General features: G+C 36.4%; 40 protein-coding genes and 1 tRNA gene (1 of these 41 running past the window's edge). 18 read left to right on the top strand and 23 right to left on the bottom strand.

What is annotated here, in order from left to right:
* Positions 1-848 carry the start of a TAT-variant-translocated molybdopterin oxidoreductase gene (locus tag ACTB0X_RS02215; RefSeq protein WP_463023347.1) on the bottom strand. Its footprint begins 2251 nt before the window's first position, so the window shows 848 of its 3099 coding nt (coding positions 1-848); the start codon lies at positions 846-848; its stop codon lies off the left edge, out of view.
* A 39-nt stretch (positions 849-887) separates the two neighbouring features.
* Positions 888-2150 (bottom strand): c-type cytochrome, encoded by a 1263-nt coding sequence (locus ACTB0X_RS02210; protein WP_463023346.1) that lies wholly within the window; start codon positions 2148-2150, stop codon positions 888-890.
* Positions 2151-2414: 264 nt separating this feature from the next.
* Here ACTB0X_RS02210 and ACTB0X_RS02205 point away from each other — a divergent pair, with 264 nt between their 5' ends.
* Positions 2415-2879 carry a hypothetical protein gene (locus ACTB0X_RS02205; protein ID WP_463023345.1) on the top strand — a complete coding sequence of 155 codons (465 nt, stop codon included), beginning with the start codon at positions 2415-2417 and terminating at the stop codon, positions 2877-2879.
* On the opposite strand, the gene ACTB0X_RS02200 is transcribed toward ACTB0X_RS02205, so the two are convergent.
* The 8 genes from ACTB0X_RS02200 to ACTB0X_RS02165 all read right to left on the bottom strand — a co-directional run bounded on the left by ACTB0X_RS02200 (position 2876) and on the right by ACTB0X_RS02165 (position 14120).
* The gene (locus ACTB0X_RS02200) at positions 2876-4840 is read right to left on the bottom strand and encodes an OmpA family protein (RefSeq protein WP_463023344.1); all 1965 of its coding nucleotides are present in this window, start codon (positions 4838-4840) and stop codon (positions 2876-2878) included. The genes ACTB0X_RS02205 and ACTB0X_RS02200 overlap by 4 nt on opposite strands.
* Positions 4841-4851: 11 nt before the next feature.
* Positions 4852-5487, bottom strand: a complete 636-nt coding sequence (locus tag ACTB0X_RS02195) for a 7-carboxy-7-deazaguanine synthase QueE (RefSeq protein WP_463023343.1) — start codon at positions 5485-5487, stop codon at positions 4852-4854.
* A 243-nt stretch (positions 5488-5730) separates the two neighbouring features.
* A complete protein-coding gene (locus ACTB0X_RS02190) occupies positions 5731-6570 on the bottom strand; it encodes a hypothetical protein (protein ID WP_463023342.1) in 840 nt (279 codons plus the stop codon).
* A complete protein-coding gene (locus ACTB0X_RS02185; RefSeq protein ID WP_463023341.1) occupies positions 6570-7748 on the bottom strand; it encodes a hypothetical protein in 1179 nt (392 codons plus the stop codon). The genes ACTB0X_RS02190 and ACTB0X_RS02185 overlap by 1 nt, the downstream gene beginning before the upstream one ends.
* Positions 7745-9664, bottom strand: a complete 1920-nt coding sequence (locus ACTB0X_RS02180) for a hypothetical protein (protein WP_463023340.1) — start codon at positions 9662-9664, stop codon at positions 7745-7747. The genes ACTB0X_RS02185 and ACTB0X_RS02180 overlap by 4 nt, the downstream gene beginning before the upstream one ends.
* A gap of 28 nt (positions 9665-9692) precedes the next feature.
* Positions 9693-10664, bottom strand: a complete 972-nt coding sequence (locus ACTB0X_RS02175; RefSeq protein ID WP_463023339.1) for an RES family NAD+ phosphorylase — start codon at positions 10662-10664, stop codon at positions 9693-9695.
* 77 nt (positions 10665-10741) lie between these two features.
* A complete protein-coding gene (locus ACTB0X_RS02170) occupies positions 10742-13561 on the bottom strand; it encodes a tetratricopeptide repeat protein (RefSeq protein ID WP_463023338.1) in 2820 nt (939 codons plus the stop codon).
* A gap of 484 nt (positions 13562-14045) precedes the next feature.
* A tRNA-Pro gene (locus ACTB0X_RS02165) sits at positions 14046-14120 on the bottom strand.
* 111 nt (positions 14121-14231) lie between these two features.
* On the opposite strand from ACTB0X_RS02165, the gene trxB reads away from it, so the two are divergent.
* Together trxB and ACTB0X_RS02155 are read left to right on the top strand one after the other, a co-directional pair.
* Positions 14232-15191, top strand: a complete 960-nt coding sequence (trxB, locus tag ACTB0X_RS02160) for a thioredoxin-disulfide reductase (RefSeq protein WP_463023337.1) — start codon at positions 14232-14234, stop codon at positions 15189-15191.
* 112 nt (positions 15192-15303) lie between these two features.
* Complete coding sequence (locus tag ACTB0X_RS02155) at positions 15304-18534, top strand: T9SS type A sorting domain-containing protein (RefSeq protein ID WP_463023336.1); 3231 nt, start codon at positions 15304-15306, stop codon at positions 18532-18534.
* A gap of 74 nt (positions 18535-18608) precedes the next feature.
* Here ACTB0X_RS02155 and recJ read toward each other — a convergent pair whose 3' ends face one another.
* Positions 18609-20321 (bottom strand): single-stranded-DNA-specific exonuclease RecJ, encoded by a 1713-nt coding sequence (gene recJ / locus ACTB0X_RS02150; protein ID WP_463023335.1) that lies wholly within the window; start codon positions 20319-20321, stop codon positions 18609-18611.
* A gap of 37 nt (positions 20322-20358) precedes the next feature.
* Positions 20359-20751: a septal ring lytic transglycosylase RlpA family protein gene (locus ACTB0X_RS02145; protein ID WP_463023334.1), complete on the bottom strand. Its 393-nt coding sequence runs from the start codon at positions 20749-20751 to the stop codon at positions 20359-20361.
* A gap of 66 nt (positions 20752-20817) precedes the next feature.
* On the opposite strand from ACTB0X_RS02145, the gene ACTB0X_RS02140 reads away from it, so the two are divergent.
* Both ACTB0X_RS02140 and ACTB0X_RS02135 read left to right on the top strand, forming a co-directional pair.
* Complete coding sequence (locus ACTB0X_RS02140; protein WP_463023333.1) at positions 20818-21480, top strand: phosphoadenylyl-sulfate reductase; 663 nt, start codon at positions 20818-20820, stop codon at positions 21478-21480.
* Positions 21477-22388, top strand: coding sequence for an NAD-dependent epimerase/dehydratase family protein (locus tag ACTB0X_RS02135; RefSeq protein WP_463023332.1), 912 nt, complete (start codon positions 21477-21479; stop codon positions 22386-22388). Before ACTB0X_RS02140 ends, ACTB0X_RS02135 begins: the two co-directional genes overlap by 4 nt.
* Here ACTB0X_RS02135 and hemE read toward each other — a convergent pair.
* From hemE to hemC, 5 genes are read right to left on the bottom strand one after another with little or no spacing between them, the layout of a single operon-like run.
* Positions 22378-23415: a uroporphyrinogen decarboxylase gene (gene hemE, locus ACTB0X_RS02130; protein WP_463023331.1), complete on the bottom strand. Its 1038-nt coding sequence runs from the start codon at positions 23413-23415 to the stop codon at positions 22378-22380. The genes ACTB0X_RS02135 and hemE overlap by 11 nt on opposite strands.
* 7 nt (positions 23416-23422) lie before the next feature.
* Complete coding sequence (gene hemL, locus ACTB0X_RS02125) at positions 23423-24706, bottom strand: glutamate-1-semialdehyde 2,1-aminomutase (protein ID WP_463023330.1); 1284 nt, start codon at positions 24704-24706, stop codon at positions 23423-23425.
* A 46-nt stretch (positions 24707-24752) separates the two neighbouring features.
* Positions 24753-25718: a porphobilinogen synthase gene (gene hemB / locus ACTB0X_RS02120; protein WP_463023329.1), complete on the bottom strand. Its 966-nt coding sequence runs from the start codon at positions 25716-25718 to the stop codon at positions 24753-24755.
* A gap of 3 nt (positions 25719-25721) precedes the next feature.
* Positions 25722-26474, bottom strand: a complete 753-nt coding sequence (locus tag ACTB0X_RS02115; RefSeq protein ID WP_463023328.1) for a uroporphyrinogen-III synthase — start codon at positions 26472-26474, stop codon at positions 25722-25724.
* The gene (gene hemC, locus ACTB0X_RS02110) at positions 26455-28644 is read right to left on the bottom strand and encodes a hydroxymethylbilane synthase (RefSeq protein WP_463023327.1); all 2190 of its coding nucleotides are present in this window, start codon (positions 28642-28644) and stop codon (positions 26455-26457) included. Before hemC ends, ACTB0X_RS02115 begins: the two co-directional genes overlap by 20 nt.
* Before the next feature lie 388 nt (positions 28645-29032).
* On the opposite strand from hemC, the gene ACTB0X_RS02105 reads away from it, so the two are divergent.
* Positions 29033-31594 carry an adenosylcobalamin-dependent ribonucleoside-diphosphate reductase gene (locus ACTB0X_RS02105; RefSeq protein ID WP_463023437.1) on the top strand — a complete coding sequence of 854 codons (2562 nt, stop codon included), beginning with the start codon at positions 29033-29035 and terminating at the stop codon, positions 31592-31594.
* 191 nt (positions 31595-31785) lie between these two features.
* Here the strand turns inward: ACTB0X_RS02105 and ACTB0X_RS02100 are convergent, their stop codons facing one another.
* From ACTB0X_RS02100 to dinB, 3 genes are all read right to left on the bottom strand, one after another.
* Entirely contained in the window at positions 31786-32541 is a 756-nt protein-coding gene (locus tag ACTB0X_RS02100; RefSeq protein ID WP_463023326.1) for a toxin-antitoxin system YwqK family antitoxin, read from the bottom strand.
* A 586-nt stretch (positions 32542-33127) separates the two neighbouring features.
* Entirely contained in the window at positions 33128-36091 is a 2964-nt protein-coding gene (locus ACTB0X_RS02095) for a DNA polymerase III subunit alpha (RefSeq protein WP_463023325.1), read from the bottom strand.
* 3 nt (positions 36092-36094) lie between these two features.
* A complete protein-coding gene (dinB, locus tag ACTB0X_RS02090; protein ID WP_463023324.1) occupies positions 36095-37285 on the bottom strand; it encodes a DNA polymerase IV in 1191 nt (396 codons plus the stop codon).
* 105 nt (positions 37286-37390) lie between these two features.
* Between dinB and ACTB0X_RS02085 the strand changes: the two genes are divergently transcribed.
* Together ACTB0X_RS02085 and ACTB0X_RS02080 are read left to right on the top strand one after the other, a co-directional pair.
* The gene (locus ACTB0X_RS02085; protein ID WP_463023323.1) at positions 37391-38197 is read left to right on the top strand and encodes an XRE family transcriptional regulator; all 807 of its coding nucleotides are present in this window, start codon (positions 37391-37393) and stop codon (positions 38195-38197) included.
* A 97-nt stretch (positions 38198-38294) separates the two neighbouring features.
* Entirely contained in the window at positions 38295-44618 is a 6324-nt protein-coding gene (locus ACTB0X_RS02080; protein WP_463023322.1) for a CUB domain-containing protein, read from the top strand.
* A 134-nt stretch (positions 44619-44752) separates the two neighbouring features.
* Here the strand turns inward: ACTB0X_RS02080 and ACTB0X_RS02075 are convergent, their stop codons facing one another.
* On the bottom strand, positions 44753-45943 hold the full coding sequence (locus tag ACTB0X_RS02075) for an acyl-CoA dehydrogenase family protein (protein WP_463023321.1): 1191 nt from the start codon (positions 45941-45943) through the stop codon (positions 44753-44755).
* 132 nt (positions 45944-46075) lie between these two features.
* Between ACTB0X_RS02075 and ACTB0X_RS02070 the strand changes: the two genes are divergently transcribed.
* From ACTB0X_RS02070 to ACTB0X_RS02045, 6 genes are all read left to right on the top strand, one after another.
* Positions 46076-47065 carry a DUF4271 domain-containing protein gene (locus ACTB0X_RS02070; RefSeq protein ID WP_463023320.1) on the top strand — a complete coding sequence of 330 codons (990 nt, stop codon included), beginning with the start codon at positions 46076-46078 and terminating at the stop codon, positions 47063-47065.
* A 48-nt stretch (positions 47066-47113) separates the two neighbouring features.
* The gene (locus ACTB0X_RS02065; RefSeq protein WP_463023319.1) at positions 47114-47860 is read left to right on the top strand and encodes a uroporphyrinogen-III synthase; all 747 of its coding nucleotides are present in this window, start codon (positions 47114-47116) and stop codon (positions 47858-47860) included.
* A 69-nt stretch (positions 47861-47929) separates the two neighbouring features.
* Positions 47930-48319, top strand: a complete 390-nt coding sequence (gene rnpA / locus ACTB0X_RS02060) for a ribonuclease P protein component (protein ID WP_463023318.1) — start codon at positions 47930-47932, stop codon at positions 48317-48319.
* The gene (yidD, locus tag ACTB0X_RS02055) at positions 48312-48548 is read left to right on the top strand and encodes a membrane protein insertion efficiency factor YidD (RefSeq protein WP_463023317.1); all 237 of its coding nucleotides are present in this window, start codon (positions 48312-48314) and stop codon (positions 48546-48548) included. Before rnpA ends, yidD begins: the two co-directional genes overlap by 8 nt.
* A gap of 3 nt (positions 48549-48551) precedes the next feature.
* Positions 48552-50216, top strand: a complete 1665-nt coding sequence (locus ACTB0X_RS02050) for a S41 family peptidase (protein ID WP_463023316.1) — start codon at positions 48552-48554, stop codon at positions 50214-50216.
* 12 nt (positions 50217-50228) lie between these two features.
* Positions 50229-51818, top strand: coding sequence for an O-antigen ligase family protein (locus ACTB0X_RS02045; protein ID WP_463023315.1), 1590 nt, complete (start codon positions 50229-50231; stop codon positions 51816-51818).
* Here the strand turns inward: ACTB0X_RS02045 and ACTB0X_RS02040 are convergent.
* Together ACTB0X_RS02040 and ACTB0X_RS02035 are read right to left on the bottom strand one after the other, a co-directional pair.
* Positions 51794-52915, bottom strand: coding sequence for a glycosyltransferase family 4 protein (locus ACTB0X_RS02040; RefSeq protein WP_463023314.1), 1122 nt, complete (start codon positions 52913-52915; stop codon positions 51794-51796). The genes ACTB0X_RS02045 and ACTB0X_RS02040 overlap by 25 nt on opposite strands.
* Positions 52899-53663, bottom strand: coding sequence for a glycosyltransferase family 2 protein (locus ACTB0X_RS02035; RefSeq protein ID WP_463023313.1), 765 nt, complete (start codon positions 53661-53663; stop codon positions 52899-52901). Before ACTB0X_RS02035 ends, ACTB0X_RS02040 begins: the two co-directional genes overlap by 17 nt.
* Before the next feature lie 538 nt (positions 53664-54201).
* Here ACTB0X_RS02035 and rsmI point away from each other — a divergent pair.
* The 4 genes from rsmI to ACTB0X_RS02015 all read left to right on the top strand — a co-directional run.
* A complete protein-coding gene (gene rsmI, locus ACTB0X_RS02030; protein WP_160631075.1) occupies positions 54202-54873 on the top strand; it encodes a 16S rRNA (cytidine(1402)-2'-O)-methyltransferase in 672 nt (223 codons plus the stop codon).
* A gap of 264 nt (positions 54874-55137) precedes the next feature.
* Positions 55138-55662, top strand: coding sequence for a hypothetical protein (locus ACTB0X_RS02025; RefSeq protein ID WP_463023312.1), 525 nt, complete (start codon positions 55138-55140; stop codon positions 55660-55662).
* A gap of 568 nt (positions 55663-56230) precedes the next feature.
* Positions 56231-56800, top strand: a complete 570-nt coding sequence (locus ACTB0X_RS02020; protein WP_463023311.1) for a Crp/Fnr family transcriptional regulator — start codon at positions 56231-56233, stop codon at positions 56798-56800.
* A gap of 91 nt (positions 56801-56891) precedes the next feature.
* Positions 56892-57671 (top strand): NAD-dependent epimerase/dehydratase family protein (locus ACTB0X_RS02015; protein ID WP_463023310.1); only part of this gene is annotated, 780 nt, incomplete at its 3' end.

The following is a 57671-nucleotide window of genomic DNA, read 5'->3' as shown; positions in this document are numbered from 1 at the left end:
TGCTTAGACATCCAAGCATTCTCTGGCTTTCTATTTATTGCATATTCTTTTGCAATTTGTATTGGAGAGATCCAGTTTCCTAAGAAATCAGCTCCAACTGAAACGATCACTTTTGCTTTATCAAAATGATACGTAGGAATTACATTCTTACCGAAAGCTAAACCATTCGCTTCCGTCATTCCACTTAATGAAACTGCATCATAAGTAATGTGCTCAATAGTGGTAGCAGGAAACTTAGCTTTAAATTCTTCAATCAAATATTTAGTAGAAGGACTTAAAAGAGTGTTAGTCAAAATTCTGACTTGACCAGCTTTTCCTTCAATGCCCTTCAATGAATTCTTCAACGTACTATCAAAAGAACTCCAAGAAATTTTCTCCCCGTCAATCATTGGGTTCTTAATTCTTGTACTATCATACAATGAAAGCACAGATGAATTAACACGTGCGTTAACTCCTCCTTTAGTTACTTCTGAAAGCTTATTCCCTTCGATTTTAATAGGACGCCCCTCTCTTGTTTTAACCAAGATACTCGCGTAATCATTCCCATCTGAGAAAGTAGAAGCATACCAGTTTGCAATACCTGGAGTTATACTATCCGGCTTCACTACATATGGCAATGCGTAGTTTACTGGAGTTTCACAAGCTGCTAAAGATGCAGCTGTAACACCAAATCCTAAATATTTCAAGAAATCTCTTCTAGATGTAGAAGAGTTTTCTAAAGTTTCTTTATCACCTAAAAACTCCTCAGTCGGCAAATACTCTTGAAACTCGTTGTTTTTAGCTGTTGAAAAATCTGCAGAGTTGTTCAACTCTTCAGTTCCTTTCCAATATTTTTTAGTCTTATCCATAGATATCAATTGAAACTTTGTGGAATCGTTAATCTTATTTTAGTAGTGACACTTGGCACATTCAATACCGCCAAGCTCATCCACATTTATAACACCGTTCTCTAAATATTTTGCTTTTAAATCCTCAGGCAAACGCTTATGAATTTCATCATAATACCCATTACCTTCAGTCTGTACTTTCGTCTCTTTGTGGCAAGTAATACACCACCCCATTGTTAATGGAGCAAACTGCTTAGCCACAGTATACTCTTCAGCAACAGGCCCATGACATTTTTGACATGCGATTTGACCTACAGTTACGTGTTGTGAGTGATTGAAATAAACGTGATCAGGTAAATTGTGAACCTTTATCCATTTGATAGGAGAGGTATTTTCACCGTATGTTTTAGTTACTGGATCAAAATCCAATGCTTTGTAAATTTTTGCAATTTCTTCTGTTCCGTATTGCGCCCCTTTATTAATATAGGTATGGCAATTCATACATAAATTTGCAGAAGGTATCCCTGCAGACTTACTATTTCTAGCCCCACTATGACAATAGTTACAATCAATCTTATTCTGACCTGCGTGAACCATGTGAGAGAACTTAATTGGCTGCTCTGGCTGATAATTGGTGTAAACTCCAACATTTAATGCAGCATCCCATCCGGCCTTAGCTACCAACACAATAAGACCTAATACCAACAATACAACAAACTTTCTATTCTTAGCACCCCAGTCTAACAAGGCAGACCACATATCTTTTTCATCACCTGCTGTATCCTTATCAACGACGGTTGCTAAAGAATAATTTACTTTTCTTAAGATTCCAATAACTATTAGAAGCACAACAATAGCACCGATAAAAATCAAATACGGGCTTGTTGTCTCAGCCGGCGCAGCAGCTACTCCATCTGCAGAAACACCTGCAACACCAGCCGCTGGTGCAGCAGCGGCCGCAGCAGCACTTTCATTCACGTATGTAAATATTGCTTGAATTTCATCGTCTGTAACAGGCTGATTTGGCATTATAACCTTATTGAATTTCTCATAAACAGCGATGGCTTGCGCATCACCTGATTTGATTAATTCTTGAGAATTCTTAACCCATTTAAGTATCCAAGACATCTCATATTTCTCAGTAACCCCCTTCAATCCAGGACCAACCAGCTGTTCGCCGCTAGCGTAGTGACAAGAAGCACAATAAGATTTGAAAAGTTTTTCACCATCTTGAGCCTTAGAAATAGTTGCAGAAAGGGTCAACACTGCAAATAACAAACCGTACAACGTGTTTTTGATAGACCTTTGTGGAAATGCGTTCATATTTAAAGTATTACGTTTGTGTCGCAGAAATAAATGAATATTATATGCTGTTACGTGGCGCAAATTTATAAGAAACATCGCTTTTACCTTACTATTTGTGGTGAAATTACCAGATGGAGTCTTAATTTATAATGATTCTAAATAACTGTTAATTCTTGCAAAATTTACAATATTTTAGTTACTACAAGTATAGAATCAACATAGAATTTCAAGTAAAATCTATTTCTTTGGCATGAATTTTATAGGTTTGCACAAAATTTAGATATGAAAAAGATAGGTCTCTTATTAAGTACGGTTTTTACTGTAATGAGTTTAAATGCTCAAATCAACACTAATCAAGCTCCGTCGCAACTGAAGTTAGAATCTTCCACTGCTGTCAACCTATCAAAAAAACCTAGTCCTATTGCAGTTGATTCTGGAAAAATTGAAATTCACGAAGATGTTAACATTGGGGTATTGGTTCAAAAATACAACAACACCAAAAAGGATATCGGTTACAGAGTACAAATACATTCAGGATTAGCGCGCATTGAAGCCATTAATGCACAAAGTAATTTTCTAAAGATATACCCTGACGTTCCAACCTATCTAATCTATCAACAGCCTAACTTCAAAATTAGAGTTGGTGATTTTGAAAACAGGATTGAGGTAATAAGATTTCATGACGAAATGATGGACGCTTTTCCAGGTTCTTTTGTCATCAAGGATGATATTATTGCAAACTTTTAATTGATTGCAATCACCTTAAATTCAGTTCTTCTGTTTTGCGATCGGCCTTCTTCTGTGTCGTTTGAAGCAACTGGCTCGTTGGCACCAAACCCTTTATAACTCAATCTTGCTGCCGCAATTCCATTGTCTATCAAATACTGATAAACTTCTTTCGCTCGATTATTAGACAATTCTTGATTCAACGCAACAGAGCCAACATTATCTGTATGTCCACCAATCTCGATTTTTATAGCGCTGTTTTTTTCCAAAAACTCAACTAGTTTCTTCAATTCAGATTTGGACTCTCCCAAAAGGTTAAACTTACCAGTAGCATAGAAGATGTTCTTCAAAACAACTTTTTCGCCAACTTTGATTCGCTTCAATTCAATATTCTTAGTGTATGGCTTGTCATCTTTATTCTCCTTTAAAGTGAAATTTTCAGAGTGAAATAAATAGCCAGGCTTTGAAACATTCAATGCATAATTCCTAGATAAAGGCAAGGCAACTAAAAACTTACCATTCTCTGCATCTGAAAGTGAAGAAACTACCAATGCCTCATTTTCTAGGTTATATAACTCAAATTTACTTCCTAATGGCTGTCTAGTTTCTGCATCAATTACTTTTCCAGCTAAGTAGGAAACCGCTTGCGGCTGAATATTTTTAGGCAATTCAAATTCATACAAATCCAACCCTCCAAAACCACCTTCTCGATCTGAAGCAAAATAAGCCTTCTTTCCATCAGGAGAAATAAGAATCGAATTTTCATTTTTAAACGTATTTATCGGATAGCCAATATTAACAGGTAATCCCCACTCTCCATTTTCAGTTCTACGAGTAATGTAGATATCCAATCCACCCATACCTGGATGGCCATTTGAAGCAAAATATAGTGTTTGTCCATCAGGATGAATAAAAACTGATTCTTCGTTCTTCTGCGTATTGATATAATCAGGAAGTCGCGTTGGCTTTTTCCAGTACCCTTCATCATCCAATTCAGATAAAAATATATCACTGTGCGTATTGCCGTTCTTTTCCTTTACTCGTCTGATATAATACAGCGTTTTGCCATCTGCACTAAACGATGGTTGTGTTTCCCAAGTTTTAGAATTGATGTCGGTTCCTAAATTCATTGGCTTGTTCCAACTGTTCCCCACACGTTGACTAAAAAATAAATCACAACTGCCCAATCCTTTTCGGCCACCACCATATTCGCCATACAACTCACAAGCAGTAAAAATTAGCAATTGCCCATCAGCAGATAATGAAGGAGCACCCTCATTATTTTCGGTATTAATTGGACTTCCAAGCGTTTTTGCTGTCATCCATTTCCCATTAACCGACTCACTGATGTAAAAATCTTCATTGTACTTTACAGGTGAACTAGGAGCTGGCAACTGCCTTGTAAATAACATTGTAGCACCATCGACAGTTAAGCTTGGAAAATATTCTGGATACTTGGAATTCACTCCTTCACCCAAATTAATTGGATTAAAAGGGACTGGATTCTTTATGGCTTCCATGGCGAAATTTAATCCGTCAATTTTAGCAAATGCATCATTTCGCATTTTTGGATCGGCAACCGGCGCTTTCAGAAACTGCTGAAAATATTTTTCTGCTTCTACATATTCCCCATTTTCTAATTCTAATTGCCCCACAAAGTATAGCGTGCTTGCAGCAAAACTTGGATTAATTCGAACTGCGTTCTTGAAACTTTTTAAAGCCTCCTCATTGTTTTTACTATCAATAAAAACATACCCTTTTAAAGTATAGGCTTCTACAAAATTTGGTTCTCTTTCAATGGCCTCATTCAACTTTTCTATGGCCTCTGGCAACTGATAATTTTGATAAAATGCTTTCGCCTCCTCAAAAAGCTTAATGGCTTTCTTATCTGTATTGGAGTATGCTGAACTTTGAGCGTTAATTACTTGGCAAGAAACCATAATTAGACACACAAATAGAAAACTAATTTTTTGAAGCTTCATATATATTTTATTTAAGGAACGTCAATGTATTTATGGGATTGCACTGAAATAGCCCACTCTGGATTATTCTTAACATACTCTACAATTAAGGGCATCATACTATCGGATTTACTCCATTCCACTTGCAAGTACAATTTACAATCCGAATTCACTTTAGCTCGATGTTGCTCTGCCCATTTGAAATCATCTTTATTAAAAATGATTACTTTCAATTCGTGTGCCAATTGGTAAAACTCCTCTTGTGGTGGCTTATTTTTCTTTGGGGAAAGACAAATCCAGTCCCATTGGCCAGTCAATGGAAAAGCCCCAGAAGTCTCCATAGCCAAATACTTGTTCAAGGATTTGAGCTGTTTTGTTAATGGATTTAAATTGTAAGTTACCGGCTCTCCACCAGTAATCACCACTAAATCAGACTTTCCTTCTAAAGTAAGATTGCCGATTTCCGCAACATCCATCAGCGGATGATCTGTAGCTTCCCAGCTATCTTTTACATCACACCAATGGCATCCAACGGTACATCCACCCAAACGGACAAAATAAGCCGCTTTACCAGATTGGTAACCTTCACCTTGAATGGTATAGAAATACTCCATTACTGGCAGTTTCTCTCCTTTCTCTACTAAGTCTTTTTGTTGTAGTCGATTCATAAATTAAAATGAGACATCAAAGAAACAAAAAAAAGGTAGCCCTAGCTATCTTTTCTTTTTAATGTTATGCGGGGTGGGAGAGAAAGATTTGAACGGTTTTTAAAAAAGGCTTGGTGTCGAATAAATACTTTAATGAGTAACTTAATTCACAACAAAATAACTTAAAAAATAAGAGAGACTTGTTATAGGAAACTTTTGAGTTGCACTTTTATATTGTAATAGCAGATGTGGTTTCGTATTATACTAATCCAATCTTGTAACCTTATAATACATTTTCTTTTCTCGAACTTGAATAAATCCTTCACTCTTGAGTTGGCCTAACAAAAGCTCCAATTTATTGCCAATCAAACAATGATACTTTCCTTTTCTAAACTCAGTCATTATTCCTATCAGTCGAAAATCTGCGATATACTTACCATCGATTTCGTCCAAAATAACTAACCATAACCCACAACCACTAATTCCATGCACATCAGTGTTTATTTTATGAGCATAACCTGTTCTAATGTCGGTTCCTTTCCCCATAAAGTCGAAAATGTAACAAGAGTCCTTATTGAATCCATAATACTCGTAAACCTTCTCTTTACTTGGTCGGACAAAGTAAGATGATGTTCCCGTTTTAAGTTTATCTTCTTCTAATTTTTTATTTTTTTCAGGAAAACCGATTACACAATATTGACTTGCATCTAAAAGTTTATTGTGAACTCTAAGCTTCGAAAGAGGTATGAATTTATACCCTTGCTTAAGTTCCTTTACAATTCTTTCATCCAATAATACATAAGCTAAATCTATTGTACTATCAACAGTAAGGTCTGTTTCTTGTACTTCTCCAACAATAGAAACAAATCCCGAGCGAATACGAAAATAAAGCTGATTCGTATCTAACATCCCTTCTATAACATGAGATGCCGTAAACAGAAAAAACCGACAACTTATTTGAACAAAAACTCCTGATCCATAAGGGAGCATCTTTCCCTTGTCAGAATGCTTAAAAATTTGACAAGTACAAGGGTTGAATTCCTCCTCAATTAATTTGGCAAAAACCTGATCTATTTCAGATGATATTGATTTTTTCTTATTCATTAATTAAAAGACTTATAGATCTTATCAATTGTGCCCTGTGCAAGGACAGTTTTGCAATCATTATTATAAATAAACAGTAATTCTCTCGATAGTCTTTCATTCATCATTTTATTACTATAAAAGTTGCCCTCTTCCTTTGCGAAAATATCTTTTACCTTATTTCCAAGAGAGGTGTACAGTGTAATTCCTAATAGGTTTTTCAAACCTTTCATCCTTTGTTGAAACGATTCAATTATTTCTATTGGATTAGAGGTCATGAGGTAAAGTGGTTCAACATGAATATAAAGCATACCATTCTTATCAGATGGAATCTGATCTGCTTTTCTTTTAATTTTATTATTTGCTATTCTATGAGTATCGATATATTGAAATGACAAACCTGTTATCTCTAATTTGTTGTCATTATTATCTTTAGCCCATAATTCTAATTCTTTTATATTAGACTGATTCGTCATAGCAATCTGAATATTCCCATCTGAGAACTTTACTAAACTCTCCTTTTCAATAGCTTCCCTTTTCAAGTCGATAATAACCCCTTGCAACTCTAATAAATCATTATCACTTATATCCTTTATAACTTTACAGGAATAAGGAATTCTAGGAGGCACATCAAAACAGTTACGCCAAAGGAAATTTTGAATCATGCGTTTATTTAATCTCTTCATATCCTCATTCATTGTTGTGACCTCAACATAAAATGAATCATCATTTATTGGGTTTATAATTTCTAAATCAGGCATTCTAAAAGGAGGTCTCTCTTCCAAGAAGTTTACATTGAAACCTGCTTCAATGAAATAACTTGATATATCAAAAAAATGTCTCCCTTCTCTCCAACAAGCCTTATTGGGAATTAATTTTTCCTTGATTAGGTATGATAAATTGCTGCCACTATCTTTAATCCTTTTTAGCTTATTTGCGAATTCAATTATTTCTTCTTTGAAGCCTGTAATTCTTTGCTCAATAGGATTCGAACCTCTTGTGTTTTTGAAAAAAGAAGCACCTAGTTCTTTTTCTAAAAATTGTAAGCTTTCAATTAAGCTAACTCTTTCCTCCTCAGAAATATCGATTCTTCGTTGAGCATACTCTAAATGTTTTGACCAAAGTTTTCTGTCTGCTGCTGTTTTAAAAACATCAAAGCGAATGGTGGCTAAATCATCTTCCAATTTTCTATCTCTCATTCTATCAACCCATCAATTTCAAAACTTTCCCAATTGAAATGCTCCTTTTCTGTGTACTTCATCGCATCTTTTATTTGCCTCAGACTCACGCCATGTAATAAGGGAGAAGAATTAGTGTCGCTAACAATTACATAACTCAATTCCGTGTTTTCTTTTACAGCTGCATCCAAAAACTGTTGGCTCTTTTTAGAAATTTTATTCCAACCCCACAACTGAATAGATTTCTTTCCTTGTGTGTAAGTCTTCAATTTACTTTTCAAGTCAGTTATCAATTGAGAAAGATCACTGTTATCAAGCGTTACTTTGCATTCAATCAGTATTACTTCATCTGCATTCTCTAAAACAATATCTTTTTCCCCTTTACCATTTCTACTGTCCGCATTTAAATTGATGTTAAACCCTTTATAATCGGTTGATTTAGTAAAAACGTAATAGGCAAACAACTCTAAGAGGTAAGCCCTAGCATCAGGCAAAACAACATTAATTAGATCATCTTCTTTCTTGCGATCATAATCCTTTCTTACCAAAACATAATCCTCTGTATATTTTTTAAATTCTTCCAAAGGAATGACTAACTCTCTAACATCTAACCTATCTGCTTTTTCATATTTAGAAATCTGCTTTTCAATGTAAACGTATTCGTTGGCTTTGTAATCTGAACAAGCATTTTGAAAAAGATTCCATTCACTGTGATAGTGAAGAGTTACAGACTTTGTATCTTCAACAACTCCATAACTAAAATCATGTTGACCTTCTTTATTTTTTAATGGATGAATGAATCGAACGACAATAACTTTTGCAAATTCACTTTTGTCGGGGTCGTGCAACGCCACTGTACCTGATAGAGCAATAAGAAAAGAAGTAGACGGTTCATATCTTGAACCTTCTCCTCTGTTATCAACTCTTAAATTAAACCAATAAAGTGTCTCGCTAATTTTCTCATTCCAACTCAGTTTTTTTACTATCTGACCTTTTGTCATTGGCTTCAATAAGCTTGAAAAAACCTTCCCTTTGTTATATTTTTCTTTGTTAAAGAAAATATAATCTTCTGTTCTATAAGGAAGAATCCCATACTCCTCGCCTAAAGGATCTGTAATTTCATCTTTTATCCAATAGAAATAACTTTCCAAACTGCTTTGTTCCGTTAGTTCAAATTTATTATTACTAAATATGTCGCTGAGTGTTTTTCGCTCTTTTTTGTATTTATAGTCCGCCCAAGAATCGACTAAATGGATACTCTTTAATGCTGTCTTATTTACTTTTTCTTGACCAATAGTTTGAGTCCATAAAAATTGAATAGTAAAAGCATAACCTTCTAAGAACGTCAGATATTGCTTACGTCTAACCACTTTCGTTGTTATGCAGTTGGTAGAATTGGCATAAGGACCAATACCTCCAAACTGATTTAAAAAAGTATGGAGGTAGTCAATTTGGAGGAATTGCAATGCCTTTTCTTTACTATGTTTCCATTGCTCTGTGGTGAAAAGATGTTCATTAAATAGTGAAAAGAACGGTTCAGAAACTTGTTCCTCAAAAGCTAATAATTTTCGTTCCAAGGCGTCAAAAGTTTCAGCTTTAAAGATTGCCTTTACCAAGGGCTTTATGCTCTTTAAAACCCTTAGTTTTTCACAATCTTCATACTTACCATCACTCTTTCCAATAATGTCTATCGGTATATTATGAGCTGTAGAACAATCGAATAGAAAATCACTTTCTAGGTTGAAATCAGTATCAGTTTCAATTTCATCAATTATATTATTAATACAACTGTATATTACAAACCAATAGCCTTTATATAGCTCGCTAGCATCTTTGTTAGGGTGGCTTTCTTTAAGCCATTGGTGGAATTGCCCTGTTTTCCTTAATAATTTAAGGATGTTAAAAGCAGAATACATTTGACGAATTGAAAAAGACATATTATAAATGTTTGAAATTATTGAACCTCTATATATCCAAGAGGTCTCTTCTTAATTCCTCCTCCTCATTCTTGTTGAGAAAAATCTCAACTCTTGGTTTTCCCAAAGCTTCTATTTTTATTGCCTCAGGATAGAAAAGAACTAGATCAAAATTGAAATAATCTTTGGTTGAATTGTATTTTATTCCTTTATAACCATGATATTTTGCACAGTCCATTATATACCTTGTCAGATAATAATCGGGTCTCCAATACTCATTGTTTCGATCTGATCTACCTATTGTGTCATGTACTTTTAATGATAAAAGTAGAGCAGATGTTGAAGGGGTTAAATAACTCCAATCAAAAGAGAGGTCAAGTATATCTTCTATTTTTTCTGAGATATTAAATTGTTGATACCATACAAGTACAGGTTTTTCATCAGAAACAACTTCTCGTATTGCAGTTTCTTTGTCATTAGCTAAATATAAATGACTTTGACCTGCATGATTAAATCGACCTTCTTGCGATTTCCCAATTGGTGGATTATACATTTTTGGACTTAGTAACACTTCAGAATTTTCAACTTTCCTAGCCCTAAAGAAATTACCATCAATTGTAATGGTTGGCAGTTTCTTGTCATTGATTTCTCGTTTAATTCTCTTACCAAATTTATCTGTGTAAGCTAACAAAGGATAAGACTCTAGCAACTCTTCAAACTTTTTAACATCACTACCGTATAAAGCAGTCACTTTATCCATATGAGAATCAACTTCTTTGTCAAATTTGGTTTTAACTCCTACATCTACACCAAATTCAAAATCTGAAAATCCACAATATGGACACCATAAATGCTCTATGACGTTATCCCAGTATTTTTCAGGCACTTCTACTTCATAAAGTAAATCTTCTAATTCTCTTCTCTCTCCATGAATCCAAACCACTTCCCCTTCATCATAAGGTTGGCAATAAAGACAATTCTCAATGAGAGATTGAACTTTCCTTCTATAACTTTCTTCCATTTTGTTAAGTTCGGGTGCTGAAAATTGATCCATGTAATATTTTGTGCTAGTAATTATTTCAAAGGTTAACTCTAACCTTATTTGTTTTGCTCGTATTTCTTCATATAGTAAAATACTATCTCTTCCAACATTAGCTTCGTTTTATCTGAATTAGAGGAAGATTTTGAACGATAATTTTTTAAAACTTTTTTTATGTTAGCATTTTTTATTTTATAGCCTTTCAATTTTAATAAGACACGAGCCATATCATTAAAATATATATCCAACGATAAATCATTTCTATTATTCTTTGGAATACTCAAGTGAGAAATAATTGCTAGATCGCAATTGTTAGATGCTTCAAGGTATTTCTTTATTCCACTTGTATACCAAAATTTACGATGATAGAAGGTAGCTACAAATTGTGTGTCATTAATAGAATTGGAAACTATGTAGTCTTCTGTTTCTTCTATAACTTTCTTTGCAGCTGAAAAGTCTTTACTTACCAGATAAGTTTGACTTAGATTATTAAGTGAATTAACTGCTAATCGTTTAGGGTCATCTTTTAATCTCTTTAAAACAGGAATGGCTTTATTAAAAAACTTAACCGCATTATGTATGTCATCATTCTTAGCGAAAGATAAGCCTAGGTTATTATGCATAATAGCTAAGTTTCCATCATTTTGAGCTAAATATTTTTCTGCTCTTTCGACTAAAGACAACCATTTAGTATGTAACTCTTTAGGCTCTTTTAACCAATTGTATGAATTAATTAGAGCCAATTCTAACAGCAAAAGAGGTTGGTAGATGCTATACCTATCTTTTTCTTTAACAGAGTTTAAAATGGACTCTGCATATTTTAAATACCTAAAAGATTTTTCAGGTTCAACCAATGCATTTTCATCAATACGACGCAATAACCAATTTATATGGAACATATTTCCTATAAATGGGCTTATGTGCTCTTTTTCATTATAAATAATAATTTCTTGAACGAGCTTGTGCAGTTTAATTTTTCTTCCATCTCTTTCAATCCAACCTTTACTATGCAGTGAGTTAGTCCAATTAGTGTAGGTTTTTAAATTTTCTTCATAATACACCATGCCTCCAATCATAGCAAGATCATCAATATCAACAAATTCCGACGGAAGCAATGCTAAAAATGAAAGATATAGCCGTTCATTTACCTCTAACCCATTTAGATTAAATTTATCTTTCAGATAGGATAATAAAGTAATTGGTGCACTTTCTTCTAAAATGTCTAACTCAATTTCTAAGTTAGCATCATCGAGTTCTTGATTTAACAATGATTTGAGAAGAGATTCAAGTGTAACATCGTAGCTATTTTCGATCGTTTTCGCACAAAGTTTTATTACAAGTGGATTGTAATTAACAAATTGCAAGAATTTTTCTAACTGTTCTTTTTTGCTATCTTCACTACAATTATCATTGAAAATTTTCTTAGCGATATTGTTGTCGATTTGAGGTAGCTTGTAGTTGTTCAGTCCTGATATTATTTGTCTTGTAGAAATTAAAATTTTCCAATTTCTTAATGAAACTACTTTCTGAAGTGTTCGTTTTTCTTTTTCATAATTATCAATAACTATTAAGTTTTTACCTTGTAGCTTACAGAGTTCATTTAGCACCCTATCTATTGTTATTGGAGCATCTAATTTGATTTTTAAGTTTTCTAGTAAAAGCTTGTTGAGCAATATAGAATCATCCAAGTTAAATGATGCATCTATCCAAATCAAGTGGTCAAAATCATCGTAATACTTGTTAATATAACTTTGTATTAAAAATGTTTTACCAAAGCCACCTACTCCGTTAATTGAAACGTGGTTCTTTTTTGCCAACTTTTCTTGTAAAACTTCTATCATTTCAGAAAGTCCATGACCAAAATCAGCTGTCATACTTGGAATTAGTGTTAATTCTTTTGGAGGATTAAACGCACTACTAATCTTATGTTCGACATTCTGAACCCTATTTTCTAATCCAAACTGATTTTCTTCTATTAAGTCCAACCTCCCCTCAATTTCATCAAACTTTATATTGAAGATATTTATCAACCTATTATCAATTTGAGAATTGAGCCTTTCTTCTGTTTCATTTAAGATTTCATTAATCTTTTCATTTTTCAAAACACGTTTTTCTTTCAATGGTAATTGAGAGCAGCGAAACACCTCACTTAATAAAACACTCTTGATTAGATATGGAGGTTTTGAACCAAATTTACTGTTTAATAATAGATTGTCGATATCTTCAGTAACCTTATCAACTGCAGCTGTGGGATCAAGGTCTAGAAACTCCCATTTTATTGATCTTACAAAATCATTAATTTTTGAACTATCAATTTCTCCTTTAACTAAATCAGCTGTTTCCTTAATTTCTTTCCTTTCTTCTTCAGTAATACTATTATGGCTAAGTCTTTTATTCTTTTTAGACTTAACTATTTCAATTAATGTTTTTTGAATTGATTGTTTTACCTTATTAAATAACTCAACTTCGTTTAAGTCAGGATTCGCTATCCAAGCTTTTAACAGCTTCTCATTTTGGGCTAAAGATGTATTAGTAGTAAAAAAGAAACTCGGAAGGTTTCTAACACTATTTTCCAAGTAAAGCATATAAAAATGAAACAGAGATTTTTTGACCTCAGGTGAGGTCAACCTAAAGTTTTTAGAATAGCATTTAACTTGTGTAAAGATTAATTCGCTTCCAACTTCTTTTATGTCATCATCTACCTCACAATAGGTTGCAGTAACCTTTCCATCTACAAAGTTTGCAATCCATTTTTTTAAAGTCAGTAAGTATTGGTAATAAAACCCTCTATTAACAGCTTCTGCATCTGTATTAGATTTAAACAATTCTATGTTTACCTTTCTATTCAAGTCTTTATAATAATTATATTTGAGGTGCATTCGACACTCTTTTCAACTTCTCTAACTCTCCAATAGAAAGATTAGATAACAGAACTGTCGCCATTTCAACTCCTTCACTTATGATTCAAAGATAAAGTCTGTAATTAGTATTACAAACATTTAACTCGAATTAATTCAATTTGATTCGGATAACTTATTTACAATGGACATTCCATTTATCAAACGGTAGTTTTTGAGCACAATCGAGTCTAAAAAAGAGTTTAAATCTGAATTCTAACATGAATGTTTTATTCCCTATTTTGGAGAAGATCGAATAAAATAACACCTATCAGCCAAACTTGAAAAAAGTAGCCTATTTTTTTAGGAAAAAGAAAAGGTACAATTGAGCATCCATTAACCCTAAAACTTAGAAAAGCTCCGTTCCAGTATCATGACGAAAAAAAGACTCGATCAAATAGATTGTTTTTGAACTATACAATTATAAAAAAAAGGAAACCATTAATTAAAGGTTTCCTTTTTTAAGTCGGGACGAGTGGATTCGAACCACCGCTCTCGCGCCCCCCAGACGCGCACTTTAACCGGACTAAGCTACGTCCCGAGAAGCGGACAAATTTAAATAGCATAAATGTAAAATTCTAACAAATTCGATATTATTTAAATTGATAAATTTGGACTCTTTTAAATTTCAAATTATACAATAGCAATAGAAATGTCAGATACAAATTCAAATAACGGAACAGAGCACGTAACATGTTTAATAATAGGTTCAGGACCTGCGGGATATACAGCAGCTATATATGCAGCTCGTGCAGATATGAAACCAGTGATGTATCAAGGGTTACAACCAGGAGGTCAATTAACAATTACAACAGAAGTTGAGAATTTTCCAGGATATCCTGATGGTGCAAACGGTCCAGAGATGATGATCGATTTCGAAAAGCAAGCAAAAAGATTCGGTACAGACGTTCGATTTGGTATGGCAACTGAAGTTGATTTTACTGGCCCAATTCACAAAGTTACTATTGATGGTAACAAAACAATCACTGCAGATTCTGTTATTATATCAACAGGAGCTTCTGCAAAATGGTTAGGTTTAGAATCAGAGCAGCGTTTAAATGGCTTTGGTGTTAGCGCTTGTGCTGTTTGTGATGGATTCTTCTACAAAGGTCAAGAAGTGGCCATAGTTGGTGGTGGAGATACTGCTGCAGAAGAAGCTTCCTACTTAGCGAAACTTTGTTCAAAGGTTACTATGTTGGTAAGAAAAGATGAGTTAAAAGCCTCGAAAGCAATGCAACATCGGGTTTTAAACACCCCAAACATTGAAGTATTATTCAACCATGAAACCAAAGAAATATTGGGTGACAATGGAGTTGACGGTGTAAGAGTTTATGACAATATAAAAGGAGAAGAAAAGACTATTCCAGTTACAGGTTTCTTTGTGGCCATCGGTCATAAACCAAACACAGATATTTTCAAAGGTTGGTTAGATATGGACAATGTGGGTTACCTAAAAGTAACACCTGGTACTTCTAAAACCAATATTGAAGGAGTTTTTGCTTCAGGTGATGCGGCGGACAAAATTTACAGACAAGCAGTAACAGCAGCAGGAACAGGCTGTATGGCTGCACTTGATGCAGAAAGATATTTAGCTGAAAAAGGAATTCATTAAATCCATACAACCATTTTGATATTAAAAACGTCTAAAGTGAGGAATCGTAGTTATGATTCCTTATTTTTTTAATATTTTTATGGCCTTAAGAAATCACATATCTAGATTTACTATGAAAAAATTACTATCTATTATTGCTTTAGTATTCGGAATTTCAACTGTTTCGACTGCACAAGTTCCAGACTTAACCGTTTCTGAACTTATTTCTCCTTCAGATGGTTGCGCTCTATTAATTAATGAGCAAGTTACAATCAAGGTTCGAAATGTTGGTGCAGCAAATGTTACTGGAAACATTACTTTTGGATACTCAGTAGATGGGGGAACTCCTGTTACTGAATTTATCCCTGGGGCAAGTATATTAGCAGGAGCCTCACTAAATTATACCTTTACTGCTACAGTTGATTTATCTACTGTTAAAAGTTATACGTTTAAGCTATGGGCTAAAGTTGCTGGAGATGTTGCTGTAAATAATGATACTCTTAAAAATCAAACCGTAACAAATCTTGTTTTACCTTTTCCATATCTACAAGATTTTAGCTCTAGTGCGGTGAACCAAAACACAAATGCGGGTCCTGGGTTTTCGATTACTCCAAATGGAAACAACATATACAGCTGGTATTTTAAGTCTAACTCTTTTTCAACTACATCAGGTCCAAGTGCAGACCATTCGCCAACAACAGACAATAAATTTCTTCAAATAAATGGCCCTCAGGGCAATGTAAACAATTTTGCAGATTATGAAACTCCATGTGTTAACTTATTAAGTAACCAAACTCCTGTACTAAGCTTTTGGTATCACATGTATGGCTCACATATGGGTAAACTTTATATCTACGCAAAGAGTACTCAATTTCCTAATTATGTCCTGATTGACTCTATTATTGGTCAACAACAAACCGGAAGAACCCAGCCTTGGAGAAGAAAAGTAATTGGTTTAACACAATTTGCTGGCCAATATGCAAATATCAGATTCAGAGCATTCAAGACTTCTGCAGGAGCTAATGACAATATGGCCATTGATGATTTTGAGATATTAGACGCATTTCCAGGCCAAGGAGCATTAACAAAAATCGTATCTCCAACACCTGGAAATTGCAACTATACTAGCTGTGATCAAGTACGATTTAGTTTTAAGAATGTAGGTAAAGATACCCTTTACTCAGTGGTGGCAGAATACAAAGTAGATGCTAACCCAGCTGTTCAACAAACATTCCCTTTAACACTAGCTCCTTTTAAGTCAACTATTCTAACATTCTCTCAGTGTGCTGACCTATCAACTACTGGAGTATATTCAATCAATGGTAAGGTGATTTTATCTACCGACATTGATACAACTGATAATATCTCAAATCTTTCAATAAATCACCTTGTTCCAATCACCATTCCTTATGTAGAAACATTTGAGACTTTTAATGCTGGGAACAACTCTTCAGGAAATCATATTAAAGGTTGGAAAGCATCTACAGGAAATAATTCATTTAGCTGGACAATAAAAAATGGAACATCGGGTACAGGTGCTGCTACAGGAGCGACAGGTCCAAGATTTGATCATACTTTAGGAAATAATTCTGGTAAATATTTTCATACTGATGGAAGCAAAGGTTTTCAGGGTGAAGAAGCCATATTAGAGTCTACTTGTATTGATTTTACAAATATAGTAGCACCAAGACTTAAGTACTGGTACCACCGATTTGGATTTGATATGGGAGATTTATTCATTTATGCATCTACAGATGGTCCTTGGGAAGCAGTAGATAGTATTAAAGGAGAGACTCAGTCAAGTATCAATGATGTTTGGAAAGTTAGAACAGTTAATCTTGACATACTAAAAGGGAAGCAGGCTCGAATTCGATTTGTTGGTAGGAAAGGTGCCGGATTTGCTACTAATATGGCGATTGATGATTTATTCCTTTATGACCTAACAGATATTGATGTAGGCCCAATTAGAATGTCTAAGCCTGACACCAATAGATATACTTGCTACAACAACGACCAACCCATTGAAGTAACCATTCAGAATTATGGATCACAACCATTGGATTTTACGATAGATTCATTAGAGTTAAAAGTTTTCGTTACAAAAAATGGTACGCCATGGGATACTGCTAAATATGTTTTAAAAACAAACACCTTTAATGCAGGTGGAACACCATTATTAACTGATAATAGCTCCACTATCTCATTTACTGGATTTAAAATGGCTGAAATTGGAGCTGATTATGGTTTTGTGGTTGTAACTGATATGTTATCCAATAGAGATACTGTGCCAGGCACAGATACTTTAAGACCATCAAATATAATTACTCGAAGAAAAGCAGGAGTAGCGTTCGCAAGTTCATTAACGATTTGTCAAGGAACTGGAGTCGCATTGTCTGACACTTCTTTCTTTGGTGCAATTAAATGGCAAAGATTGAATGGTTCAACTTGGAGCAACGAGTTTGGTTTATCCAGTTCAACGCCTGTTCATGTCGTTTTTCCAAATCAGCCAGTCAATCAATATCGTGCGAAAATCTGTGATTCTACCTATTCAAATGTATTAACTGTAAATGTGACACAGGTTCCTTTGCCAACTGCTAACAATGATACGCTATGTGGCCCTGGTAGTGTCCAACTAACGGCATCTGCACCTGCAGGAGTCACACGAGTATTCTGGTATAACGACCCAACTACAACAGGTGTATTGACTTTTGGAAATAGCTATACACGTTCACTAACAAAAACTGACACGTTCTACATCGCATCTCAGAAAGACAGTTGTTTCTCAGCGCGTGTCCCAATTATTGGTGTAATTGCGGCGTTCCCTGAGCCAGGATATGAAAGATTAGATACTGTTATTTGTTCTGATACCACCTACTATATAAACGGTGGAGCAAATGTCGGCCTGAATGCCACTTACAAATGGTCAAGTAATGATCCAAATGCTGATGGAAAAGTGATTCAAACGGTGGGAGTAGATCCTAAAAAATTGGCTTTATATACCAAGTACTTCTATACTGTTGAATTGAATTCAACAGCAAATTGTAAAACAGTTGCAGATACAGTGTGGGTGACTATTACTGACTCCTGCAAAGTGGGATTAAAAGAGAATAGCAGTATCGGTAGCTTATCGGTATTCCCGAATCCTACAAATGGAAATATTACACTGCAAATAGAAACTGACCAAGCAAATCAAGCGAGTTTACAAATTATCTCTATGAGAGGTGAATTGATATTCGAAGAGCCTTCATTTAATACATTGGGCTACAACAAATCGTTTGACTTGAGTGGATATGCTAAAGGAATTTATTACATGAAAGTGATTTCAGACAAAGGAAGTATTGTGAAGAAGGTCGTCCTTCAATAACAATAGAACAAAAAAAGAAAAGGTCCAATTCGAAACTTCGAATTGGACCTTTTCTTTTTAATATACTTTCCTCGTTACTTATTTACCTTTATATCTTTCAAAATTAACTGTAGGCTCTTCTTGCCTCTCCATTCATTTTCATCGATCACATAAGTGACACTAAAAGTATTTTCCAAAATTGATTCTGCAAAATGAGCCATTTTGAATCCAATAGCATCAATTTTAGTAGTTCCACCTTTTGTTCTCAATGTTAATTTCAAATGATTCTCTCCCACCACTCGATATGGCGCTGCCAATTCTATATTATCCGATTGAAATACAGGACGCATATTCATTGGTCCAAATGGAGCAAACTGTTTTAATATACTATAGAACTTATCGTCTATCTGATCTAGATCCAAGCTTGCATCAATATCAATTACAGGAGTTAATTGATCTTCTGTAATGGTTGAGCTTACATACTTTTCGAAGGCATTTATAAAGTCGTCTAACTTGTTCAACTTCATAGTTAATCCTGCCGCATACATATGCCCACCAAATTGCTCCAGATGTTCACTACATGCATCAATGGCATTATACACATCAAAACCCACCACTGAACGAGCTGACCCCGTAGCCTTCCCATTTGACTCAGTCAAAACAATCGTTGGTTTATAATATGATTCAATTACTCTTGAGGCCACAATGCCTATTACTCCTTTGTGCCAACTCGGATTGAATAAAACAGTGCTCTTTCTTTTAAGCATTTCAGGGTCTGAACTAATGTATTCTAGTGCTTCCTCTGTAATCCCTTTATCCAATTCTTTTCGCTCTGTATTGTTATTATTAATTCCTGTACAACATTGTTCGGCTTCTTCTTCTGAAGTAGTAATTAATAATTCCACTGCTCTTAATCCAGATTCAATTCTTCCTGCAGCATTAATTCTTGGAGCAATTGTAAAAACGACATCAGTTATGGTCAATTCATTCTTTCGCAATTGTGCAGATTTGATCATGGCGGAAATACCGGGACGAGGATGAGCATTGATCCATTTCAATCCATAGTAGGCCAAAATTCGATTCTCTCCTGTCATGTGAACAATATCAGCAGCAATACTCACTGCTAACAAATCCAATAACGGATGCAATTCCTTGAAATCGATTCCACGATTAATGGCAAATGCTTGCATCAATTTAAAACCTACTCCACACCCGCTTAACTCTTTATACGGATACTTACAATCTACCCGTTTTGGATCTAAAACTGCTATAGCTTTTGGAAGATTATCTCCAGGCCGGTGATGATCACAGATAATAAAATCCACTCCTTTCTTTGTAGCATAATCTACTTTATCGATTGCCTTTATTCCACAATCCAATGCGATTATTAATGAAAAGTCATTGTCTGAAGCGTAATCTATTCCTTGAAAAGAGACCCCATACCCTTCTTTATAACGATCAGGGATGTAATAGGAAATATTCGAATAGTATTTCGATAAGAAAGAGTAAACCAAGGAAACTGCTGTAGTTCCATCTACATCGTAATCGCCATAAACCAATATATTCTGCTCTTTTAAAATGGCCGATTCAATTCGTTCAACAGCCTTATCCATGTCCTTCATTAAAAAAGGGTCATGAATATCGTCTAAAGATGGTCTGAAAAAATGTTTGGCCGCATCAAAAGAATCTACTCCTCTCTGTATTAAAACTTCAGTCAGTGTTTTATCTAAATTATTCAGTTGATGGCTCAGAGCATTTACCTGCTCCTTATCAACTGCTTCATGTAAGTTCCATCTCATCTCATTCATACCTCAAAAATAAGGAACTATAAAGAATATCTATCGACTATTCAGCAATCGAATCTGGTAAGATTTCTAGTTCAGATTCATTTGGTGGAGTAAAAATACATTCGATCAAAACATTCCCTATGCCTTGACGAACGATATCAATCTCCTTCGCAGCTGCTTTAGACAAGTCAATCATTCTGTGTTTCGAATAAGGTCCTCGGTCGTTAATTCGCACGATAACTGATTTATAATTGGATAAATTAGTCACTTTAACCAATGTTCCAAATTCAAAGGAACGATGGGCAGCTGTGAGCAACTCATTACTAAAAACTTCACCATTAGCAGTCTTCTTCCCTTCAAAACTTTTGGCATAAAACGAAGCCTTTCCTTTCGCTGAACACGCATCATTTGAAACTTGAGCAAATCCAGTTCTGAAAACTAAAAAAATCATAAATACTAATAAAATCCTATTCACCATCATAATCAAAGGAATCGTTATGTCTAATTTAGCACCATTATGAAGTTAGACATAACTGCAATTAAAAACAAGGTGTCCTTATATATGGAAGATGGTAAGAAAATGTTTTTGACGTCTTCTTTCCAAACACACAGTATTCCATTATTGCATATCATTAGCCAGATTGATAATAGTATCCCCATTTATTATTTAAATACGGGGTTTCTATTTCCTGAAACAATCTCATTCAAAGATGAATTGCAAGAATTATTAGATATGCCAATGATTGGATTGGTTTCTGGAGTTACAAAAATCAATCAGATGGATTCCGAAGGAAAATTGCTTTATTCTTCTGATCCAGATTATTGTTGTTTTTTAAATAAAACTAAACCCATGGAGCCTATTTTAGCAAGTCATGACATTTGGATCAATGGAATACGAGCCGATCAAAGTGCTGTTCGGAAAAACATGAAAGAAGAGCAACCTTCTAAATTTGGCTGCACACGATATCATCCCATGTTGAATTGGAGTGCCAAAATGATTCATACGTATCGCAAAGAATACAACCTCCCTGCTCATCCACTTGAAAAAGATGGTTATTTAAGTATTGGATGTGCCCCTTGCACCAGAAAATATATAGATGCAGCCAACGAAAGAAATGGTCGTTGGTATGGACTCAATAAAACAGAATGTGGATTACACACTGATTTAGCAACAAAATGAGAGCATTAATTACAGGAGGAGCAGGATATATTGGAACAGAGCTGACATATGCTCTGAATCAGAACCCATCAGTGACAGAGATTGTAATATATGACAATCTATCACGACCGAATCGAAATCTATTTATTGGATTTCAACCACTTTCAGGAAAAGTAAAATTTATCCATGGAGATTTATTGGATTCAAGAAGGCTCAAAAAAGCATTGATAGATATTGATATCGTTTTTCATTTAGCTGCAAAAGTAAGCACTCCTTTCTCCGACCAACGTTCGCATGAATTTGAACAAGTAAATAATTGGGGAACAGCTGAATTGGTTTATGCCTTAGAAGAAAGCTCAGTTAAGAAACTGATTTACTTGAGCAGTGTTTCCGTCTATGGATCTTCGGAAGAAATGGTCACTAATGATACCGCCCCTAATCCACAGACATTTTATGGCATCACTAAGCTAAGAGGAGAAGCGCATGTCAAACGATTGTCAAATATAATAGAAACTAAAATTTTGAGATGTGGCAATGTTTATGGCTATAGCAAAAGCATGCGTTTTGATGCGGTAATCAATAAGTTTATGTTTGATGCCAACTTTAGTACAAAAATCTCTATTCATGGTGATGGAATGCAATACCGTTCATTCATTCACATCGATAAGGTCATTGAAGTTTTGTCTAGCTTAATTCAAAAATCTAGCATACAAGGAAATAACAACCTAACCGAACACAATTTAAGTGTCGTAGAAATCGTAGATGTATTAAAAGAACTCTACCCTGAACTAGAGATGGTATTTGTAAATCAACATTTAAAATTAAAAGAAATAAGGGTAACCCCTGATGAACAAATCAATCAGCTGATTACCCTTAATAAATCATTTAAAGAAGAATTGATCGACTTCAGATCTTGCTTTACTTTTTAGAGGTATAGGCTCTAACAAAATCCGCCAATTGTCTTACATTTTCTTCTGGTGTTCCAGGCAAAATACCATGACCCAAGTTAAAAATATGACCATTTCTTCCGCTAATGCTATCCAATATTGCTTTTGTTCTTTGCTCAATCAATGACCATTCGCCAAACAAAAGTGTAGGATCAAGATTTCCTTGTACTGCAACACTGTGGTCTAAATCTGCCCAAGCAGCATTGATGTCCGTTTTCCAATCAATGCCAATCACATCTGGACCAGTTTTTCTGAAATCTTGCAATAAATGAGACGTATTGGTTCCAAATAAAATTAATGGAACATTGGTTTTAGATTTTAACGTCTGCATCATTTTTTCCATGTGTGGAAATACAAACTCCCTGTAATCCTGAACAGATAAAATCCCTACCCAACTGTCAAAAATTTGCAAAGCCGCAGCACCACTTTCTTGTTGATACAATAGATAATCTGTCATTGCAACAGTTAATTTATCCATTAATAAATGCCACGTAGCTGTTTGGTTATACATGAAAGCTTTCAACTTTGCATAACTTTTAGAAGGACCACCTTCAATCATGTAACTAGCCAATGTAAATGGTGCACCTACAAATCCCAAACATGGAATATTTAATCCCTTCTTCAAAATACCCAACGCATCACCAGTATACTTCAAATCAGTACCTGGATCAATCGTTTTTAATCGTTCTACATCTGCTTTAGAAGCAATCGGATTGTGGATAATAGGACCTACACCAGGTTTATATTCGAAACTAATTCCCATTGGCTCCAAAGGAATCATAATATCAGAGAAGACAATTGCTGCATCCAATGCGAACTGGTTCACAGGAGAGAAAGTCACTTCTGCACAAACCTCAGGAATTTTACAGATGTCTATTATGCTGTATTTCTTTTTTATCTCGCGGTATTCTGCTTGATATCTTCCCGCTTGACGCATAAACCAAACCGGAGTATGACTTACTTCTTCTTTCCTACAAGCTCTTAAAAATGTATCGTTAAATGTTGTCATTTATGTTTTATATTGATTGAATAGAGATTCTAAGTGCCTCCTTAATTTTTCTTAAATCTTCCTCGCTTAATGTGCCCGGTAAAAACCAAGCCTCAAACTGTGATGGTGGAATATACATTCCATTCTCTGCCATTGCCCAAAAGAATTTAGCAAACTTTTTAGTGTCTGAAGTCTGAGCGGTCTTAAAATCAATCACTTTTTCTTTGGTAAAAAAGGGATTAATCATCGCACCAAATCGGTTGACTTGAACGTCTACTCCAAATTCTTTTCCTGCATCTAAAATACATTCCTCTATTTCTGCAGCTTCTTTCTCGAATTTCTCATAAGGATTTAACTTCTTCAATTCTTTTAAAGTTGCAATTCCGCATGCCATAGCTATTGGACTTCCAGACAATGTTCCCGCTTGATAAACTGGCCCCAATGGCGCCACCATGTTCATAATTTCGTTTCTTGCTCCGTATGCTCCTACTGGCATACCACCACCAATTACTTTACCCAAGCAAGTAATGTCGGCAACAATATTAAAGTGGTCTTGTGCTCCACCAAATTTCTTTCTAAATCCAGTCATTACCTCATCAATGACCAATAGAATCCCATTCGCTTTAGTCAACTCACGTAATTCTGTCATGAATTTCTGTTCAGGTACAATTACTCCCATATTTCCAGCCACTGGCTCAATAAATATAGCGGCAATCTCATTCGGAAACTGATGAATCAATTGCTTCACGCTATCGATATCGTTATACAAAGCGACTAACGTATCCTTCACTGCAGCTTCAGGCACACCTTGACTTCCAGGCAATCCCAATGTCACTAAACCAGAACCTGCTGCTACCAACAATGAATCTGAATGACCATGATAGCATCCGGCAAACTTTACAATCTTATTTCTACCTGTAAATGCTCGTGCTAATCTGATCGCACTAAAAACAGCTTCTGTTCCTGAATTTACAAACCGAACTTTATCTATTGATGGAAAAATTTCGGCCACCATTTCAGACAATATAATTTCATCTTCAGTGGTTGCACCAAAGGTAAACCCTCTGTCTACTGCAGCTTTCACTGCATTTTTTACTTCAACATTCCCATGACCTAAAATCATTGGTCCATAAGAACCTACTAAATCTATGTATTCGTTTCCGTCTACATCATAGATCTTGGTCCCTTTTGCATTTTTTATAAATAATGGATTCCCTCCAACTGAGTTAAATGCTCTTACTGGGCTATTTACTGCTCCAACTAAATGCTTTTGTCCTCTTTCGAAAAGTTGTTTGGATTTATCTAATTGCATAATTCTATTTCTTTAAAGGTGGCAAATTTATTCAATTCACCACGAATTAACCTCTATTTAATACTCTTGCTGCCTCCTTTGCATGATAAGTAATGATGATATCAGCTCCTGCTCGTTTTATCGAGATCAACTTTTCCATCATTACACGCTCTTCATCAATCCAGCCATTTTTGCCGGCTGCTTTCACCATGGCGTATTCTCCACTTACATTATAAGCAGCGATAGGCACATCAAAATTATTCTTCAAATCCCTGATGATATCCAAATAAGATAAAGCTGGTTTCACCATTATAATGTCCGCACCTTCTTCAATGTCAATTGCCGCTTCTCGTATTGCTTCACTTCTATTTGCAGGATCCATCTGATACGTTCTTCTATCGCCAAATGATGGTGCAGAATCAGCTGCATCTCTGAACGGACCATAAAAAGCAGATGCATACTTTACGGAATATCCCATGATAGGGATTTGTGTGTAGCCATTTTCATCCAATTCTTTTCTCAATGAAGCCACAGTTCCATCCATCATTCCTGATGGCGCCACCATATCCACTCCTGCTTTGGCATGCGCAATTACTTGCTTGTTCAAATTCAATAATGTTGGATCATTGTCTACATCATTGTTATGAATAATTCCACAATGGCCATGATCCGTATATTCACAAAAACATATGTCTGAAATTACATACAGTTGCGGATAGTTCTTTTTTATGAATCGAATAGCTTGAGGAATGATGCCATTTTCATTCATGGCTTCAGAACCTATTTCATCTTTCTCCAATGGAATGGCAAACAAAACAACCGATTGAATTCCTAATTCTACTACCTCGTCTAACTCTTCTGAAATTCGATCTAGTGAGTATCGATAAATACCAGGCATCGACTTGATTTCATTCTTAAGTCCAGGCTTTTCCTCAATAAATAAAGGATAGATAAAATCGTTTACTGAAAGTGTCGTTTCTCTAACTAGATTCCTAATCGCAGGATTATTGCGCAATCTTCTTGTTCTAAACATAACTTATATCTTTTTTAATGCTGCTATTAGTCCATCCTCAGTATAAGGATTTGCCATAATTGTCGCACTAGTTTTATATTTCTCCAAAACTTCATTGGTCGATGGTCCAATGACAGCCAATTTTTCATCACCCAATTCAAGCTCATATCGCTCTAAATGTTCATAGAAATTGGTTACGGCCGATCCACTAAAAAAAGTAATCCAATCTAATCGTTCTTTCAATACGGTTTCAATTTCTCCTTTTGAATAAATTGGAGAATAATTCTCGTAAATCGGTAAAGTAATCACTTCTTGACACTGATCTTTAAGCAATTCCACATACTCATTATTGGCTTTTGAAGACTGAGGAATTAAAATTCGCTCGTCACCAAAAGTGGGCAACTGCTTGGCTAGCATCTTCGCAGTGTATTCTATCGGAACAAAATTACTTCTATATCCAATTTTTTCTAGGGCGGCTTTAGTGGTTTCTCCCACTGTTGCGATTCTTAAATCAGTTAGAAAGTGAACTTTGATGTTGTATTTTTCAATGGCTTCAAAAAAATAATTGACCGTATTCACACTTGTGAAAACAATCCAATTGATATTTTCTAACTCCTTTAGTTGTTGTTCTATTCTACTTTGATCTTCGATTGCACGAATGGCAATCATAGGTAACAATATACTCTCAGCACCTAAAGATTCGATTTGCTTACAAAAGGACTTGGTCTGATGGCTTGCTCTAGTTACGAGTATTTTATTATTTTGAAGATGACTCATTGATTGCCACTTTAGTTTTCTCTTCCAGTTCAGCTTTCAATCGAACTGCTAAGTCACGAGCAATCTGGATGTAATTGGCTGCAGCGCCTTTTTCTTCCCCTAAAACAACAAGGCTACCGTCATCTGTTGCAAACATTCCTTCAATGGAAATTTCATCTCCATTTACTTGGGCATAAGCAGCGATAGGATAATTACATCCACCACCCAATGCAATTAAAAACTCACGTTCAGCAAATGTGGCCATTTGAGTCGGTGCATGATTAAACTTCTTAATCAAATCCATAACGAAACCACTTTCGTCACGTACTTCAATAGCCAAAGCTCCTTGAGCCACTGCTGGCAATACGTCTGCTGCACTAAATATATCATCTGCTTTATCAATCATTCCCAAACGATTGATTCCGGCGTAAGCTAAAATAATGGCGTCATAATCACCCTCCATCATTTTTTTAATCCTTGTATCTAAGTTTCCTTGAATAAATTTAGTCTCAATATCCGGACGCAATTTCTTCAATTGAATTTGTCTTCTTAAACTTCCAGTTCCAATGATTGCTCCTTCTTTTAGATCTTCGAACTTTTCTCCATTCTTGGAAATAAGGATGTCTCGAACATCTGCTCGATCTGAAATCGCAGCTAATTTAAGTCCACTTACATGTTCTATCGGTAAATCTTTGAAGCTATGAACTGCCACATCTACTGTTCCGGCCACCAAAGCCCGTTGTATAGCAGTGGTAAAAGCACCCATTACTTCTATATCTCCATCATCACCATTGGTTCGTATCACTTTAGTAACGAACTCATAGTCTGGCTGAAATTTCTTTAACTGCTCAATTACTTGATGCGTTTGAGTCAATGCCAATTTACTACCTCTAGTACCAACGATTACTCGTCTTTTAGGAACAGTCAATTCTACATCCTCTAATCCAAAAACTCGTTTTACAGTATTTATTGGATTATCCAATTCGTGCATATTGTGAGACAACTCATGAATCACTTCCATTGGCTTTTTAGAGATTTTACGCACCATACGGTGAGAAAACTTCTCCAATATCTCTATTTGAGCAGGAGTTAAATCACCCATCTTAGGCAACAACCAGCTCAACTCTTCTTCTTTTACTTCCTGTAATTGATGCCAATAAGCTTCCAAAACAGGCGATGCCTTTCTATTGTAGTACCAGCTGGTAAATTTCTGAACTTCTTCTTCTACAATCTCTGTTGCTTTTGGAATCTCATCATGACGCTTCAATAAACTTTCGAAGGTCATTTTCTTAATATCATCCAAATCGTATAAGGTAACTCCATCAATCGCTTTTAAGCCAGAATTAAAGTTACGTGGCAATCCAAAATCGATCAATAATTTAGGCTCACTAGCTTTAAATGCAAATTGAGATCGGGTACACTTACTATCTGTTAGCGCTGCCTCGCTCAGCAAATTCACTTCGCCTTGGGTTCCACCAATGATAATATCAACCTGACCAACATATCGGTGCAAATATTTGATATCAATAGCTTCACCATTCCATTCTTTAGCCATTTCAGTTGCTCGCTCAAGGTTGTGGCTCGCAATAAATAGCTTCTTTATTTTCGTACGATCCAAAATAGTCGCCACTAAATTGGCCATATTCCCAGTTCCTACTACTAATAGAGAACTGTCTTCTAACTTATATCCGTGGTGCTCTATCAATTCAAAACCTACAGTGGCTAATGAAGCTGAATGACGACCTATATTTGTTTCTAAACGTGTTCTTTTCCCGGTGTGCACTGCATGACGAATCATCTCGTCCAACATTGGACCGATGGTTTTCATCTTTCGTGCTAATGCTAAAGCCGATCTAATTTGACCAACAATTTGATGTTCTCCGATTGCTTGAGACTCTAATCCTGCAGCAGTAGAAAATAAATTTTTAATGGCTATTTCGGTATCTGGCAATACAGATAGGTATTGAGAAAAGTTTCCGAATCGCTTCAAGTAATTTTCTAATCCATAATAATTATCTCCGAAAGCGTACAAGGAAAGGCGGTTGCAGGTAGCGATGATGAATACTTCAGAATAAATTTGTCGTAAATCTTCCAGCACTTGCATGATTTGTTCATCATTCAATGCCATTTGCTCCCTAACTTCAATAGGTGCAAATCGGTGACTTAACTCTACTCCGACAATTTTATCCATCTGCAATTAACCTCTAAAATAGTGGGTGCAAATTTAGCCATAAGTTAACAGATATAAAAAGGAATAGTAAAAATAGAATGAATCTAAATTTTGAAAACTTTTTCCCCAGTTTCAGGTTTAATTTTTCAGTATCAAAAGCATTGGATTTTTTACTAATTGTTGATAAAAAAAGAGGTCAAATTGCTGAACATTTAGAACCGCAAGAGTCCAATATAAAAAGTCGAATGTTAATAAAAGAAAACCGACTTGCAACTTTTGAGCGATATGACTTACTAAATTGCAATAGAAAATTTTGTAACCCGCCAGAAGTTACTCAAACATAAATAACTCATTCAATATGAAAGAAATTGCCAAAAAAGAAGCAGTAGGCTTCGACTCTACAACAGCCATGAACAACCCAGAAAACAATACTAAAATGCAGACCTATTCTTATGAAGAAGCGGTAGCCGGAGCCATCGAATATTTCAAGAATGATGAGCTAGCAGCAAATGTTTGGGTGAATAAATATGCATTGAAAGATTCAGCTGGAAATATCTATGAATCTTCTCCAGATCATATGCACCGAAGACTAGCAAGTGAGATTGCTCGAGTGGAGTCAAAATATAGCAATTCTTATACTTTTGATGATATCTATGCTGTATTAAAAGACTTTAAATACATCGTACCACAAGGTGGCCCAATGACTGGAATTGGAAACAATCACCAAATTGCATCATTATCGAACTGTTTTGTTATTGGCAACAAAGGAGTAGCAGATTCTTATGGTGGAGTAATGAAAATTGATGAGGAACAAGTACAATTAATGAAACGTCGTGGTGGTGTGGGTCACGATCTTTCTCACATCCGTCCTAAAGGAAGTCCTGTTATGAACAGCGCACTAACTTCTACTGGGATTGTTCCTTTTATGGAACGTTATTCTAATTCTACTAGAGAAGTTGCTCAAGATGGCAGAAGAGGTGCGTTGATGCTTTCAGTTTCTGTGAAACACCCAGATGCAGAAGGTTTTATTGATGCAAAAATGGATGGAACTAAAGTAACTGGAGCGAATGTTTCAGTGAAAATTGATGATGAATTCATGAAAGCCGTTAAAGGCAATACTTCATACGAACAACAATATCCTATTGACTCAAAAAACCCAGTATTTAAAAAAGATACTGATGCTAAAAAATTATGGGATAAAATCATTCACAACGCATGGAAATCTGCTGAGCCAGGTATTTTATTCTGGGATACAGTAATCAACGAATCTATTCCTGACTGTTATGCAGACTTAGGTTTCAAAACTGTTTCAACTAACCCTTGTGGTGAAATTCCATTGTGTCCATACGATAGCTGTCGTTTGTTAGCGATTAACTTATACAGCTACGTTCAAAATCCATTCACTGCTGAAGCTAAATTTGATATGCCTTTGTTTAAAAAGCATACTGAAATGGCGCAACGCATCATGGATGATATCGTAGACTTAGAAATTGAAAAAATCGACGCCATCATCAAGAAAATTGAAGATGATCCGGAAACAATAGAAGTAAAAAATACGGAATTGAATCTTTGGAGAAAGATCAAACAAAAGTGTATCGAAGGAAGAAGAACTGGTGTTGGTATCACTGCAGAAGGTGATATGCTAGCTGCTTTGAACATGAGATATGGTACTGACGAAGCATTAAACTTCTCTGTGAAAGTTCACAAAAACTTGGCGCTTTCTGCTTACCGTTCTTCAGTAGATATGGCAAAAGATAGAGGTGCTTTCCCTATTTACGATTCTATTCGTGAAGAAAAAAACCCAATGATCAATCGTTTGAAAGATGCAGATCCTGCATTGTATGCTGACATGGTAAAATACGGACGTAGAAACGTTGCTTTGTTGACGATTGCTCCAACAGGAACGACTTCTATCATGACACAAACGACTTCAGGTATTGAGCCAGTATTTATGGTTTCTTATAAAAGAAGAAAGAAAGTAAATCCAAATGATAAAAACAGCAGAGTTGACTTTGTAGACGAAGTAGGCGACGCATGGGAAGAGTACAATGTATTCCACCACAATTTCAAAACTTGGTTGGAAATTAATGGTTACGACTTGGCAGAAGTAGCTGTAATGTCTCAAGAAGAATTGAATCCGATTATCGAAAAAAGCCCTTACTACAAAGCAACTGCTAACGATGTAGACTGGGTAAATAAAGTAAAAATGCAAGGCGCTATCCAAAAATGGGTAGATCACTCGATTAGTGTAACTGTAAATGTTCCTAATGATTGTAACGAAGACATGGTAAGTAAGATTTACTTAACAGGATGGGAAAGTGGTTGTAAAGGAATTACTGTTTACAGAGACGGATCAAGAAGTGGAGTATTAATTTCTAATGACGATAATAAAAAAGAAGACGAAGCCATTTCTTTTACTGAAACACAAGCGCCAAAACGTCCAAAATCATTGGAAGCTGAAATCGTTAAATTCAACAACAACGCTGAGAAGTGGATTGCGATTGTTGGATTGTACGAAGGTCGTCCTTATGAAATTTTTACAGGACGTGCAGAAGATTCATTCTCTATACTTTCTCAGGTAGAAAAAGGATGGGTTATCAGAAACAGAACTGAAGATGGTAGAGCTAGATATGACTTCCAATACGAGGACAAAGATGGCTACAAGACAACTATCGAAGGTTTATCAAGAACGTTCAATCAAGAATACTGGAACTATGCGAAATTAATTTCTGGCGTATTGCGTCACGGAATGCCAATCGCATTTGTAGTAGACATGGTGTCTAACCTGCACTTGAGCGAAGAAAACTTGAATACTTGGAAAAATGGTGTGGTAAGAGCACTTAAAAAATATGTTGCCGATGGCACTAAGGTATCTGGTCAGACTTGTCCTGGCTGTAACGAGGAAGAAGGTCTTGTTTTTAAGGAAGGCTGTATTACTTGTGAAAGCTGTGGATACAGTAAATGCGGATAATTTTTTTCTATTGTACCGGTTGACTGCTAAATGTGTATTCATTTATTAGATTGATCGGTATTACCCAATCTCACTTTTAAAGGTGAATTGGTATTACTACTTTTTAAGGAGCCTTCCCGATCGACTACTCGGGGAGGCTTTTTTTTGGGAGATGCCTTCTAGAATAGTATTCACTAAAAAAATAACCTCAGCTATTTCACAGTTTTAGGATTAGCATACAATTCTCTATAAAGTTCAGTGTATGCTGTATCTTTTTCCCAAATTCTAAAATTCAATAAATATGCACCTGTATCTTTTGCATAAAAAGTTTTGTAATATTTCCTTTTCACTTCAGTTACGACATCAAAAGTACTATCATCGAGTGTAAACCAACCATTATTCAAAAAACCTACTTTCTCAATATCATCTAAATTTCCAAGCACTTCAAATTCGACCCTAAACTCTTCTCCCTGAATCACCGTATCTTTTTCGGGCTTAAAGTTTACTTTTCTATAAAAATCAATTAACACACTATCTTTAGAATAGCTTTTATAATAAACAGTTGTATCATTGCGGCTAGTTGCTTTCATTTTAAGTGACCCATTGTCGTAATAAAAAATCGCCTCTCCATTTTTTAAATCCATATAGTATTCTACAATTGATATAACGTTGCCATTTTTTGTATAATGTGTACAAACTCCATTCATTAAATTTCCTTTAAAACTAGCAATAGCTTCTATATTCCCACTTGGGAAATAACTTTTTCCTATTCCTTCAGCTTTCCCATTTACAAAGTAAAACTCCGATTTAATTGTTCCATCTTGATAATATTCGAGAGATTCTCCATCTTTCAGACCATCTTCATTCAGATAATACTCTTGTTTTAATTCTCCAGTTGGGTAAAACTCCTTTTCACTAAATTGGCAAGCAACTAATGTTAGCAATACGATGTAAATTATCTTTTTCATTTTATTTGACTTAATTCTTTCTCATTCGAAGGGAGCTTGTAACACTACGGTAATTCGAAAGCTAATTTAGATAACTTTCTAAACAAAACAATCTGCATCTGACTCGCAACACATCCTAGAAATAGTTCAAAATGTCACCCCTACGGGGCTTGCTTCTATATCTATTGATATATTTTCTATTAAAATTTCACTCCTACGGAGCTAAAGAGCTCAAACCAAATTTCAATCCAACAGGGCGGCGCATCATTAGCATTGATATAAGTGGCCCTGTAGGGGACAAATCTTAGTAAAAACATTGTATCGATCTGATTATAGCCCCATCGGGGTGACATTTTAAAACAACAAGCGATTTTCTATTTCCACAGACTAATTCTATTCTCTTTCCATTTTCCCAAAAAGTTTAATCATCTTTGTGGTATGCGATTTTTAAAATTCTCTTTCGGACTCATTTTAATTGCCAGCTTGGGCTTAAGCGGTTGCAAAAGCACCAATGGATTGCACAAACGCATGAAAAACAAATCCAAGAAAAAATGCGATTGCCCAGGTTGGACGCTAGAAAAGCCAGTCCACAATTTCTGGGTTTAGTCTACACATCCTCCACCTGCAAGTCATCTAGTTTTTGCAAATACGTCACTTCTACGGTAACGTAACCAAACTCTTCTACCGTTTTTCCTTCTATCAAATAACAGCCTTTTCCTCTAAATGGGTAACGAGCTGCCACTGGTGGAAAATGAACCGTATCTATCCAATCGCCATTGGCATCAACGAAAGTTCCAAACTGCATCGTTTTCCGGCTCGACGTCCGTGTATTTTTTATGGTGACCAAATAACCCACCATACGTACTTTCTTTCCAACGATACCATTCAACTGATTCACGAAAGTCAGCCCATCCGGCATCTTCTTCACCAATTCAAAAGGAGAGCACAATGGAAATCCTAAAATTAATCGCTGATCGAGAACTTCTAACAACGGATTTTGATCCAATCTCGGTAATTGAAATTCCTTTACAGTGGGTCCAAACAAATCCCGTTTTGGTTGAGACTTTTTAGCCGTTCCCAATAACTGATGAACTTCCCACAATAATGCTTGTCGTGTTTTGCCAGAAAAACGAAACGCACCAATCCGAATCAAAATGCGCAACTGCTCCACCGAAATACTCAAGCGAGTAACGAAATCTTTTAAATCGAGGTAATCTCCATTTTCATTTCGTTCACTCACCATTCGATTGGCTACTCGCTCTTCAAAATCCGTCATGTGAATGAATCCCATGTAAATGTCTTTCTCTTTATGCAGCGTAGTCAAATAATCACTTTGATTGACACATGGACCATGAATAATCGCTCCTTGTCGGCGAGCTTCCTGAAAATAAGCTTCTCGCGAATAAAATCCACCGAAATTATTGATTACTCCTACAATAAACTCATGTGGAAAATACGCCTTCAAATACAAACTCTGGTAACTCTCCACCGCATAAGACGCCGAATGTCCTTTAGAAAAAGCATAACCAGCGAAACTTTCTATCTGTAACCACACCTCATTAATGGTAGTTGATGGATATCCTTTGGTGGCACAATTGGTATAAAACTGATCTTTTACTTTTTGAAACTCTTCTCGTGAACGAAACTTTCCAGACATTCCTCGTCGAAGCATATCGGCTTCTCCTAGTGTTAACCCAGCAAATTGATGCGCTACTTTTATCACATCTTCTTGATATACCATTACGCCAAAGGTTTCTTTCATCAACTCTTCCAAAATAGGATGCGTCGGTTTTTCCCGCGGCATATTATTGAATCGCAGAATGTATTCCCGCATCATCCCCGACTTCGCTACTCCAGGCCGAATGATAGAACTCGCCGCGACCAACCCCAAATAATGATCGACTCTCAACTTTCGGAGCAACATCCGCATGGCAGGCGACTCCACATAAAAGCAGCCCATCGTTTGCCCTTCTCTCAAAAGCGCCTTTACTTTTTCATCTTCTTTAAAACGCTTCACATCATGAATGTCCAACGCAATTCCATGTCGCTGTTCCACCATTTCTGCAGCATCTCGAATGTGTCCAAGCCCACGCTGACTCAGTACATCGAATTTGTACAAACCTGCATCTTCAGCCTCCAACATAGAGTAATGCGTAATCGGAAAACCTTTGGGCGGCAATGAAGTCGCTGAAAAATAATGAATCGGTCGTTCTGCAATTAAGATTCCTCCTGCATGCACACTTAAATGAGATGGAAATCCATGCAAGTAGGCCGCATAGCGATAAATGAGCCGCTGAATATCGTCTAACTTTGTAGAAGTTGACGGTTCTTCTGCAAAACGATCTATCTCATTCTTAGGCAGCCCAAACACTTTCCCCAATTCTCGAATAACTGCTCGTTGCTGAAAAGTAGAATAGGTCGCTACCAACGCCGTGTGCTCCAATCCATATTTATCAAACAAATATCGCGTCACATCATTTCTATCTTTCCACGAAAAATCAATGTCAAAGTCAGGTGGATTTTCTCGGAAAGGATTAATGAATCGTTCGAAATACAAATCCAATTCAATGGGATCCACATCGGTAATCAATAAACAATACGCCACAATACTATTTGCTCCACTCCCACGCCCAACATAGAAATAACCTTTTTCTCGAGCATAACGAAGCATGTCCCAATTGATCAAAAAATAAGTCGCAAAACGCTGCTCTTGAATTACCTTTAACTCCTTTTCTACTCTTTCAAACACTATAGCAGAAGGAGTTGGATAACGCAACTTCAAATTGTCATAGCACAGCTTTCGGAGCAGCGCCACATCTTCGTCTGCCGAGTTTCCAAACAGTTGCTTATTTTCATGAATGGTATTGCTCTTATTTGTTCCTTTATAATTGAAATGAATACTACAGCTATCTAATACCTTTTGGGTATTCTCAATAATTTTTGGAAATCCATCGAATGTTTTAATTAAGTCCTCTTTTGATAGAAAAATTTGCTCCAAACTTCCTTCTTCAGATTTCGGCAATTGACTCAACAACTTATTATTATCAATGGCTCTCAATAATCGATGCGTATTAAAATCGCGCTTATTCTGAAACGTCGCTGTTTGCAGAATCACCATCTTATCCTGTCGATTTTTCCACTTGGAAAAAGGTAAACGGGTTAACTCAGACACTTTTACTCCAATCCATTCATGATCTGCCAATTCCCAATCGTAGTCTGCAACAGCAAATGGGTAAATAATCATCACGTCCTTCATTTCTGGAGCTCGACAACTAAATGCTTTTTGCAAATGAAGGTGCTGACTCAGGAATCGATTCAATGTTAAGAAGCCTTCATTGTTCTGTGCTAATCCCACAAACTGTTGTCCTACTCCATTTCTAAAATCAATTCCTACACTGGGTTTTAGTCCAGCTTTATTTGCCAATCGAACCACATCCAAACAGGCAGAAGTATTGTTAATATCCGTTATCACCACTTGTTGATAACCCAAAACAGCAGAAAGCTCCACTAATTGTTTAGGCGCAAGCGTACCGTATTTGAAACTGAAATAAGTGTGGTTGTTTAGAAGCATTCTCTACCCTTTAAAACTTGGTACATCATACTGCTTTATTCCCAGCGCCACGGCCCGAGTCAGCGAACCGTCTCCAAAACGTTTTTTCATCCGATCAATGGCTTGATACAGATTAATCTGCTCCGATGTGTCTGAAAATAAATTAATCTGATACCCTCCATTTACTAAATGACTAAAGCGCACTCCAACCAGCCGAAGCAACACTCGTCGTTGATACAATTTCAAAAACAACTCCTTTACTATTGCAATCAACTCATCGTCATTAGCGGTATAAGGAATGGCCTTTTGTGTGGTTTGTGTATCAAAATCGGAATAGCGCACCTTTACAGTTACGCAAGCAGTCAACTTTTCCTTGGTTCGTAATTTGTAGGCTAATTTTTCTGTCATGGCGATGAGTGTGCTGTTCAGCAACGCCATATCCGTTGTATCAGTTGTGAATGTTCGTTCAGCAGAAATTGATTTTTTCTCCGAATAAGGAATCACCGGAGAGTGGTCAATCCCCTGAGCTTTCATCCATATAGAATGACCACTTTTTCCCAATACATTTTCCAATAACTCCACCGGCATTTGCTGTAAAGTGAGTACTCGTTCCACGCCCATATTTCTCAATAAATGATATGTTTTAGCGCCTACTTGAGGGATTTTATTCACCGTAAGTGGCGATAGAAAACCTTTTTCAGTTCCCCTAAAAACTTGTAGCTGTCCGTTCGGTTTGGATTCATTAGTAGCCACTTTGGAAACCGTCTTATTGATGGAAAAACCAAAGGAAATCGGCAATCCAGTTTCTCGAATAATTCGCTGTCGCAATTCTGTGGCCAATTGATAAGCTCCAAAAAATCGATCCATTCCAGTGAGGTCCACATAAAACTCATCAATGGATGACTTTTCATACATCGGAACCGCTTCTGCCACAACCTCTGTCACCATTTTAGAATAATAACTGTACCGCTCTGAATCCCCTCCCAATATAATAGCGTGAGGACACAGCCGCCTCGCCATTTTCATCGGCATGGCCGAATGAATTCCATATTTTCGGGCCTCATAACTACATGAAGCCACTACCCCTCTATTTCCACTTCCGCCAATTAACAATGGTTTCCCCTTGAGTTCGGAATTTTGCAACACCTCCACCGATACAAAAAAGGAATCCAAATCTAGGTGCACAATATTTCGATCTACTTCTCTTGCGTGCATTTTTATTTGTTGATTTAATTATTTTTACTATTTTTGACAATATTAACGTCAATATTTCGTCAATAATTTAGTCAAAATAATTTATCAACTCCTAATTTTTAACACATGTATTTTGGTTCAAATATTAAATTACTCAGAAAGAGAAGAAAACGATCACAAGAAGACATCGCACAAGCGGTAGACATCAAAAGATCATCATTAAGTGGCTATGAATTAGGAACATCAGAGCCTAACTTCGAGACTCTCTTGGCTTTTTCAGAATACTTTAAAATCAGCACTGACAAGCTATTGAAGCTCGATCTGAACCGCGTTTCAGAGATGTACATGAGTCAACTAGAAAAAGGATTTGACATTGACATTACTGGAAGTAAATTGCGAGTATTAGCGACAACAGTAAATAGCGAGAATGAAGAAAATATTGAGTTGGTTCCTGTAAAAGCAAAAGCTGGATACACCACAGGATTTTCAGATCCCGATTTTATCAAAGTTCTACCTACTTTTCAGTTGCCATTTTTAACGAAAAATAGAAAATACCGCACCTTTCAAATCAGTGGAGATTCCATGCCGCCAGTTTCTGATAAATCTTGGGTAACTGGAGAGTTTTTACAAAACTGGGAATTGATCAAAAATGGTTATCCATATATTGTGGTAACACAAGATGATGGAGTGGTTTTTAAAGTGGTATACAACCAAGTTCACAAAAACCAAACGCTGCTACTTTGTTCCACCAACCCAGAATACAAGCCGTATGAAATTCATGTGAATGAGATTGTTGAAATGTGGAAATTTGTGAATTACATTAGTTCAGAAATGCCAGAACCCAACCTCAGTAGAGACCATTTAGGCAATAGTGTATTGGAATTACAAAAGGAATTGATAGAAATTAAAAACACCCTGAGAGAAAAGCAGTAAAAAATAGTTGTTAAAAAATAATAATTCGGTAATTTAGAGCCGTTAAGGCAACTTAACGCGCACTAAAAACGTCTACACGGACATAACGTACGATATTATGAAACAACTATTTACACTTTGCTTATCCGCATTGATAAGCCTTTCATCACTATATGCACAATCATCACACGAGCACTACAACGGTCCAAGCAACTGCATTTCATCAAATATTCCGATGGATGTATTGCAACCCGATGGCAAAACGGTAACCGTAGTTTTAAAGGGAAATATGAATCATCACTGGACAGAAACAGCAGATGGTTATACAGTGGTGTCGGTAAATAATGCCCTTCAATATGCAACAAAAGTGGGCAACGATTTAGTCGGTACAGGAATATTGGCACACAACCCACAAGATAGATTGGCTAGCGAGATGGCTATTGTCAATGCAATTTCAAAATCATTACAGCCAGTCATTCAGAATATTAAGAATGGTCCATTAAACTACACACCATCATCCAACAAAACATTTCCTTCCACAGGAACAATCAATGTTTTAGCAATACTAATCGAATATCCAGACTTACCAAGCACCTATCCAAAAGCGGATTTAGATAGTTTATTAATTAGTCCAAACCACAGAAACGGTGATGGAAGCTTTAAAAGCTATTATGCTCAATCCTCATTTGGCCAACTCACCATCAATGTAGACGTTATGGGATGGTACATGGCACAAAATGGGCATAAATACTATTCCGATAGTGCCGGAGATCCGAGAGCAGCAAAATTGGCTAGAGAAGCAGTAGATGCAGCAGAACTAGGAGGAGCAAATTTTGCCAACTACGACAATAATAACGATGGTAGTGTAGATGGAATTTTAGTGGTTCATTCAGGTCCTGGAGCTGAAGCGACTGCACTGAATAGAGATCGATATGTTTGGTCACACAGATGGGTATTGAATGGAGGAAGTAGTGTGCCAGGCGGCGGATCCGTAACTTATGATGGAAAAACCATCAATGATTACATGATTAATCCAGAGACGAGAGGATCTTTAGCCGTACCAAGATTAGTCGGAATTGGTGTTTTTGCGCACGAATTTGGTCACAATTTAGGCTTGCCAGATTTATACGATACAGATCCAAGTAATGGTGATTCTGAAGGAATTGGCAACTGGGGATTAATGGCAGGTGGAACTTGGTTGGGCGGAGAGCACCGACCAGGTGGTTTTTGCGCTTGGGCCAAAGAAGAGTTAGGTTGGATTACGCCAACAGTTCTAGCGAGCAATGCAACTGGAAGTTTCAGTATTAACCCGGCAAGCACTACTCAAAATGACATTTATAAAATCACCACATCAAATCCTTCTGAATACTTTTTATTAGAGAATAGACAAAAAGTAGGACGTGATTTAGAATTACCTGGCCATGGATTAGCCATTTGGCACATCAACACCAGTAGAACTAGCAATCGAGACGAGACTAACAAACTTGTAGATCTTGAAGAAGCAGATGGACTAAACGGGTTGGACAATGAAACCAATAGAGGTGATGGCGGTGACTTACACCCAGGAACTTCTAACAATACGAACTTTAATGACTCATCAAACCCCAACTCTAAACTACAGAATAACACTAGCACAGGATTAATTGTTAGAAATATAGCTGAATCAGGAACTACAGTAACCTTTGACTTAGGAGCTGCTGCCGCTGCAGCTACTTGCACAGGATTAACAACATTTACAACACCAACAGGATCTTTTGATGACGGAAGTGGATTTTTAGCCAACTATGACGACAATCAAGATTGCTCATGGTTGATACAACCAACAGGTGCGACATCGATTACATTAAGTTTTTTACCAGGATTCTTTGACACTCAATCTCCGGGAGATTCTGTAACTATTTATGATGGCGCTTCAGCTGCTGCACCAAGAGTAGCCTCATACAGTGGAAACACAACCCCACCAAACTTTACATCAACTGGTGGTAGTCTCTTTATTACGTTTAAAACGGATGGAGCAACAAATGCAGGAGGATGGCATGCCAACTATACCACAACATCTAATCTTCCTTCTTGTAGCGGACTAACCACCTTGACCGCACTTAACGCCTCTTTTGATGATGGAAGTGGCGCAAATAATTACACCAATAATTTAGCTTGTGAATGGTTAATACAACCTGCAGGAGCAACAGCAATTACGGCAAATTTTCAAGGGCAATTTGCAACACAAGCCAACTCGGACAGAATAGTCATAAGAAATGGGGCGACAGCAACTTCTCCAATAATTGGAACCTACAGTGGAACAACCAGACCTCCAAATTCAATTGTAGCCAATTCAGGGAATATGTTTGTGCAATTTATAACGGATGGAAGTGTAGTAGATCAAGGATGGACTTTAAATTACAGTACAACAGTAGGACCTCCAAAATCATGCAACGGCACCACAAACCTTACTGGAAATATAGGAAGCTTTACTGATGGGAGTGCACAATTTAGCAACTATAGCGACAACGTCGACTGCTCATGGTTAATTCAGCCAACCAATGGTCAAAATATTCAATTAACTTTCAACCGTTTTAATACACAAACAGGGTTTGATGAAGTAAAAGTTTACGATGGGCCAACTACGGCATCTCCATTATTAAGAACTATTTCAGGCTTTTCAACCAGCATTCCAGCTATTAATAGTACAGGAAATACCCTTTTAGTGAAATTTACAACTAACAATAATATAACAAGACAAGGATGGGCAGCCGATTACATCACCGTAACCCCACCTGCTACTTGTGGTGGTCAGAGCACATTAACTGCTCCATCAGGTACACTTTCAGACGGCAGCACAAGTGGAAATTATTCAGACAATTTAAATTGCTCTTGGTTAATCCAACCAATTGGAGCAACTTCAATTACTGCAACATTTACGCTTTTAGCCACACAAGCTACGAATGATGTTGTTAAAATTTATGACGGGACAACGAGCGCGGGTACGTTATTAGGAACGTATAGCGGATCAACAATACCTGCTGCGGTAACTGGAACCTCAGGTAGCCTTTACGTTGAATTTACTACCGATGCAAGTATCAATGATAATGGATGGACCATTAATTATACCTCAGTAGGTTCGACAGCTTTTTGTGGTGGTACTACTAATCTAACGGCTAATTCAGGTTCATTCTCTGATGGTAGCGGAAGCAGTTCATACAATAACAATACGGACTGCTCTTGGCTGATTCAGCCCACAAACGGCTTGAATGTAAGGTTAAACTTCACTAGCTTTAAAATACAGAACACTTTAGATTTTGTTAGAGTATATAATGGTCCCACAACTGCATCTCCTATTATAGGCACATACACAGGAAGCGGTATTCCACCCTCTATAACCAGCACAGGAAATTCAATGTTGGTAAAGTTCACGTCAAATGGTTCAGGTACAGATGATGGATGGGACGCTACTTACAATACAGTTAGTTCAACAAGCACTTGCAGTGGTTTAACTAATTTAACAGCTAACTTTGGCACCTTTACAGATGGTAGTGCCACAACAGCCAACTATTCAGACAATTTAAATTGTTCTTGGCTAATTCAACCGTCGACAGGAGCAAATACGATTACAGTTAATTTTAACCGATTAAACACACAGTTTAATGCGGATGTTGTAACCCTTTATGATGGCCCTAACAATAGCTCTCCAATATTAGGTACATACAGTGGGTTTGCAACTCCACCAAGTGTTACCTCTACTGGTGGTAGCGTATTCGTAGAGTTTAATACTGATGCTAATTTTAATCTACAAGGTTGGGAAATTAGCTATACTTCTACCACAGGTGGAGGAGCTACATTTTGTAATGGTACCACGAATTTAACAACCAACACAGGCACATTCTCAGATGGTAGTGGAACTCAAAACTACGGCGACAATTCTAATTGTCAGTGGTTAATCCAACCTGCCAATGGCCAACCAATAGAGTTAACCTTCAGCAATTTTGCAACAGAGCAAGGATGGGACGTAGTGAGAGTTTACAATGGAATAACTACCGGAGCAACTCTGTTAGGAGCATTTTCTGGAAGTACAAATCCGGGAGTTATTACAAGTTCAGGCGGAGCTATGTTAGTTACATTCATTTCTGATATTTCTGTAAATGATGCAGGATGGGATGCTTCTTACCGCACAATAGGGGGTGGGTTCTGTAATGGAACTCAAACATTGACCGCTAACTCAGGAACTTTTACAGACGGAAGTGGAAATCAAAATTATGGAGACAATGCAGATTGTAATTGGTTGATTCAACCTACATCTGGAGCACAACCGATTACTTTAAACTTCACAGCATTTGCAACAGAAACAACAAATGACTTTGTTGAAGTATTTGACGGTAGCACTTCTGCAGCGCCTTCCTTAGGTGTTTTCTCAGGTAATAGTATACCTCCGTCAGTGACAAGTACAGGTGGAAGTATGTTGGTTCACTTTTCATCAGACAATAACACCATTTCAGGTACAGGATGGAATGCTAACTATACTACTCCAACACCTAGCGGTATCGTAATGAATCCTGACACGGTATTCTTGACAGCAAATGCAGGAGCAAATGGAACATTTAATATTGTAACATCAAACTCTTGGACCATCACAGATAACGCAGCTTGGTTAGTAGTTGCTAATGTAAATGGGAGTGGAAATCAAACGTCAAATGTATTAGCGCTCAGCGCAAACACTGGTACGACTAGGCTCGGAAAAGTACTTTGTACTGCACCCAATGGAGATTACGATTCACTAATCGTAGTGCAAGCTGGCGGAACCTCTTCTACATTGTCTGTTAGCCCTAGAAATATGACATTGAATGCTCCGGCAAACAGCAATGCTACGGCAACTGTAACTTCTAACACAGCATGGATAGCCACCCCATCAGCCGGATGGTTATCAGTTTCACAAAACTTTGGAGTAGGAAACACTACAGTTACAATTGAAGCGAACACTGCAAACACTGGAGCTGCTAGAAACGAATTCGTAGTATTTAATGATGTTTCAAGTACATTATTTGATACCGTTTTTGTAACTCAAAATGCTGTAGGCCCTTATATTGATTTTCAACCTGGACCTATTTCATTGGCATTTACGAATGGAAGTACCAACAATGTATTATTATCAAGTAATGTAAATTGGACTATAACCAATTCGGCTTCTTGGTTGAGCGTATCTCCATTATCGGGAAGCAATATATCTTCGTTAACACTAACTTCCTTATCCGCTAACACAACTGGAGCGCCCAGAAGCACATGGATTTATGCCACAGATGGAACCATTAAAGATTCTGTAGAGATTATACAACTTGATGGCTTTTCTCCTAACTTATCTTTGTCTAAAAGTATCATAACTCTAGCTCCTCCTAATGGAAGTAATGACTTCTTTGATGTATCATCTAACGTAAATTGGAGTTTTAGTGGCGTACCAACGTGGTTGACAATGAACCCTACGACGGGATCAAATAATGCAACGATATCTGTAACTGCGAATTCTGTAAACAATACAGGAGTGACCAGAACTGCTACCGTAACAGCAAGCTCAACGACACCAGGTGTTACTCCACAAGATATTGTGATCAATCAAATAGACGGCAGTTCCCCTTATTTGAGTGCATCAGTTGATACAATCTTATTAGCTCAATTGCAAGGAAGCACCAATGCTTTTGATGTATTGGCCAATGTAAGTTGGACGATTCAAGAAAATCTGACATGGTTATTGATGGGTCCTAAAACTGGAACAAACGATGCTCGAATTACAATTCAAGCAGGAAGTGCAAACCTATCTACTGCTGCCCGTTCAGGTAACTTAACAATTAGTTCAGCAGGATTGCCAAGTAAAATAGTTCACGTAGTTCAATTGGGTACATTATCTACTTTAGATGTTAGTAAAACGGTAGTGCGCTTAGCAGGAGATTCAGCAAGTATGAATACTTTCAGCGTTCTTGGAAATAGTACAAATTGGTCCATCACAGGAACTTCTAATTGGCTACAGATCACCCCTAGCAAAGGGTCTTATACTGCTCAAATTACTTTAAAAGCATTATCTGCTAATCAAGGAGCCCCAAGATCTGACACACTATATGTTACTGCAGCTGGTTCTTTAACTAAAACTGTGATTGTAACACAAGATAGTTTGCAAACTATTGGCATCATGGAAAGCAGTATTGCGGAAGGAATGAAAGTTTATCCTAACCCAACAATGGGTTTAGTTAATATTGAAGTTGATCGCAACATGAACATCAATGATTACAATGTAAGAGTAACTAACATTATGGGAGCAAGTATAAATGCAAACCTTCAATCATTGTCTTCTAGTAAAATCAGCCTTAATCTATCCGGAATGGTCAGTGGAATTTATTTCGTAATTATCGAAAATGGAAAAGATAGAGTTGTGAAACGAGTATCCCTAATAGAATCGTTTTAAAACAAAAAAATTATATAACCACTAAAGCGTCCAACTTTCAATGAGAGTTGGGCGCTTTTTTTGAAACAATATGGCACAAAAAAGCCCTCAATCATTTTCTGATAGAGGGCTTCCTTATATTATTACTATTCGAACTACTTTCCGTCATTTCTAAAAGAAGGGATTCCTGTGATGTCCATTCCGGTAATCAATAAATGAATGTCATGAGTTCCTTCATAGGTGACAACAGACTCCAAATTCATCATGTGACGCATAATAGAATACTCACCTGTAATTCCCATTCCACCATGAATTTGACGGGCTTCACGAGCGATTTTCAAGGCCATATCCACATTGTTTCTTTTTGCCATTGATATTTGAGCAGTTGTCGCTTTACCTTGATCTCTTAACACTCCTAATCTCCATGTCAACAATTGAGCTTTAGTGATTTCAGTAATCATTTCTGCTAATTTCTTTTGAACCAATTGAAAAGAAGCAATTGGACGATCGAATTGAATTCTTTCTTTGGAATAACGCAAAGCTGAATCATAACAATCCATTGCTGCACCAATCGCACCCCAAGCAATTCCATAACGAGCAGAGTCTAAACAACTCAATGGAGCACCTAATCCAGATCGACCTGGCAATAAATTCTCCTTAGGAATCTTAACATTATCAAAAACCAATTCTCCAGTAATGGAAGCTCTCAACGACCATTTTCCTTTAGTTTCCGGAGCAGTAAACCCTTCCATTCCTTTTTCTACCAATAACCCGTGAATTCTACCTTCTTCACTCTTCGCCCAAACTACTGCAACATCAGCTATTGGTGAATTGGTAATCCACATTTTAGCTCCATTCAACAAATAATGATCTCCGTTGTCTTTGAAATTAGTAATCATTGCACTTGGATTAGAGCCATGATCCGGTTCAGTTAGTCCAAAACAACCAATCATTTCACCCTTCGCTAATTTAGGTAGGAACTTCATTTTTTGCTCTTCCGAACCATATTTCCAAATTGGATACATCACTAACGAACTTTGAACTGAAGCAGCCGAACGGATTCCAGAATCCACACGTTCTAGTTCTTGCATAATTAATCCATAAGTAATTTGATCTAATCCTGCTCCACCATATTGCTCAGGGATGTAAGGCCCGAAAGCGCCAATTTCTGCTAAACCAGGAATCAATTGTTTTGGATATTCTGATCGTTGAGCAAAATCTTCGATGATTGGACTAATGTGAGTTTTAGCATATTCACGAACAGTATCTCGTATTAATTTTTGCTCGTCGGTATAAAGCTCATCTAATTGATAATAATCTGGAGCTTGAAATCTATCTGTAGACATATTTTAAATTTTGAATAGTATGACAAAATTAACCAATCTAAGTTGAAAGAGTTTACTTTAAACTATGAATAAAAATACTTTCGATGATATCCATTCAATTTATCGGCTTAATTTTGTGTAAAATTTGATTTGATGATTCCACAGCAATTGATAGACACAAATAATGTCGCTGTACCATTTATTATCCAACAGCCGATAATTGATAGTGCAATCAATACTGTAGTCAAAAAAGACAGTGTAAAGAAAACGCCAAAGAAAGTTGTAAAAAAAACAACTATTCAAGCCATAAAGCCAATTGAAGTAGATACGACCTCTACATCTGGGATAGATAGTACAACCTCCGCTCTGTTAATTGATAGCTCATTTACCACCTCTTTCGATAAATATAAAACATACGATTTAGATTCATTAAATACATTAATGAATTTCACCACAAACATCACAGAATATCAATTGTACAAGGTTGGAAAAAAATATGAGCAACCAGCTTATCTTGATTTTCAATTATACGTTATACTTTTTGCTATTTCATTAATTGGTTTCACACGAGCATTTAACCGAAAGCGGTTCAATGAATACCTCAATTCGTTCTTTAGTAGAAATGGATCCATCCAAATCTCCAGAAATGAAAAAGTTTACACTCATCGAGCTAACTTATTCTTATTGTTGGCTTATGTAAGTGTCAGCTCACTTTTAATTCTTCAAATCATAGATTTAGTTGGAATTAAATACCAATGGAATACATTTCAATTTTTTATCTTAATTGGATTGGGAGTAGTTTCGATATATGGAATAAAGATTCTCATTCATAAAATGTTGTCATTAATCCTAGGATTTAAACAAGCGGCAGACGAGTTTATATTCAATATTGTACTTTATAATCTAGGAAGTCTCTTTTTGTTACTCCCTTGCGTTCTGATTTCATCGTTTGGACCTACACAGTATCAAGCTCCTGCATTGAGTGTTGCTTCCATTATTGTTGTCCTTTCGATATTGTTTCGACTCATTCGAGGGGTACAAGTGGGAATCTCTAACCAAGTAAATTTCGTTTATTTATTTTTGTATCTTTGCACCCTTGAAATTTTACCGTTAATAATTGTTTCCAAAATGCTATTTTTTTAGCTAAAATTTTAATTAACAATACCTTATTAACTCAAAACCCTAATCCCCTTGAAAGTAAAAACTATTTTAGTTTCTCAACCAAAGCCGGATACTGACAAGTCTCCTTATTTTGATTTATCAGAAAAATGCAAGGTAAAGATAGATTTCAGACCGTTTATTCATGTTGAAGGTATCGCATCTAAAGATTTTAGACAAGATAAAATCAACATCTTAGACCACACTGCTATCATTTTAACGAGCAGAAATGCAGTCGACCACTTTTTTAGAATTTGCGAAGAATTAAGAGTTACAGTTCCTGACACTATGAAATACTTCTGTATTTCTGAGTCAACTGCTTATTATTTGCAAAAATATGTAGTCTACCGAAAGAGAAAGATCTTTCATGGAAGACAGACATTTTCTGACTTAATGGAGTTGATTAAGAAACACAAGAGCGAAAAATATTTGTTGCCTTGTTCTGACATTTTGAAAGCAGACATTCCAGAACTATTGGATAAGAACAACATTAATTATACCTCCGCAACTCTTTACCAAACGGTATGCAGTGACTTGTCTGACTTAGCTGATGTAAACTACGATGTGTTAGTCTTCTTTAGTCCAGCAGGAATCAAGTCTTTGTTTCAAAACTTTCCAGAGTTTAAGCAAAATGACACTCGAATTGCAGTTTTTGGATCTACAACTGCAAAAGCTGCAGAAAATGCTGGATTGAAAATCAATATTGCAGCACCGCAGCCTGAAGCACCATCTATGACAATGGCATTGGAACAATACATTAAAAAGTCAAATAAGAAATAATTTTATTTCATGTAATAATAAAAAGAGGCTGGTCATAGACTTGCCTCTTTTTTTGTTTCTTTACACATTATGTCATCACTTAAATTCCAGAAGAAAGAGAGGCTCTCGAGCAGAACGGAAATTGATACCCTTTTCAAGTCGGGACAATCATTTCTAGAATTTCCTTTTAAGGTAATTCACAAAAGTGAGCCAATACCAGAAAACAGTTCAAGCGAAGTTGGAGTTTTAGTGACAGTACCCAAACGAATTTACAAAAAAGCGGTAGATCGAAATGTATTGCGAAGGCGAACAAAAGAAGCATATAGACTTCATAAGTCATCAATATACAAGGCAATAGAAACCAAAGAAATTAAAGTGAAAATTGCATTGATCTATATTGGCCCAAAGCCATTGCCATATAATGAAATCTCCTCTAAAATAATCCTAATTTTAAACCGTTTGATAACGATATATGAATAGATTATTCAGTAAAATTTTCATCGTTCTTATCCGTGTTTACCAATACACCATCTCTCCCATGTTGGGGGCCAATTGCAGATACAGCCCAACTTGCTCAGAATACAGTGTAGAGGCTTTCAAAACACACGGTGTATTTAAAGGTCTTTATTTATCGTCCAAACGAATAATCAGTTGCAACCCTTGGGGCGGTCATGGATATGATCCAGTTCCAAAAAAGTTTAAATTCTAACACATGAAAAAGATTAAAATAGCCATCATTACGGGCGCAGTTGCCATTTCAGGCTTTCTATCATTTGGTTTTGTAGACAATTATTTCGAACTGTCTAAGAACTTAGATATTTTCGCCACACTTTACAAAGAAGTCAACACTTATTATGTAGACGAAACGAAACCAGGCGAATTGATGAAAACTGGAATCGATGCCATGTTAAAATCATTGGATCCCTATACCAACTTTATCCCAGAATCTCAAATTGAGGATTTTAAATTCATGACTACTGGCCAATATGGTGGAATTGGGGCTTTGATTCACAAAGATGGTGACCATGTAGTTATTTCTGAACCATACGAGGGTTTTCCTGCATACAATGCGAACCTAAAAGCAGGTGATATTCTAATAGAAGTAGACGGGAAAAAAGTAAGCGGGAAATCCACTAGCGAAATTAGCGATGCATTAAAAGGACAGCCAAATACTGTTGTTAAATTATTAATTGAACGTCCTGGCACAAAAGGTAATTTAAACATTGATTTGACCAGAAAAGAAATTAAAATTGATGATGTTCCTTATGCAGGGATGCTTAATGATCAAGTAGGTTACATCAGATTAACGAGTTTTACACAAACGGCCTCTAAGCAAGTAATAGATGCTTTGAATAAGCTAAAAAAAGAAAACAATGCCCAATCCATTGTTTTTGACTTAAGAGGAAATGGTGGTGGATTGCTAAATGAATCAATCAACATCGTGAATGCTTTTGTTCCCAAAGGGACAATGGTGGTTCAGACCAAAGGAAAAATTAGTGAATGGGACGCCACCTATAGAACTTTAAATGCTCCTATAGATACAGAAATCCCCGTTGTAGTATTAGTAGACGACCATTCAGCATCTGCATCAGAAATCGTATCAGGAGCATTACAAGATTTAGATCGAGCCGTTATTGTAGGAGACCGAACTTTTGGAAAGGGATTGGTTCAGCAAACCAGAAGATTAAGTTATAATGCACAATTAAAAGTAACTGTAGCTAAATACTATATTCCGAGTGGACGTTGTATTCAGAAAATCGACTATGCTCATAGAGACAAAGATGGAGATGCCCCAATTATGGCTGATTCTTTAATCGTTCCTTTTAAAACATTGGTCAATAAAAGAACAGTGTATGATGGCAAAGGAATCAATCCTGACATCAAAATAGAAGAACGCGATGCGAGTAATATTACAGCAGTATTGGTTACCAAGTATCACATTTTTGATTACGCTACTCAATATAAATTGACTCACGAAAGCATTGCTCCCGCCGAGCAGTTTCATTTATCGGATCAAGAATACAATAAATTTGTAGCTTACTTAAGCGATAAAAATGTTACCTATGAAACTGAGACAGAGAAACAGTTGAAGAAATTAAAAGAAATTGCTACAAAAGAGAAGTATTTTCAATTGGCGGATGACGAATATAAAAGCTTGGAGGAAAAATTAGTTTTGGACAAAAGTGGTGATTTAATGAAATTCCAAGAAGAAATAAAAGAAATACTTGAAAACGAAATTATTTCTAGGTATTATTTCCAAAAAGGAAGGATTCAAGCTTCACTAAATAATGATCCAACCGTTTCTAAAGCAATAGAGATACTTGGAAACAAAGAAGTCTACACTGGAATATTAAAAGGGACTTACACAAAAAATTAATTCGCAAATTTCGTGTTGGAAACAGGTCTTTTTAGATGGAAATATTGGAATCATCAGCTGCTTTATTTCTTTGGAATAATGGTGTTGATGGCTGGATTACCTTGGTCAAACTTTTTAATGAGTTTGGGACAGTTCATCTTATTAGGCAATTGGATTTTAGAGTTTAATTTTAAGGTCAAACTTCAAAAATTAGCAGCAAATAGGTTGGTTCATATCATCCTCATCCTATATGCCATTCACCTCATCGGACTTCTTTGGACAACTGACTTTCAGTATGCCATGAAAGATTTAAGGATTAAATTGCCCTTACTTTTTTTGCCCATAGTGTTCTCAAGTGCGATCCAATTTTCAAAAAAATCATTCAATCAGCTAATCGATCTTTTCATCTTATTTGTAACTCTAATCACCTTGGTGAGTTTTTACAAGTATCTAAAAGTGGAAAACATCGAATTGTATGACAAAAGAGACTTATCAGTATACATTAGTCACATCCGATTCAGTCTGTTGATTTGTTTGGCCTTTTTCTTCTCATTGTATAAATTCTACAAAAACAAAAAGTACAAGAAGATCGGTTACCTTATCCTAAGCTTTTGGTTAATGGGCTTCCTATTCATCTTAGAGTCATTTTCTGGTATCGTGATCATGTCTCTCATTCTACCAATTGTAGTTATTTTCTATGCATGGCGGATTAACAATCCCATCAAAAGATATATATCATTGGGATTTATTGGAGCCTTTACAATTTCCATTCTATCCATCATTATTTGGAGAGTGAGTGTCTATCAGTTTAGCCCAGTTCCCAATCAGGAAATGTTCTCTCACAGCGTTGGAGGAAACTATTTTCACAACGATACAAGACCATCAGAAAACAGGCATCAAGAGAATGGGTACTATGTCTATCGGAATATTTCATATGAAGAAATCCAACGAGAATGGAACAATAGAAGTGCTTTGAGATATCATGGAAAGGATAAACGAAACAATCCGATGCACATTACGTTGCTTCGCTTTTTAACTTCAAAAGGTGTTCTAAAGGATTCTACTGCAATAGCGCAGTTAAGTGATGAAGAAGTAAATGCAATTGAAAATGGAGTGGCTAATATCAACTACTTGAAGCATCCGCACATTTCTCGGATTGACAAGATCATTTGGGAATTTGACACTTATTCAAAAGGCCTTGGAACCAATGGACATTCAGTGGCATCAAGGATTGTTTACTGGAAGCAATCCATTAAACTAATCGAAGAAAATTTCTGGATTGGAGTGGGCACTGGAGACATTGAAAAATCATTTCAGAAAAACTATGAAGAAAGTGATTATGCATTGAATAAATCATTCCAATTGAGATCTCACAATCAATACCTTTCTTTTTGGGCGACATTCGGATTGATCGGAATAGTTTTTATTCTATTTTCATTGTTCTATCCTATCAAGATTGCTTTGAAACGAAAGGATTATTATTACCTCGTATTTATAGCTATTGCGATGCTTTCTATGATCAACGAAGACACTTTGGAAACACAGGCAGGAGTTACGTTCTTCGCCTTCTTTAATTCCTTCTTGTTGTTCTCGAGAAACTACCTGCCTAAAACGGACGAATAAACCGCTAATGTTTTCTCCGCTGTAGCTGATTTGGTATGTGTAGCCAATATTTCTCTTGCTCCTGCTATTAATTGCTGCTGAAGAGTGGAATCATCCAACAATCGATCTAGTTGAGTTGATAGACAATCAGCATCAAAAGTTGGGCACAACAACCCACTCTTTTCGTGATGAACAATTTCAGGAATTCCACCAGCAGCAGTGGCAACCACAGGAACTCCTTGCGCAAAAGCATCCAAAATGGAGGTGCCTAAACCTTCAGTCTTTGAAGTGATGAAAAAGATATCTAAATCACCTAAAACTTCAGGAACATCATCTCGAAAACCTATAAATGAAATATTGGTCAATTCTTTATCTCTTGCGTAGCTTTTAATATCTTCCTCCAATGGGCCATTTCCTATGGCTACAAAATGGCAGTCTTGACGTTTCTGATTGAGCTTAACTGCGGCATCAATAAAAGTGAAATAATCTTTGTGATCAGCCAAAGCTGATGTATTTCCAATTAAGAATTTATCGGAGATGCCAATTAACTTTTTCAATTTTCCAGGTACATGAGTCCCTTCAAATCGAGTCAAATCAATCCCAGAATGTACCGTCACTAATTTGGATTGATCAGTTATGTCTTTTGCAGTAATTTCTTTGATTTTATCTGAAACACAAACTATCTTAGCCACTTTTTGATGGTTGTATTTATAAAATGAGCTTTTGCTTTTACCAACAGAAAAATCAACTCTTCGGCTGACAATAATTGGCGTTTTGTTTTTCCAGAGTGCGGCTGCTATTATCGCATAAGTGTGCCCATGAGCATCATGCGTATGAATCAAATCAACTTCTATCTTCTTACAAATACTCTTGATTCTTTTGGCAAAAAATGGATCCACCCCACTCCGCTTCACCTGACTAACAAACTGATGACCTCTTTCTCTGCAATAGGCTTCCATCTTGGAACCCTTCACACACAAAATAATCTGCTCAACTCCTCTTTGATCGAGCTCTTCATACAAATAGGCCAATTGCTGTTCACCACCTCTCCAACTTTTTGCAGTAGAGATGTGCAATATTTTCATCGGATCTTTGGTGATTTTAAATTGGCTTTTCATGGTTCAGTTGATTCAATTTAAAATACTTTAAATATACAGCATAAGCCGAAAGTCTGGCAATCGAAAATCCGGCTTTACCATCTAAAAAACCCTTGTGAATCCAATAGATTTTAATGAATCGAGCAATGGGCTTGTACCACATTTTAGAAGAAGCACCTGAAGTTCCTTTCTGAAACATCATATTGGCCGAAATAGATGAAAATTTATCAATTTGTTTGCGATGTTCATCCACCGTGTAATAAGAGTAATGCAAGATGTCTCCTTCTAGTTTTCCTGTCTTTACGCCATTATTGACAATGAATCTGTCGTGTGGATTTTGACCTCCCCAGTCTCCTGATTGCTTCGTAAACAAACGCGTTTTTGTATCCGGATACCAACTAGAATGATGCACCCAAGTGCCACAGTAATTGGTCAACCGATTCATGGCATAGGCTTCATACTGCCAACTGTCTTTTGCTTTTTGAATGGATGCAGTTAATTCAGGAGTTAAGGCCTCATCGGCGTCTAAGGAGAGGACATAATCAAAGCTTGCCATTGACTTTGCCCAGTTTTTTTGCTCAATGTGTCCATCAAATTTATGCTCTACAAATCGCGCTCCTTTTGCTGTGGCAATTTCTTTCGTACGATCAGTAGAAAAAGAATCCACCACCAATACCTCATCAGCGATAGACAAAACAGAATCGATGCATCGACCGATGTTTCGTTCCTCGTTGAATGTAATGATGACTACTGAAAGTTGAATGGCCATGGAGAATAATTTACAGCAAAATAACAATTAATGCATGAAAGTAGAATCTTATCGGCCCAAATAAGTTGGTAAAAAAGGTTATTTATCGCTGTTGTCCGACAAAAAATAAAAGAATATTGAGTTAAAATAGATATTAAAACATATCTAACTTGTAATCAATACGCAAATCATTAAAAATAAAAAATTCATTTAATGTTAAATAGAGGCTTCCTATTTTAGATTTTTCATTTTTTTGTCTGCTTCGACTACGCTCAGCATAAACTAAAAAACGAAACCGAAGGTTCACGAACACCCGAAAGTAAACAAGTCGTGAGCTAAACAAAAAAAGCTCGTCCTTTGAATTTTTATTTCCTCCAAATTTTATAAATCCTAAGTTCAGCCGGGTGATCTCCAATCACAGATTGGAGCTTCCCGGTTTCTATAAGAATTTATTTCATTTTCCAAAAACAAAAATTCAAGGGACAACATCAAAATTAGCATTCGTTTTCAATTCAAAATTTTTAATCGGACAAAAAAGGTTATTTACTAACTTCGTAGCATGGGAAAATTGTATTTGGTGCCAACGCCTATCGGTAATTTGGAAGACATGACTTACCGCAGTGTAAGAATTCTGAACGAGGTAGACGCGATTTTGTGCGAAGACACTCGAACTTCTTCGCGTTTATTGCAGCACTATGGCATTCAAAAAAGATTGATTTCTCATCACCAACACAATGAGCACAAGGCAGTAGAAAAAGTAATCGAGCATTTGCAAAATGGAGAAACCATTGCATTGATCACTGATGCAGGAACTCCTGGCATTTCTGATCCGGGTTTTTTATTGACAAGAGCTTGCGCTGAAGCAGACATCGAAGTGGAGACACTTCCAGGAGCGACCGCTTTTGTTCCTGCTTTAGTAAACTCTGGATTGCCTTGCGATAAATTTTGCTTCGAAGGATTTTTACCGCACAAAAAAGGCCGTCACACCCGATTGACTCAGCTTGCTGAAGAGGAAAGAACGATTGTATTTTATGAGTCGACTCATCGAATAGTAAAATCTTTATCGCAAATGGCTGAATATTTTGGTGCAGAACGAAAAGCGTCTGTCTCTAGAGAATTAACCAAAATGCACGAAGAAACGGTCCGAGGAACATTGACGGAATTGGCGCAATACTACACCGATCACATAAGTAAAGGTGAGTTTGTAGTGGTGGTTGGTGGGAAGGAATAGGTTGGGTTTTTACTTTTCAATCTGCATTTCAATTATTTATATTCTTATATTTAGTTTCGTTAATAAAACAAACGTCTCTTAAAAGTTAAATTAAGAGGCAATTGATTATACTCCTACGATAGCGAACTCAGAATCTGAAAGAGATTACAGCCTTTAACCACCCAGATTAAAAGGCATTTATTTACTGAAAATATAAGTAGAAAACGAAGCTACCACACTTAAATACATCAACGCATTTTGAAAAATCTAACTTATCTTCTTATAATGCTGGGATTTACAATTCTGACCAGTTGCGAGAAAGAAAACAATTCTTCTGTAGAAGGTTATTTTTATAAGGATTGTAGCCAAACATCTATAGAATCTGTCTCCCTTAACGTTTATGGCATTACTATTCGATCATTTCAAAACGTAAAAAAAGATTTCTTAGGTGAAGTAACAATTGATAATCGTGGATTTTTTAGACTTGAAGTTGGTAAGGATAAAAATTATAATGGATATGATTTTCACAAAGGCAATAGACTGTTTTTTGGTACTAGCTATGAAACTGAGAAAAAATTCATTGCTTATGACAACGCAGTGGTCAACCAGAAGGTAATACTTATAGTTGATCGTCCTTTTACTGATCAAGACACCTTATTTTTGGGCGGTGCTTTAAACGACACAATTCTAATTGTAACAGGCCCATTCACAAACCTCCAAACCTTTCCAATCTCTATCTTACCTAATATTGGCACTTCCTCAGCTCAAAAATATGAAAGCTTTAGATGGGCCTCTTCTGGTGGGGTGTAGGATTAGAAGAATTTGATGAGGTCCCACACAACCCCACTTACAGAGTTCCTCCAAACCTAATCAGAGGGCCATTCCAAAAATTGTGAGGTCAAGGTGGTGATGTAATGGTAGATTTGAGAAATAGGTAAAATTTGCCACATTAGACCTAACAGGTTTTGACACCCGGAGGTCGGCGGATCGTGTCCGCCTCTCGCTACATTACAAAAGCCCTGTCATTCGGGGTTTTTGTGTGTTTTGTAATTTCTCCAACTCTAACTTTTACAGTTAAAAACACCAAATTCAGGGGGTGGTTTGGAACGCTTCCATTTTAACTTCAATACAGATTTTTAATTTACGATTTCTCAACAATCTTTTCTCCTCTCTTCAAGTTCGTATAATGATAAGTTTTTTTGACTCAGAAACTATGGTATTTGGGAAGTATATTATAGAAACGTATTTTTAGGATTCGTTGACGGAAAATCAATAAAAGAGAATGAAATACAATTAAAGTTGATCAAAAAATAGTGTAACTCATGTATCTTTAACTTTGTGACGCATGTAGCTTAACGAACATCAGCAAAAAACAAATATGGCAATAACTGATACAATAGAACAAGTAGTCCATCTGACGAAGGATGAAAAATTATCTATCGAAAAGTATTTTACAGTTAAATCTTTACCCAAAGGAGAATTATGGATTAAAGAAGGTCAATATTGTAAACATATAGCTTTTATCAATAAAGGGATTTTACGGATATTCTATAATGACCAAGACGGGAATGAAATCAGTTGTTTCTTTATGCCTGAAAACAACTTCATTTCTTCCTATACCAGTTTTTTAACCCGAACTCCAACTAAAGAAAATATTGAAGCCGTTGAGGATGTTGAATTACTGGTGATTAATAGAGAAGACTTGGAAAAGTTATCTAAAGAGGTTCCAAAAGTTCAAATCTGGAGAAGAGTTGTTGCTGAAAACCTATTTATTCTATTGGAAAGACGAATCTCAATGCTTCAATCCAAAACTGGTCAAGAACGGTATGAAAACATGATTAAAGAAAATGGTGATATCATTCTAAAAGTGCCATTACAATACACGGCTAGTTTTCTTGGAGTTACCCCTCAACACCTTAGTAGATTAAGAAAAAATAGTGTAAAGTGATTTCTTAACATTTGTTCAGGGGCTAGACATTTATCCCCCCCATCTTTGTAGTGTAATTAAATGATAGCAATCACAATTAAAAATAGAAAAAATGAAAAATCAGATTCATACTGTACTTGGAGCAAATGGGGCAATTGGCAAAGCAGTAATAAAGGAACTAGAAATTCGACAACTTCATATAAGAAAAGTTAGTACAAAACCTATCTGGGTTCAAGCAGATTTACTTTCTAAATATGATGCTGAAAAAGCCATTTCAGGCAGCAGTTATGTATATCTCTGTATCGGTCTTCCATACAACGCTGCGGTTTGGGAAACTCAATGGCCTCAGATCATGCAAAATGTGATAGACGCTTGTGAAAAGGCTCAAGCTAAGCTGATCTTTCTAGACAATGTCTATATGTATGCTTCACCTCTGTCAATCCCTTTTGATGAAAAATCACCACAACGCCCTTCCTCAAGAAAAGGAAAAGCCCGCAAACAAACTTCTGAAATAATGATAAAAGCCTTAAGAGATGGTAGGGTTAAAGGACTCATTGGACGCTCTGCTGATTTTTACGGAGAAGGTGCAGTAAACAGTCCCTTTTATATTTCTTTTTTGGAGCGAATGTTACAAAATAAAGGTCCGCAGACCCTGGTGTCAGCTGAGATAGAACATACCTATGCTAATGTTCTTGATAATGGACGAGCTCTAGTGGAATTAGCTTTAAATGGTGATTGCTATGGTGAGGTATGGCACTTACCGGTAGGAGAACCAATAACGACAAATGGAATGCTTGCAATATTTAATGAAAAATTGCTGCCCAATTTTTCATTAAATATTGCAAGCATTCCATTTGTCGTTATTGGTTCTCCTACCGGTAAGTGCCATACC

Source organism: Acidiluteibacter sp., from assembly GCF_055129545.1.
Note: the sequence above shows the minus strand (reverse complement) of the source record. Positions and strands in the feature narration are given on the sequence as shown.

Coding starts and splice junctions, on each gene's coding strand:
- rsmI (WP_160631075.1), top strand. CDS start 54,202: ATGGGAAAATTGTATTTGGTGCCAACGCCTATCGGTAATTTGGAAGAC.
- ACTB0X_RS02155 (WP_463023336.1), top strand. CDS start 15,304: ATGAAAAAATTACTATCTATTATTGCTTTAGTATTCGGAATTTCAACT.
- ACTB0X_RS02115 (WP_463023328.1), bottom strand. CDS start 26,474: ATGAGTCATCTTCAAAATAATAAAATACTCGTAACTAGAGCAAGCCAT.
- ACTB0X_RS02050 (WP_463023316.1), top strand. CDS start 48,552: ATGAAAAAGATTAAAATAGCCATCATTACGGGCGCAGTTGCCATTTCA.
- dinB (WP_463023324.1), bottom strand. CDS start 37,285: ATGCACGCAAGAGAAGTAGATCGAAATATTGTGCACCTAGATTTGGAT.
- ACTB0X_RS02170 (WP_463023338.1), bottom strand. CDS start 13,561: ATGCACCTCAAATATAATTATTATAAAGACTTGAATAGAAAGGTAAAC.
- ACTB0X_RS02200 (WP_463023344.1), bottom strand. CDS start 4,840: ATGAAGCTTCAAAAAATTAGTTTTCTATTTGTGTGTCTAATTATGGTT.
- ACTB0X_RS02145 (WP_463023334.1), bottom strand. CDS start 20,751: ATGATTTTTTTAGTTTTCAGAACTGGATTTGCTCAAGTTTCAAATGAT.
- ACTB0X_RS02095 (WP_463023325.1), bottom strand. CDS start 36,091: ATGCTTCTAAACAACCACACTTATTTCAGTTTCAAATACGGTACGCTT.
- ACTB0X_RS02140 (WP_463023333.1), top strand. CDS start 20,818: ATGAAGTTAGACATAACTGCAATTAAAAACAAGGTGTCCTTATATATG.
- yidD (WP_463023317.1), top strand. CDS start 48,312: ATGAATAGATTATTCAGTAAAATTTTCATCGTTCTTATCCGTGTTTAC.
- ACTB0X_RS02070 (WP_463023320.1), top strand. CDS start 46,076: ATGATTCCACAGCAATTGATAGACACAAATAATGTCGCTGTACCATTT.
- ACTB0X_RS02210 (WP_463023346.1), bottom strand. CDS start 2,150: ATGAACGCATTTCCACAAAGGTCTATCAAAAACACGTTGTACGGTTTG.
- ACTB0X_RS02185 (WP_463023341.1), bottom strand. CDS start 7,748: ATGAGAGATAGAAAATTGGAAGATGATTTAGCCACCATTCGCTTTGAT.
- hemE (WP_463023331.1), bottom strand. CDS start 23,415: ATGACAACATTTAACGATACATTTTTAAGAGCTTGTAGGAAAGAAGAA.
- ACTB0X_RS02035 (WP_463023313.1), bottom strand. CDS start 53,663: ATGGCCATTCAACTTTCAGTAGTCATCATTACATTCAACGAGGAACGA.
- ACTB0X_RS02040 (WP_463023314.1), bottom strand. CDS start 52,915: ATGAAAAGCCAATTTAAAATCACCAAAGATCCGATGAAAATATTGCAC.
- ACTB0X_RS02020 (WP_463023311.1), top strand. CDS start 56,231: ATGGCAATAACTGATACAATAGAACAAGTAGTCCATCTGACGAAGGAT.
- ACTB0X_RS02075 (WP_463023321.1), bottom strand. CDS start 45,943: ATGTCTACAGATAGATTTCAAGCTCCAGATTATTATCAATTAGATGAG.
- ACTB0X_RS02205 (WP_463023345.1), top strand. CDS start 2,415: ATGAAAAAGATAGGTCTCTTATTAAGTACGGTTTTTACTGTAATGAGT.
- recJ (WP_463023335.1), bottom strand. CDS start 20,321: ATGAATGAGATGAGATGGAACTTACATGAAGCAGTTGATAAGGAGCAG.
- ACTB0X_RS02105 (WP_463023437.1), top strand. CDS start 29,033: ATGAACAACCCAGAAAACAATACTAAAATGCAGACCTATTCTTATGAA.
- ACTB0X_RS02195 (WP_463023343.1), bottom strand. CDS start 5,487: ATGAATCGACTACAACAAAAAGACTTAGTAGAGAAAGGAGAGAAACTG.
- ACTB0X_RS02190 (WP_463023342.1), bottom strand. CDS start 6,570: ATGAATAAGAAAAAATCAATATCATCTGAAATAGATCAGGTTTTTGCC.
- ACTB0X_RS02025 (WP_463023312.1), top strand. CDS start 55,138: ATGCTGGGATTTACAATTCTGACCAGTTGCGAGAAAGAAAACAATTCT.
- ACTB0X_RS02080 (WP_463023322.1), top strand. CDS start 38,295: ATGAAACAACTATTTACACTTTGCTTATCCGCATTGATAAGCCTTTCA.
- hemL (WP_463023330.1), bottom strand. CDS start 24,706: ATGCAATTAGATAAATCCAAACAACTTTTCGAAAGAGGACAAAAGCAT.
- rnpA (WP_463023318.1), top strand. CDS start 47,930: ATGTCATCACTTAAATTCCAGAAGAAAGAGAGGCTCTCGAGCAGAACG.
- hemC (WP_463023327.1), bottom strand. CDS start 28,644: ATGGATAAAATTGTCGGAGTAGAGTTAAGTCACCGATTTGCACCTATT.
- ACTB0X_RS02135 (WP_463023332.1), top strand. CDS start 21,477: ATGAGAGCATTAATTACAGGAGGAGCAGGATATATTGGAACAGAGCTG.
- ACTB0X_RS02085 (WP_463023323.1), top strand. CDS start 37,391: ATGTATTTTGGTTCAAATATTAAATTACTCAGAAAGAGAAGAAAACGA.
- ACTB0X_RS02100 (WP_463023326.1), bottom strand. CDS start 32,541: ATGAAAAAGATAATTTACATCGTATTGCTAACATTAGTTGCTTGCCAA.
- hemB (WP_463023329.1), bottom strand. CDS start 25,718: ATGTTTAGAACAAGAAGATTGCGCAATAATCCTGCGATTAGGAATCTA.
- trxB (WP_463023337.1), top strand. CDS start 14,232: ATGTCAGATACAAATTCAAATAACGGAACAGAGCACGTAACATGTTTA.
- ACTB0X_RS02180 (WP_463023340.1), bottom strand. CDS start 9,664: ATGTCTTTTTCAATTCGTCAAATGTATTCTGCTTTTAACATCCTTAAA.
- ACTB0X_RS02175 (WP_463023339.1), bottom strand. CDS start 10,664: ATGGAAGAAAGTTATAGAAGGAAAGTTCAATCTCTCATTGAGAATTGT.